This is a genomic window from Micromonospora noduli (assembly GCF_003264475.1).
In the GTDB taxonomy this organism is placed as follows: domain Bacteria; phylum Actinomycetota; class Actinomycetes; order Mycobacteriales; family Micromonosporaceae; genus Micromonospora; species Micromonospora noduli.
The window spans coordinates 1-55,412 of record NZ_PYAC01000007.1 but is presented as its reverse complement, the minus strand read 5'-3'; the positions used below and the strand labels follow the sequence as shown (position 1 = coordinate 55,412).

Genomic DNA, 55,412 nt, shown 5'->3' with positions numbered 1-55,412 from the left:
GGCCCGGATTGGGGGGGAAATGGCAAAACGCGCCTTCATTAGCTTCGACTACGATTACGACAAATTTCTCAAGGATGCCTTGGTGGGTCAAGCAAAGAATTCAGACTCGCCCTTCGAGATCCACGACTGGTCCATAAAGGTCGCCTCGTCGGATTGGCAAAAGAAGGCAAGGGCGCGTATTCGCGCGAGCGACGTCGTGCCGGTCATCTGCGGCCTTTACACTGACCTCGCCGTGGGAGTTTCGAAAGAGATCGAGATCGCGCGCGCTGAAGGCATTCCGTACTTTCTCCTGCAGGGCTACAAAAGCGGCAACGGCAAGAGGCCCGCGAGCGCCAAGTCCACCGACAAAATCTATACCTGGACGTGGGATAACCTAAAGGCACTTATCGGTGGGGCCCGTTGACAGAGCTGCAACCTCCAACCGATCCGGTCGTCGTGGATCTTTACAAAATGGCAGTTGAGATGGCGGACCGCGTGTCGGTACGGCGAGCCACCTCGAACGCCTTTTTTCTGACTGCGCAGACAACATTAGTCGCAGTTTTCGGCATCGCGATGCCCTCTCTTGAGAAGGCATCGTTATTCGTGGTGGTTGCCATCGCTGGCGCCGGTATGATTCTGTCAGCATCATGGTGGCTTCAACTGCGCAGCTACCGGGATTTGAATACGGCAAAATTCGCCGTCATAAACTCCATGGAGGATCGGCTCCCCATCCGAATATTCGCCGAGGAGTGGGAAATCCTCAAGCAGGACCCGATCAGGAAATGGCGACCGCGATACGCAGAATTAGGGGCAATTGAACGAACGGTTCCGTGGATATTTGCCTGCATTTACCTGCTTTTTGTAGTCGGGAGAATTGACGGATGAGATCCTATCTAAGTGCTGACGCGGCTCTGATTCGTTCCCAGGTTGCCGACAAAGACCTGATACCGTCGGATTCCGACGGCCTGTTCCTCATTTACGCGCTCCTTCTGCGTTCTAAGGGTGCAGACGTTACGTCGGCCGACGTTCATGACGCTTGGGCTGTCTGGATAACGATGAGGAACGAGAAACATGCTGCGCTAGTCCCCTTCAACGATCTTGACAAAGAGACTAAGAAAGAAGATGGCCCGTTCGTCCAGGCCATTCGACGCGCGGCGGGATTGAAAGATGGTGGAACCGGACGATGAGTTCGGCCGTATGAAGTAGGCACTGGAAGCATTCGCTCATAGAGGTGAGGCGCTTGGGCCCTCGATCACTCACTCCACCTGCCGGTCTGCCGTCGAACCGTGCTCCATGAAGCGGGCCAGGGCTCGGTCGTCAAGAAGCCGGCGGACTGTGTTGCGGCCACCTCTGGGCTGGGGTGAGGGCCTTGCTGCCGCATTCATGGACGGCTTAGTCGCAACCATGCCGGATCTGTGTCACCTTTGCCGGGCAGTGATCAGTAGGTTGTGTTCACCCAGAACGTGAGAGGGCATCCATGTACAACCTACTTGTGGGCTTCCCTGACGGGACGGCTTTCGGAGGCCGCGTGGTGGAGCACACCGACGAGGCGATCCGCGCCTACGTTGCTCCGGGTGGGCGCGTAGAGCCGTCACGGTTAGTGAACCTGCCGACCTTGGTAATGCCCGAACTCGGTGACGGTGAGCCACAGATTGCTCGCGTTGGACGCATCGAAAACCTCGTGTTGTCTGGCAGCGACTATCGGTTTCGGTTCGTGCCCAACCCCGCGGTCCCGGAGATCGCGATCACACAGATTGAGGCAGCAGCGCAGCACCTGGGGATTACTGATTGGGAGTTCGTCCGGACGCATTGGGCGGTGAAGGACGTGGACCTCTATCGCGTTCTCAACGAGACAGTTACGGGTGCCACTCCTGCGCCTAGGGCGTTCCGGCTCCCGATCGAGGCCCCGCGCGAGGCTGACCTTGTCGCCGTAATGATGCCATTTGACGCACGGTTCGACCCTGTATACGAGGCGTTAGATGCGGCTGCTGCGGACGCTGGTCTGCGGTGCCACCGTGCCGATAACATCTGGGTTCACGACCACATCATGGATGATCTCATCAGCCTCATCTGGCGCGCGCGGGCGGTGATCTCCGACTTCACCAATAAGAACGCCAACGTCTTCTACGAGACGGGGATTGCGCATACCCTTGGGCGTGATGTCATCCAGATCACCCAGTCGGTCGAAGATGTTCCCTTTGACCTGCGTTCCATTCGGTCTGTGCCTTATCTGGCCAATGGTGAGGGCTTTCTGCGCCTAAGGGAGCAGGTCGCGGACAGACTGCGAGACCTCGTTGCCCGCTCCAGGGTCTTGTGACCGCGAGGCCCAACGGCCGGGGCGGCCTTAGGTTGGCGCCTGCATAGCGGCGTCGCCGGCGGTCCGCTCGCGCGTCAGGCAGGCGTTGACGGACTCGCGAGCAGGGTCGGCAAAGGCCGCCTTGCGTGAGGCGGGGTGGGGATACAGCCTGTGCACCCTGGGCAGGCCCCTGGCCTGCCGGCAGCGCCGGCCCGATGGGTCCCAGAGGTGATTGGGTCAGGGGCGGCCCGCAGGGTTGTTGTTCAGCGACGTGAAGCGCCCTTGACCTTGGAGGGGCGGCCCCGCAGACTGCGCGCCGCATCCCCACGATGGCCGGCGGTGGCTCGCCCTATGGCGCGACGATCGCCGCGCCCAGCTGGCTGCCGGCCCACCGCCCCATCGACCAATGGCCTGTCGTCTGCGGTGGCCCTCCCGGCCCCCTCTCCGCGCCAGCCGCCGGGCATAGGCGCGACAGCCGCAGAGCGACAGCGGCAGCGGCCGTCGCGCGCCCAGGCGGCGGCGCGTGAGGCCCGTTCCAGGGCCGCCTTGAGGACGTATCGAGGTTGCGAACAGGGGCTACTGGCTCGGCCGAAGCAACCTGTAGGTTCTGACGACTGCTTCGACAGTTCCACGTGATCGATCGATGCTCTGCCATTCGATTAGGGCCGTACCCACCTCGACAGCGAAGAGGGCTGCAAGCTCCGAGTCTGCGGCGACTTCCCGCTGTGCGGTCGTGGACGGACCGGCTGTGGTTTCTTGGCCTGCCGGTAAGCGGCGACTTGCATGGGTGCCGCGACCGTGTTCGGTGGTGACGTAGCCATCGGCCCGCAAGGCAGCTATGGCCTGGCGGACTGTGCCGCGGGCTGCCCGGAATTCGGCGGTGAGGGTGCTCTCGGTTGGCAAGAGGGCGCCCGGCGGGATTGCGCCGGTCTCGATGCGCTCCCTTAGCTCATCAGCGATGGCGCGGTAGCGGGGCTGTCCGTAGTGCGGGGTGGGCACCTGCTCACCGTACCTGGCACTTGTCTTACCAAGTGCCAACCAAGTGACCTATTTCGACGTCTAGACAACTCATCCACTTGTAGATACGTTTCTTGTTGTGCGGCTGAGGTGACGGCTCGTGTCAGGGGTGGTCCCGCGCCGGCTCTGGTCGCACCTGATGCGCGGCGTCCTGTCGGACCGGTTGCGGTAGCCGCGCGGACAAGTTGGCTCGGCGATACCCGACCCGTCCGGCGTCGGACGGTGCGCCGTGCCTTCATTCGGGCCGGTGGCCGGCTGCATTCCCCCGTGGCTGGCCACCGGTCCCCGCCTACCTGTGGAGGTGCGATGTCCGGCTCTCACCGTCGGCACCATTGGCTCTCGTCCTGGTGGTCTCGGAGACGCCCGTCTGCCCGGGGTGCCAACAGCGACGTTCCGTCGAGTCAGCGCGTGACTTCTACGACCTTCTCCCCGCGGTGGTCGACGGGCGCCACCCATGAGTTGCCGGTGCTCCGGTATGGGCCCTTGATGACGCGGGCCCAGCTTCACCGAGGCAACGGCGGGCGGTGGCCGCGATGAGTCGTACGAACAAGCCGGCCGCCGTCACGAGCCATCCGGACTGGTGCGCCCTGGATCGCTGCGGTTACCTGGTGCCGCCCGTGATGACGCACATGGCCCGCCGTCATCGCGGCCCGATGCAGCGGTCTGGCGACAGTCGGTCGGGAGGACTCGTCGTCACGTACCTCATCAGTGACGCACTGGGCAGTCCCATGGTCGGTGTTCACGTGACGTGCAGGGCCGGGAACGCCTGGGCGGAGTTGTCCGTGCCGCAGGCAGCCCAACTGGTAGAGCACCTTCGCGGATCGCTGGCACAGGCCACCGGGCAGCAGGGGGCCGGCGATGAGTGAGGGCGCCGCCATTCCAGAGGGCCGGTCGCCGTCGTCGATCGCGCCGTTCGTGTGCCCGGTCTGGTGTCGAGGCTGCGGACCGAACGACCCGATGCACCGCGGGCTTCTCTCCACCATTGGGCGGGAGCGGACTGGATGGGTCACCGTCCAACTGGTCGTCGACCGGTTCGCTCGCCGGGACCTGGCCGTAAAGCTCGACGCGACCCGTTACGGCGCGACGCAGACCGTGCTCCTGTCGCCCGCTCAGGTGGACCGGCTCATTGACGAGCTGGTCTACGCCCAGCTGGAGATGCTGACACCGGCAGATGGCGGCGAGCGGGCCGGAGAGATGGGGTGAACGCCAACACCCGTCGGGACTCAGCCGTTCCTCGTACCCCTGGCCTGCGCTCCGCGCGGCCACCGCGCCCAGCGGTAGCCGTACCGCCGGTTCCTGAGCGGCCGGCCGGCGGGACCACCTGGCAGACGTTGGAACGTCTAGGGGGTACGGTGACCGGTGTGCATGGCCGGGACTGGCGCCCTCGCTACCTGCAACTCGCGGAGGAGTTGCGGGCGAAGATCGTGAGCGGTGAGCTTGCCCCCGGCACTCTGATGCCCAGCGAGACTGAGTTGGCAGACACCTCGGGCCTGTCGCGCACAAGCGTCCGCAACGCCATCCGGCAGCTCCGCGAATGGGGCCTGGTTCGCGCGGAGCAGGGGCGCGGCACCTACGTGCGGGCACCTCGTCAGCGGGTACGCCGTCGCAACACCGAGCGGTACCAGTGGGAGAAGGATCGCGTCCTGCTCGACGAGGACGAGCGGCTGAAGACTGGCGCCACCGAGCACGACACCGGCCTGACCGTCGACGACCTGAAGTTCCACGCCGAGTACTCCCGGGTGGAGGCAGATGCGGAGATGGCAGCGGCATTACAGGTCGAGCTGGGTACTTCGCTGCTGCGCCGGGTCTACTGGACGTCCTCGCGGCACGAGAACGCGCCCTTGACCGTGTCCTACTCCTACCTGCCGTACGACCTGGTGGCTGCGAACCCGGACCTGCTCGACGCAGGCAAGGAACCGTGGCCGGGCGGCACGCAACATCAGCTCTACACGCTCGGCATCGAGCTGGACCGGATCGACGACGAAATCCGGGCCCGCCCACCGTCGCCCGATGAGGCTGAGCTGCTGGACATCGACCCCGGGGTCTCCGTGCTTACCGTGCGGAAGACCTCGATCGACACCACGGGACGCGTCGTCGAGGTCGCCGACGTGGTGATGCCGGGCGACCGCACCGAGCTTGTCTACTCCCACAAACTCCAGCGGTGGAAAACTTGACGCAGCTCGTCTCGGTCATCACCCCGGTCCACGCGCCCAGCATCGAGCACCTGCCTGGCGCCTACGAGTCGTTGGCCAAGCAGGAGATGCCGGCCGGCTGGGACTGGGAGTGGTTGGTCCAGGAGGACGGGCAGACCGGCGCCCTGGTCGACGCGCTGCCTGGCGATCCCCGGATCAGTCTGGGCACCGGCCGTCCCGGCGGGCCTGGTGTTGCTCGTACCCTGGCTCTTTCCCGCGTCTCCGGGCAACTCATCAAGGTGCTGGACGCCGACGACCAGTTGACCCCTGGCGCGCTCGCTCGGGACATCGCCGCGTTCGACGCGCACCCGCAGATCGGCTGGACCACCTCGCGGGTACTCGACCTGCTGCCCGACGGGTCGACCGCCGGATGGGACAAGGACCCGTCCGGCGGGGTCATTGACCGCGGTTCGGTTCTGTCGTTCTGGCAGGCCAACGACTACCGGGCATCGGTGCACCCGGCGACCCTGTGCCTGCGGCGGGATCTCGTCTTCGCCCTAGGCGGCTGGATGGCCCTGCCGGCCTCCGAGGACACCGGCCTCCTGCTAGCCGCCAACGCGGTCAGCGCGGGCTACTTCACCCGGGAGTACGGCCTGCTCTACCGCAAGTGGCCTGGCCAGGTCACCAGCCAGACCGCGCACCGGGAACCGGCCGAGTACCAAGCACGGATGAGGATCATCGAGGCCCGAGCCAAGGCCCTGGCCTCGATGTTCCCGAACGGCTTCGCTGGTAGCGCTACGGCGTAGCCTCGTGCCCCGGCATCCCATGGGTACGCCGCCGCTCCTTCATCTCCGCCTCGAAGATGTGCCGGCGACCGCCGGCCAGCTTCTCTCGTGCGTCCCGGTCGATCTCCTGGAACGCGGCGTAGTAGCCGTCGTCGAACTCCTCCACGATCTGGAACGTCCACCGGCCGGGTAGTACGTTGCGCCCCAACAGCTCGTGTTCGACCCGATCAGCGACCTCGTCGTGTTCGGCGTGGCGCAGGAGCTTGACGACCCGATCAAGAGTCAGGTCCGCGCCGCCGACCAGTTGATGCGCCGAGTAGAGATGTCCGCGCACGCGGTGGATCGTCTCCAGGGCCTTACTCAGCTCGCCCAGTGCCTCAACGGTCGAGTCGTCCAAACCGTCTGGCCTGGTATGGGCCTCGTCAACGGCACTCGCCTGCTCCTCAGCTGCCATGCTGGCCTGGTACCCCGAGTATGTCCTGCTTATCCCTTTCGGCCATCAGCAGAGGGCGGAGCCCCGGAGGCTCCGCCCTCTGCTGGGATCCCCGCTAGACCAGTTGCGGCGCGACCCCAATGATCAACAGGATCGTGACGAGGATCTGGATCACCACAACCTGTGGTGCCCGCAGGGACACATTGAACTGAACCACAAAACTTCTCCTTGAGTGGTGTTGAATCAGGCGGCCGGCTTGACCTCCATGTGCAGACGTTCTGAGGATGACGGCTCGCTCCCGTCGACCCCATTCAAGAACGACACTGCTGCCGATCATAGTAGCCACATTCATGCTGCCCGTAAAGTGTCTCGCCCACTGAGGACTAACCCGGGCCTTGAGGGTGGATAGTGTCCGCGAAGCGACAGTCGGGAACGGCCTAAGTCGTCGCCAACGCGTTCACTGAAGGCGTTGTGCGGATCGTCCGAACGACGTTTGCGCTGCTCACGGCGCTAGAGGTGTGCGAGAGAGGCCTGCGGCATTAGATTTAAATTTGGCTGAATTATAGTGATGGAATTCAGATGTAGACCCAGAACTAGCCATAGGCGATTGCTTTCGGGGTTAAGATTCGATCATTTAGATTCGGAGGACGCGGTTCGGTCGACAGGAGTCGGAGAGTCAGATCGCCGGCAGATTTCGTGACTCTTGTTCTCGTCGCAAGTCCGGAACGTTGTGGTTCTAATCTATCTAGACTCAACATTCGCGGTATGGAATACTCGCAGAGGCAAGCTTGGAGGTTCAAGACCACTCTGAGCTGCTCAAAGACCCCCGCGTGGCTGTGTCAATGGATCAGGCGGCCGGCGGGTTGATGGCCCCTCCGCTCGCTCCGGAGGGGCCATCACTGTTTACCCCTGCCCTCGGCCGAACCTCAGGCTGATCGTTTGAGCCTGCCTCAGGTCGGCCCGCCGCTCGGGGCTGAAAACGGTCGTTGTCAGAGCCGTGCGACCCCTTCAGTGACCAGGCGTCCCCTGGGCTGGGCAGCCAACTGGCTGGTCCGAAAATGAGGGTTCTCAGAGCTGCGGTCGCGGTACGGCGGGTGGCGCTCAGCGACGCTTCTACGTCGGCGAACTGGTAGGGCGCGCGGCCCTCTGAAGGTCGGCCAATCAATCATCGTGTGGTTGTTGACTTGTCTGCCAAGTGCCGTCTACGTTGACTTACAACTTGGCAGACAAGTTAACAAGTGGAGGTTGAGCGATGGCTCTGCGAGGCGGCACGAGGTTCGCGGTGCGGTGTGAGGACGTGTTCCCGGCGGGGTGCGCGTTGGTGCCCGAGTCTCTGGGCGAGGTCGAGGACTACGACGAGAAGACCGGTCGGCGTAGCCCGGCGAAAGACAAGCTGACCGGCCAGCGGGTGTGGCAGGTCCGGGTGATGGACCTGGATCCGGAGCTGGGGAAGCGGTCGCGGGAGACGACGGTGAAGATCTCGGCGGACTATCAGCCGGTGCCGCCGACGGGTGGCCTGTTCGAGGCGGTGGAGTTCGACGGTATGACCGTCACGCCGTACGTGGGCAACAACGGTCGGATGGCGTATTCGCTGCGGGCGACCGGGATGCGTGCCCCGGCGGGCGTGGCGACGAAGGCGGCGCAGTAGCCGCATCTGGTAGGGGCGGGGCTGTCAGGTCTTGGCGGACGGCAGCCCCGCCCTCTGTCTCTTTCCCCTGCTCTCTCGAGAGAGGTAGTGACATGTCCAAGCGTATGCCTGCCGTCCTGCGGCGGCCCACAGTGGCGGGTACGCGATGATGCGCCGGCCGCGTGGCGAGGTCGTAATGACCACCGCCGGGGATCTGATGGTGATCCGGCCGCGCCGGCTTGAGCTGCCGGTCTGGCTGATCGCCGTCGGCCTGGTGCTGCGGTGGCTGTGGCGGGGCCTGTGGTGGTGCCTTCGTCACCCGGTCGCCGTCGGCCTGGTCATGGCCGGGGTGACCCTCTTCCGCGAGTTCGGTCGGGCCGGCGTGATCGTGCCCGTGGTCCTGGCCGCTGCCGTGTCGGCATTGTGGCGGTGGCGGCACGAGTCGTCCTGGTGGACCTGGTGCGCCGGTCCCATCCTCGGCCGCTTCCGTCAGCTCTTCGTCTACCGGCGGGCCTGGCGCGAGGCAATGACGCTGTGCGGGCTGGCCAAGGTGTACGACCACCGCACGGTCCTGCCGGAGCTGCTGCGGGTCCGCTCGGACCAGGCGCTCGACGTGCTGACCATCCGCATGGTCCGCGGTCAGACACCCGAGGAATTCCAGAAGGCAACGGCGAACCTCGCGTACGCCTTCGGCCGGCGGCACGCCCGGGTCTACTCCGAGCGCCCCGATGACCCGCCGATCCGTTCGGGCTACTGGGCGCTGGTCCTGGGCGCGGTGGACCGGCTGCGGTTCCGGGACCGGCCGTCGGTGGTCTACCTGGTGGTGGTCCGCACGGATGCGCTGCGCACCCTGGTCGACCCGTTCGACGTCCCCTCGGTGCCCGACTTCACCGCTCTACCGCTGGCGCGACGGGAAGACCTGCGGCACTGGTGCCTGCACCTGCTCGCCACGCACGTCCTCATCGGCGGCGCCACCCGCTCCGGGAAGGGCTCGGTCCTGTGGTCGCTGGTCCGCGTCCTGGCCGGCGGGATCTCCTCCGGGCTGGTCCGGCTCTGGGTGATCGACCCCAAGGGCGGCATGGAGTTCGCCATGGGCCGGCCGCTGTTCGCCCGGTTCGCCTGCAAGTCGTTCGAGGCCATGGCCGACCTGCTCGACGAGGCCGTCACCGTGATGCGGGAACGCCAGACCCGCCTTGCCGGCGCGGTGCGAGTCCACACTCCGACCCTGGCTGACCCCCTGGTCGTGGTCGTCATCGACGAGATGGCGGCACTGACCGCGTACCTCCAGGACGTCGACCTACGCAAGCGCATCGCCGGCTCGATCGGGCTGCTGCTGTCGCAGGGTGCCGGCGTCGGCGTCCTGGTGGTGGCCGCGTTGCAGGACCCCCGCAAGGAGGTCCTGCCGTTCCGGGACCTGTTCCCGACCCGGATCGCGCTCGGCCTGACCGAGGCCGCTCAGGTCGACCTCGTGTTGGGCGACGGTGCCCGCAACCGGGGTGCCCTCGCCGACCAGATGCCGCGCTGGGCCAAGGGCGTCGGCTACGTGATCCTCGACGGCACCCCGGAACCGGCCCGGGTCCGCTTCTCCTACATCTCCGACGACCACATCCGCGAGCTGGCCGCCGAATATCCGGCGCCGGCCGACGCGGCGGACATCCTCGCCCAGGTCGGCCGCGAAACCGCCACCGAACCGGCCCGGCCGCCTCTGCCCCGGCAACGTCGCGGACCACTGCTGCCTGACTCGCTGCTGAACATCCTCGACCGGGACACCGACGGGGGTGAGCCGCGGTGACCGCCCCGACCGACGGCCGAACCTTCTACCGGCTCCGCGCCCCCGGCACCGACGGCGCCACCAGCACGGCCGTGTCCGTGCGCGTCGACCCCACCCGGCCCGATGCGTACCCGGTCTATCTCGCCGTCGGCGGCGGCCGACGCCGCATGTACCTGACCCCCGACGAGGCGTGGGCGCTGTGGCGCTGCCTCTCCGAAGCGGTGGCCACCCTCGGCGAGCCACCCGACCACATCCGTACCCGCGTCGCCCCGGCCCGGAGGTAACCGATGTCCCTCAAGAGCTTCTTCCTCGGCACCCACCGCCTCAAGCCCCTGCACATCGAACTCAACGGCTCCCCGGACCGGCTCGCCGGTGCCCTGCACGGCCTGGCGCACATGGTCAACCGCCGTCGCGACCTCAACGGCCAGCAGATCTGCATCACCCTGACCGTCCGCGACAACGGCAGCGGCCGATGATCCGCGAACGCGCCGAGTCCGGCGTTCGGGTGCTGATCCTGCTCGTCGTCGGCACCATGGCCGGCGCCGCCGCCTTCACCCACGTCCACGACCTGACCGTTGCCCACGGGCAGCCCGACTGGATCGGCTGGGCCAACGCCGTGGCGGTCGAGCTGATGGCGATCTACCTCGGCCTGGAGATCCGTGCCCGCCGTCGCACCGGTCGACCCGTCGGCCTGGTCGGCGTCCTCCTGATCGCGTTCGCGCTGCTCTCCCTCGCCGCCCAGGTCGCCGAAGCCGAACCGTCCGTCTGGGGCTGGATCGTCGCGGCGGTGCCGTCGCTGGCCTTCCTCGCCCTGGTGAAGGTCGTCCTGTCCAGCGAACCCGCCACCCCGCCGGCAATGGAGCCCGATCAGCCGCAGGGCGATTGGTACGACGAGCCGCAGCCTGTCGAACCCGCGCCGCCGGCTCCGGTGATGCCGCCGGCATCAGCCGCGGTGCTGCCTCCGATCAAGGCCATCCAGCCCAACCGGCCCCAGGTCGTCGGGATCATCCGATGACGGCTCCCACCCTCCCCGGCCTCGAACCCGCCCCGACCCCGGTTGCTCCTCGGCCGGGGTCGCGGGCGGCCCGCATGGCGCTACCCCGCTCGATCGACGTCCTCAAGGACATCGCCATCGAGTACGGCGTCTGCGTCCGCCCGCTCGCCATGCGCCGCACCGACCTCGACACCGGCCTGACCGAAGTCATCGACCTGCCCTGCGGCGCGACCCGCGAGGACAAGTGCCCGCCATGCGCCAAGAAGAACCGCCGGCTGCGGCAAGCCCAGATCCGCGAGGGCTGGCATCGCGACGACGAGCCATTACCCGGCCCGGAACCCGCAACCGAAGCGCAGAAGTCTCTGATCCTGTTCCGCGCCCACCTGGAGTTCTCCCGCGACGAGGCGGTGAGGGCGGCCCAGTGGGATCAGGTGACCGACCTCGACGAGGCAATCCGCGAGGTAGAGGAAGCCATCACCGCTGAGGGCCTGCGCGGGCGCGTCGGACCACCCCACGCCAGCGACGACGAGGACCAGGACGACGAGCCCGGCCCACGGCGCAAGCGCTCCACCAAGCGGCGCCAGGATGCCCCCGAACTGCCTCGGCGCAAGGTCGAACGGCGCACCGTCGGCAAGACCTACACCGCCCCGGACGGCTCCACCTACCAACCGTCGATGTGGCTGACCCTCACCCTCGACTCGTACGGCCCGGTCCGCCCCGACGGCACCCCGATCAACCCGGCCAGGTACGACTACCGCCGCGCCGCCTGGGACGCCGTGCACTTCCCCCGGCTGCTTGACCGGTTCTGGCAGAACCTCCGACGGTGCGAGGGCTGGAACGTCCAGTACGCCGGCTGCGTCGAGCCGCAACGCCGTCTCGCCCCACACGCCCACTTCGCCATCCGGGGCACCATCCCTCGGAACGTGCTCCGCACCGTGGCGGCAGCCACCTATCACCAGGTGTGGTGGCCCTCGGTCGACGTCCAGCGCTACACCCTCGACCGGCTCCCGATCTGGGACGAGCAGGCGGCGACATGGGTAGACCCGGACACCCGCGAGCCGCTAACCACCTGGACGGTAGCCCTCGACACCATCGACGACGACCCGGACGCCGAGCCTGTGCACGTCGTCCGCTTCGGCGCCCAGGTCGACGCCCGCGGAGTCATGCCCGGCACCGAGGACGCCGAACGGACCATCCGGTACGTCACGAAATACATCACCAAGAACACCGGCGACTGCCACAAGGCGACCACCGACCGGCAACGCAAGCACCTCGACCGGCTCTGGCAGCAACTCCAGGTCACCCCATGCACCGACCGCTGCGCCAACTGGCTGCTCTACGGCGTCCAACCGAAGAAGGCACACGCCAAGCTCAAGCCCGGCCGCTGCAAGGGCAAGGTCCACCAGCGCGACACCCTCGGCATCGGCGGCCGGCGCATCCTCATCTCCCGCGACTGGTCCGGCAAGACCCTCGCCGACCACAAGCACGACGCGCGGGCCTGGGTCCGGGCACTTCTCGGCGTGACCACCGACGGCATGCAGCTGGTCGACGACCAGGGCGACACCACCGAACGGGTCCGGCATGCCTGGGAACTCGCCCGACCCGACGACCCCGACGTCGGCCCGATGACCCACCGGCTCATGCGGTCGATCAGCGAACGCGCCCGCTGGCGATCCGAACTACTCGCCGCCAAAGACCGGGCCGCGCAGGAGTCCGCAGATCTTTCGGCAACTCAGCACAGCGCACAGCACGACGGGGAGGAAACGCAGTGAACGAGGAGTTGTTGACCGTGCCGGAAGTGCTCGCCGAGCTGCGCGTACCGCGCTCGACCTGGTTCTACTGGCGGCAGACCGGCAAGGGACCACGGGTGATCAAGCTCCCGAACGGGCAGCTGCGGGTCCGCCGGTCGGCGCTCGGTCGGTGGCTCGGCGACCTGGAGCAGGACGCCGCATGAAGAGCTACGAGGTCCAGATCTGGGAGATCGGCAAGCGCGCCGACCGGAAGGCTCGGCCGTGGCGGGTCCGCTGGGCGGTGAGCGGCCAACGCTTCGAGGACATGTTCCGTACCAAAGCCCTGGCGCACTCGTTCCGCGCCGAGCTGGTCCAGGCGGCCAACGCGGGGGAGCCCTTCGACCCGGCCACCGGCCGCCCGGTCTCCGAGGCCAGAACCAAGAACCCCACCACCTGGTACGCGCACAGCCGCGCGTACGTCGAGATGAAATGGCCCCGGGCAGCGGCCAAGACCCGGCGCTCGGTCGTCGAAGCGCTGACCTCGATCACGGTGACCCTGACCCGGCCGAGCAAGCGGGGCCGACCGACCGACGCCCTGCTCCGTGAGGCGCTGTACCTCTACGGTCTCAACCCGCGCCGCTGGTCCGAGGAGATCCCCGGCGATCACGCGGCAGCGCTGGCCTGGCTAGAAACCGCGTCGGTCCCGGTCGTCGAGCTGGACTCGCCCGCGGTGGTCCGCCGCGTCCTCGACAGCCTCTGCGTACGCCTCGACGGCAAGTCCGCGGCTGCCTCCACCGTCCAGCGGAAGCGGGCCACCTTCTACAACGTCCTCGGGTACGCCGTCGAGCTGGAACTGATCGCCTCCAACCCGGTCGACCGGGTCCAGTGGACCGCTCCTGAGGTCGCGCAGTCCATCGACCGGCGAGTGGTGGCGAACCCGGCCCAGGTCGCCACGCTGCTGGAGGCGGTGAAATCTCTCGGCAAACGCGCCGACAAGGTCACCGCGTTCTTCGGCTGCCTCTACTACGCGGGGATGCGTCCCTCGGAAGCCGCAGACCTACGGCGGGAAGACTGCGACCTTGCCGGCCGGTGCGCAGACTGCGGGGCCGACTTCGACGACCTGGCGGCGGTCAAGCCTTCCCGGTCCTGCAAGCACGAGAAGATCGAACATCGCTGGGGCCGCTTGGTGCTCGCCGGCACCTCGCCGCGCGCCGGCTCGCACTGGACCGATGACGGCGGCTCCCACGAGCGGCGCGGACTCAAGCACCGGGGGAGGGCTGAGACTCGGACGGTCCCGATCCCGCCTCGGCTCGTCGAACTGCTGTGCGCCCACGTCGAGAATCACGGGGTCGGCCCGGACGGTCGGTTCTTTCGGGGCCTGCACGGTGGGCCGCTGTCGGAGTCGGTCTACGACCGGTGGTGGAAGCTCGCCCGCGAGAAGGCGCTGACCGAATCGCAGGTCGGCTCGCCGCTCGTCCGCCGGCCGTACGACCTGCGGCACGCGGCGGCCTCACTCTGGCTGAATGCGGGCGTCCCACCGACCGAGGTAGCCCGGCGCCTGGGCCACGGCGTAGCCGTCCTGCTCCGCGTCTATGCCAACTGCATAGACGGGGGAGACGACACGATGAACGACAAGATCGGCGATGCGTTGGGATGACCGGCTGGGTGGATGCTTTGTGGCACAGTCGAACCGTGCGCAAATCTCGTCCGCTAGTCATCGGCGGGGTATCGATCGCCCTCGCTGGCGGCTCGTCGGTGGCGATGGCGCTTGCGGCACCGGCAGCTACTTCGGGATCGTTTCAGCTCTGGATGGTGGCCTTGGCGGGTGTCCTCGGCGCGCTGAGTGGACAGGCTGCGAGTCGGGGGCTGGCGGTACGCGAGCCCTTTAAAAAAACCCGTGAGGTACACGATTTACCGGGTGATGCGCAGCCTCCGCAGAGAAGGTGCTTCCTGGCGTGGGGCGTCGGCACGTAGTGGGCGGCTCCGGATGGTGTCGGGGCTTGAGTGGCGAAGCCGCAGGCAGGGAACGCCGGTTTGGAAGAGCGTGCTCAACCGGTCGTGATGCCCGGAATGCCTGCGGTTGGTGGCCAGCCCGGGCGATAGGAACTGGAGGATCAGTTGCTTCTTTGGGACCATGAGATGCAGCCCTTGCGGGAAGGGTTGCAGAACATTCAGCCACCGGAGCGGCTGGCCCTCGCGATGGCGGTGATTGAGCGGACGTGCGATGGGATGGGTCAGATCGAGACAAAGGAAGTCCGCGACTACCTGGATCGCGGAATGACTGCCGGACGTGAAGCAGTGTCCGCTGGCCGGGACAAGATCGAGCTTTCCGAAGAGACGCTCGACGAGTATGAGGGTGTCCTGGACCTCGCAGACGAGCCGGGTACCTCGCACATGTTGTCGGCTCTATTGGCCTGCGCCGACGCGCCCGAGGGCCTAACGGGCGAGGTTCTCTACGGTGTCCTCTCCTTCTGTTACGAGGGGCTTCTCGATCGGGAGGAACTGCCGGAATGGACTGTGGAAGCCGAGCGAGCGAACGACAGGTGCGTTGAGACGATTGCCTTTCAGAGGAGACTGGTCCACGAGGCACTGGTGCGTGGCGGGGGACAACGCCGCGGCTGAGCGGGGCGGATCTCGTCGTCGGGCAGTCGCCAGACCGTCCAGCCTCCTAAGGCCGGGCAAGGTCGACTGCCCTACCGGCCGGACGTGACCGGGACTGACGTGGTTTGGACCGTCATTGATGTGCTGGCTGGCGGACTGCCTGTTCTCCAAGAACCGTCGAAGGTTAGATGTGCAAAGTTAGACCTGGCCGGATCGATCAGAACCCTGGGCGCGTGGGCGGCATCTGCGGTCGGGACGGCAAACCTGCCATAACCAGCTTGGTTCTTATTACCAGGACCAAGAGCGGGCGAAGCCGGTCGATCATGAGGTATGTCGCGGGGGTACTCCCGGCTGTAGGGGGCATGGGCAGATAGTGGGCGGTTGGGCGGCCAGTCTGCCTCTGTTCGGAAGAAATGGCAGGTCGTCGGGCTGCGCGAACCATCATCGCCGACGCCCTGTAAATCCGTCGCGAAAGCTTCAGAGGTTCGAATCCTCTACCCGCCACCAGGTGCAGATGCGGCCCCTGACCAGCAGAGATGCTGATCAGGGGCCGTTGTCCTTTGTCTGGCCGCCAACTCATCCGCGGCGGCGGCGACACCATGAACGACAAGATCGGCCACGCACTCGATGAGCGACCTTCTTTCAGCTGCTGATCTTGGCCGTGGTGTCGAAGACGAGATGGTGAGCTTCGGCGATGACGTCTGCGTCGACGTCAGCTGTCGTTGTGCTGGTGTACGGGTGCTCTCAAGCCAACGTCGCAGGTCGTCACCCTCGTTGCCCTTGGTTGGCGAGATGCCGGCGAGAGGATCGCGAGGGTCGGACCGTCCACACCTGCGATCAGGCAGTCGCATGGGGCCGAGATCGCGCCGGCCGCCGTGCTCGGTCTGACCGCTCCACAGGAGTGCGGTCGTGTTCCGGGCGTTGCGGTGATCCGGTCGGTTGGGTCTGCCGCCAGGTTGGCGCTCGAGCTCGTGGCGGAGTTGACCTACGCCGGAGCGCGCTCCATCTGTCGCCGCCGATGTCAAGTGCGATGTTAGCTGCGCATCCACTGCTCGTGATCAGCGCCCATGTTGCTGTCCGCCCACTGAAATGAACCCGACGAGGGGCTGGCGGGATGGCGAGGAGCCGGTATGGTGGTCGATGGCCGGATTGGAGGCGCGGGTTCGTCGCCGGCTGTTGAGGTGTTGCTGACGGTGACCGTCGGAGAATGTGACGAGTGCCTACAGCTGGCCCCGAATTGCGGTGAAGGTCGTATTCAACGCTGCGTGAAGCGGTGAACCACCCCGCAAGCTTGTGATCTGGTCCGGTGCGTTGGGGGCCGTAGGCCGAACGGCGAGAAGTAACAGACGGTGGGGCCAGTAGGGCGACCACCACTTCTCTGGCTGCCCGCGCTGTGGCACGATCGTGGAACCTCCATCAACGCTGTACATCTCCCGACAGGAGCGATCATGTCTGGTCGAAGGCTAGGCCGACTCGGTGGGTCTCTCCTCCTTGTTCTCGCTGCCGCCGCCATCGTTGCCTTCCCCGCCGGCCTCTTCGACGGCAGTGCCAGCGGAGCTCAGGCCATCGATCTCATCTGGACTGTCGTTCCGGAGAACACTGTCTTCGGCAGTGGTCGCTGACTGGTTCAGCTCATCCCCACTCAAGGGCGGTAACCGCAGGCGCCGTAGGGAGCGGTATGGCTCCGCGTGATCGATCGCGACGCCGTTCGGCGGATCGTGCCTGGTTCATCACCGCGCCGCTGGTGTTCTTCGCAGCGATCTGTTCCATGGTCACAGGGCTGGTGTCCTCCCAGCCCTTCGGTGAATGGCTTCTCGCGCTCCTGTTGTTGGTCGCCATGGCCGCCGTGGGCATGCCGGTCCTCAACTTTGTCGTCCGGCGGCAGTCGTTCGGCATGACCCTGACCGAGATTCCGCTGGTACTAGCGCTCTTTCTGCTGCCACCGCTGACCGTCGTCGCCATCTACACGGTGGCGTCCATGCTCACGCAGACGCGGCACCGGTTCGCGCCCGTCAAGTTCTGGTTCAACGTGGCCAAGGCGGCCGCCGGGACCTCTCTCGCCGTCCTCCTCCTTCAGGCGCTACCGCCCTCGAAGGAGGTGGACGACCCCGGTACCTGGCTGAGTCTTTTCGCGGCCGTGACCGCGGTGATCCTCGTCAGCCTTGCGGGCATCGTCGGCGTGCATACCCTCCTACAGGGCTGGCCGGCGGGACGGGACTCTCTTCGCACCGCACGCCCCGCCCTGCTCACTGCGGCGATCAACGTCTCGCTCGGTTTGATCATTCTGATCGCCGTCACGACCACCTGGTGGTCGTTGGTGCTGCTGATTGCACTCGGTGTGGCCCTGGTTCTGGTCTACCGCTCCTACGCGGAGTTCTTCCGGCAACACCGGACGCTGGCCGCGATGTACGACCTGACCCGCGCAATCGGGGAGCGCGGTCAGGACGGGACGCTCGTCGATGCTCTCCTGGGTCGGGTCAGGGCCCTGATGCAGGCCGAGTACGCGACTCTGTGGCTGCCCGCCCTGGGCCGCCATCCTGAGGTGTTACTCACCGCCAGGGTTGACGATCCGGGTCTGCTCGACGTCGTACGGACGCCGGCTTCCCTCCGCCAGCGAGCCGCTGGTGAGGGGCGGACCATCGCGGTGGGGCGCGCCTTCGACGAAGAGTCGAACGAGCGCCAGGCCCTGAGTCACGGCAAGATCAAGGATGTCATCGTCGTGCCGCTCCGGTCCGGCCAGGCGGTCATCGGCACCCTGGAGGTCGCCAACCGCCTCAGCGACGTCGGCCATTTCACCCGTGGTGACATCCCCATCTTCGAGACCGTGGCAGCGCACGCGGCCGTGGCCCTGGAGAATTCGCGGCTGGTCGACCGGCTCCGGCACGACGCGCACCACGACACGTTGACCCGACTGCCCAACCGGCGGCGGATCACCGGAGCGTTGGACGAGTCGGTCAAGATCCGCGCACCGGGCGAGGTGGTGGCGCTGCTGCTCTTCGACGTCGACGGGCTGCGCCAGGTCAACGAGTCCCTGGGGCACGCGGCCGGGGACAAGGTCCTCACCGAGGTCGCCAATCGGTTGCGGGCCAGCGCGCCGTCGTCGGCTCTGGTTGGCCGTGCAGGCGGGGACGAGTTCCTGGTGACGCTGCGGTTGGAGAGCGCTGAGGCGGCGCTCGAGTTGGCCGCCCAACTGCGCGACCAGATCCGCGACGAGATGGTCTTCGACGCGCTCACCCTCGACGTGGACACCGCCGTCGGGGTGGCCGTACACCCGGATCATGGCAGCGACGCGGCGACCCTGCTGCTCCGGGTCGACCTCGCCGCCACCGCGGCCAAGTCGGTGCCGGGCAGCGTGCAGCTGTTCAATCCCGCGCTGGAGTCCCGTTCGCTGCGCCGGTTGGGTCTGGCCGGCGACCTGCGCCGAGCACTGGACCAGGACGAGCTGGAGGTCTACTTCCAGCCCAAGGTGACCCTGCGGGACCGGCGCCTGGTGGGTGTGGAGTGTCTGGCCCGCTGGGAGCACCCGGCGCACGGCACGGTAGCGCCCGAGGACTTCGTGGCGGTGGCCGAGCACACCGGCCAGTTGAGCCGGCTCACCGAGGTGGTCCTCCGGGAGGGCCTTCGGCGCAGCCGGGACTGGGCGCTGGCCGACCAACCGCTGCCCATCGCGGTCAACCTCTCGGCTCGTACGCTCATCGACCAGCACTTCCCGGACCGGGTCCAGGAGTTGTTGACCGAGTACAAGGTGCCGGCGCAGCGCCTCACGCTGGAGATCACCGAGTCGGGGGTGCTGGACGGCACGGACCGGCCGATCCCCACCCTGCAACGGCTGCGGGATCTCGGCGTACGGCTGTCGGTGGACGACTTCGGCACGGGTGACTCGTCCCTGGCGCACCTGCGCCGGCTGCCGGTGCACGAGGTGAAGGTGGACCGCTCCTTCGTGCAGGGCATGGCGACCGACCCGGGGGACCTGGCGATCGTCAACGCGGTGGTCACCCTCTCCCAGCAGTTCGGTCTGGCGGTGGTGGCCGAGGGGGTGGAGAGCGAGCTGACCCTGGAGCTTCTCCAGGACATCGGCTGTGAGATCGGGCAGGGCTTCCTGTTCAGCAGGCCGCTGCCGTACGAGCGGCTGGCTGCCTGGTTCGGTGCCCAGGTCGAGCCGGAGACGGTCGCCAACGGGGAGCTTCCGCGCCTGCGTGTCGTGCCCTGAGCAGGGCGCGGACGATCACCGGGGATCCGATTTCACCTGTCGAGCCGGGCCGTGTACTCTTACTCCTGCGCGCCCCACGGGGAGATCGCGCAGGCCCCCTTAGCTCAGTCGGCAGAGCGTCTCCATGGTAAGGAGAAGGTCTACGGTTCGATTCCGTAAGGGGGCTCGAGGGTTCAGCTGGACCCATCGCAGCGGTGTAGCTCAGATGGTAGAGCAAGCGGCTCATAATCGCTGTGTCGCCGGTTCAAGTCCGGCCACCGCTACTCTCGTCTTCCGGGCTCGTTGCCGGTGGTCGTAAGAAAATGGGCGCTTCTGGCGCCCACTTTGCATGTCCGCGCTGTCAGCGTCTAGGCTGGCGCGTCGTAGTTGTTTCCGTTAGCGAGGAAGGCACTCCGCCGTGGCGAAGGCTACCGATGTCCGGCCGAAGATCACTTTGGCGTGTGTGGAGTGCAAGGAGCGCAACTACATCACGCGCAAGAACCGGCGCAACGACCCCGACCGCATCGAGCTGAAGAAGTTCTGCCCGCGTGACGGTCGGCACACGGTCCACCGCGAGACCCGCTGACTGCTGGCCGGCCTCAGGGCCGGCCGTTGTCGAAGCTTTCCGATCGCCGATCTGACCGGTTTGGTGCGGCTCCGCCGCCGCCTACCGATCAGGTCGGCGATTGGGCTTTCCGTGTAGGTTCGCGGCATGCCTCTGGACCCTTCCTTCGTCGGCCGGACGTATCCGCCGACCGCCCCCTACCAGGTGGGCCGAGAAAAGATCCGCGAGTTCGCCAGTGCCATCGGCGCCACCGACCCGGCTCACCACGACCCGGAGGCCGCGCGGGCGCTGGGCCACCCCGACGTGGTGGCCCCGCCGACGTTTCCGGTGATCGTGACGATGGCCGCGAGCAGCCAGATCATCGAGGACCCGGCCCTGGGTGTCGACTACAGCCGCCTGGTGCACGGCGACCAGCGGTTCGCGTACACCCGGCCGGTGGTCGCCGGCGACGAGCTGGTCTGCACCAACACCATCGAGGACGTCAGCACCAGGGGTGGGCACGGCTTCCTGACCACGCGTACCGACGTGAGCACCGTCGGCGGGGAACCCGTGGTCGCGGTCTGGGCCAGGTATGTCATTCGCGGGGAGGCGTGAGATGGAGTTGCCAGCACAGAGGTTTCAGGTGACCCGCGCGGACCTGGTCCGCTACGCCGGCGCCTCGGGTGACTTCAACCCGATCCACTGGAGCGACCGGGTGGCCACGAAGGTGGGCCTGCCCGGGGTGATCGCCCACGGCATGTTCACCATGGCGCTGGTCGGGCGGGCGGTCACCGGGTGGGCCGGGTCGCCGGACGCGGTGGTCGAGTACGGCGTGCGTTTCACCCGTCCGGTGGTGGTCCCCGACGACGACCAGGGGACCGAGATCGAGGTGACCGCGCGGGTCCGCGAGGTGACCGAGGACGGTCTCACCAGACTCGAGGTGACCGCCACCTGCCTGGGTGAGAAGGTGCTGTCACAGGCGCGGGCAACCATCCGGACGGCACGCTGAACCGGGCCCGCCACGCGTGGCGGAGAGACCGGTTGGGAAAGTCGGGCGGCTACCCGTACACTGGTCCGCCGTGGGGCAAGTGACCCCTGCTCGGTCGTCTGTGGCCGCGTGGGGCGAGTGTTGCCACATAGGGGTGTAGCTCAATTGGCAGAGCAGCGGTCTCCAAAACCGCAGGCTGCAGGTTCAAGTCCTGTCACCCCTGCGCCTCAGGCCTGACCGTTCCCGTGGGTCGCGCCGCCAGCTTGGCGGCGTCCGGCCCGTGGTGGTGGCATCGGCGGGGTGGCTCCGAGGCAATCGGGGCCCTCCGGGTGATCCACCGGCCGCGGCCCGTCGCGGGACGGTTGGGTCCGGCCGGCGTGACCAGCGCCGCGTACGCCACTCGGCGTGCGACCCCAGATTCCGCGACGGAGGGCGAAGTGGCCGACAACAAGCGGCGCGACGACGACGGCGACGATCGTCTGGACGACGAGGTCGTCGACGACGTGGCCGACGACGACGCCTCCGGCGCGGACGAGCCGGTTTCCCGGGGGGGCACCGCCACGCGGTCCCGTGCCCGGGCGGAGTCGGCGGACAGCCGGCCGACCACGCGGTCGGAAACGGGTCGGGTGGGCGTCTTCGGCCGCATCGCCCGGTTCTTCCGCGAGGTCGTAGCTGAACTGCGTAAGGTCATCTGGCCGACCCGCAAGGAGTTGCTGACCTACACCGCCGTGGTGGTGGCGTTCGTCGCGGTGATGCTGACGATCGTGGGTGTGCTGGACTTCGGCTTCGCCAAGGTCGTGTTGTTTGTCTTTGGCAACTCGGACTGACCGGCTGCCTCCAGCCATAGTGACGGAAGTGAGCGAGCGTGCCTGAGTACGACGAGACCGCCGGACCGGTGGACGAGCAGTCCACGGTCGCGACGGCGGCTGGTGACGAGTCGGTCGAGGCCGCCAGCGAGCCGGAGTTCCCTACGACCGAGCCCGCACCGGACGAGGACTACGACCCCGTCGCGGAGCTGAGGCAGAAGCTTCGCTACGCGCCGGGCGACTGGTACGTGGTGCACTCGTACGCCGGCTACGAGAACAAGGTCAAGACCAACCTCGAGACCCGGATCACGAGCCTCGACATGGAGGACTTCATCTACCAGGTCGAGGTGCCGACCCGGGAAGAGGTCGAGGTCAAGAACGGTAAGCGTTCGCAGATCCAGGCCAAGGTCTTCCCGGGCTACATCCTGGTCCGGATGGAGTTGACCGCCGAGTCCTACTCCTGTGTCCGGAACACCCCGGGTGTGACCGGCTTCGTCGGCGCGACCGACCGGGCGGACCGGCCCGCTCCGCTCTCGCTCGACGAGGTGCTGAAGTGGCTGGCGCCGGCGGTCGAGACCGAGCAGAAGAAGGCGAAGCCGGAGATCAAGGTCCTCGACTTCGAGGTGGGCGACTCCGTCACCGTCACCGACGGCGCGTTCGCGTCGCTGCCGGCCACGATCAGCGAGATCAACGCCGACCAGCAGAAGCTCAAGGTGCTGGTGTCGATCTTCGGTCGTGAGACTCCGGTGGAGCTCAACTTCAACCAGGTCGCCAAGATCTGATTGGTCGTCGGCGGCGGGCCCGGCCCGCCGCCGACGTCGGCGTACGCGCTCTCGCTCGACCTCGGCGGACGAGTGGGCTGCGGCCTGCGCTACTCTTGAATGTCGCCGCTGTCGCACCGCGCTGACCGTGCGCGCCCGAGGGCGGCGACAGCCGCATTTTCCCAGCTCCAAGCCCCAGGAAGTGACATGCCTCCGAAGAAGAAGCTCGTCAAGACGTTCACGCTTCAGTTGCCGGCGGGCCAGGCCACGCCGGCGCCGCCGGTCGGCCCCGCGCTCGGCCAGCACGGCGTGAACATCATGGAGTTCTGCAAGTCCTACAACGCGCAGACCGAGTCTCAGCGGGGCGACATCGTCCCCGCCGAGATCAGCGTGTTCGAGGACCGGTCCTTCACGTTCGTGCTGAAGACCCCGCCCGCTGCCCGGCTGCTGATCAAGGCTGCCGGTGTGCAGAAGGGTTCGGGTGTTCCGCAGTCCGAGAAGGTCGGCTCGGTCAGCCGCGCCCAGCTGCGTGAGATCGCCGAGAAGAAGATGGCCGACCTCAACGCCAACGACATCGCCCAGGCCGAGAAGATCATCGCCGGCACCGCCCGGTCGATGGGCATCACCGTCAACGACTGACGTCGGCCCCGGCCTTCGACCCAAACCGTGGGAGGGCTCGCGCCGAGCGGCCCGCCAGAGACCACAGGAGTAATAAGCAATGCAGCGCAGCAAGAGCTACCGCAAGGCCGCCGATGTCATCGACCGGTCGAAGCTCTACACCCCCACCGAGGCCGTGAAGCTGGCCAAGGAGACCACCAACGTCAAGTTCGACGCCACGGTCGAGGTCGCCATGCGCCTCGGCGTCGACCCCCGCAAGGCGGACCAGATGGTCCGCGGCGTGGTCAACCTGCCGCACGGCACCGGTAAGACCGCCCGCGTGATCGTGTTCGCCAGCGGCGCGAAGGCCGAAGAGGCCGCCGCCGCGGGTGCGGACGAGGTGGGCACCGATGAGCTGGTCGCCCGCATCCAGGGTGGTTGGCTCGACTTCGACGCGGCGATCGCCACGCCGGACCAGATGGCCAAGATCGGCCGGATCGCGCGGATCCTGGGCCCGCGCGGTCTCATGCCGAACCCGAAGACCGGCACGGTGACCATGGACGTCACCAAGGCGGTGCAGGACATCAAGGGCGGCAAGATCACCTTCCGGGTGGACAAGCACTCCAACCTGCACCTGATCATCGGCAAGGCCTCCTTCACGGAGACCCAGCTGGTGGACAACTACGCTGCGGTGCTCGACGAGGTGCTGCGTGCCAAGCCGTCCGCGGCCAAGGGCAAGTACCTGCGCAAGGTCATCCTGACCACCACGATGGGCCCGGGCGTCCCGGTCGACCCGAACCTGGTGAAGAACCTTCGGGAGGACCAGGCCGACGCCTGAGTCGACAGATCGCTCCGCCGGGGCGCCGCCACGACAGTGGCGGCGCCCCGGCGCGTTCCCGGTGTGGCAGGCTCGACGCCATGCGGCTGGAGAACGTCTGGTTGCGGTACCACCGGCGGGGGCCGTGGGTGCTGCAGGGCATCGACGTGCGGATCGGTCCCGGCGAGGTGGCGATCGTGCTGGGCCGCAACGGGGTGGGCAAGTCGACACTGCTCCAGGTGGCCGCGGGGGTCCTCCGCCCGGGCCGGGGCCGGGTCACCGACCGGCCGGCACGGGTGGGTTGGGTGCCGGAGCGTTTCCCCGCGGACCAACCGTTCACGGTGACCCGCTATCTGACCGGGATGGCCCGGGTGGCGGGGCTGGGCAGGGCTGCGGCCGACGAGGCGGTGACCTCCTGGACGGACCGGCTCGGGCTGGCCGCCTTCCGCTCGGTCCGGTTGCCGGAGCTGTCCAAGGGCACCGCGCAGAAGGTCGGCCTCGCCCAGGCGCTGCTGCGCCCACCGGGCCTGCTGGTGCTCGACGAGCCGTGGGAGGGGCTGGACGCCGCCACCCGTGAGTTGGTGCCCGAGCTGATCGCCGAGGTGCTCGCCGCCGACGGGTCCGTCCTGGTCAGCGACCACCGCGGCGAGACGGTCCGGCTTCCGGCCGCGCGCCGCTGGTTGGTGGCCGACGGCTCGCTCTCCGAGGAGACGTCGTCGACGGACGAGACGATCGCGGTGGTCGAGGTCGCGGTGCCGGCCGCGCGGGTCGCCGGCACCGTCGCCCGGTTGCGCGCCGAGGGCCACCAGGTGCTGCGGGTACGCTTCGACGCCTCCACCGCCGTATCCCAGGCCCTACCCGTCGAGCCGCCCCGGTCGGCCGGTGCCGCCCGACCCGCCGAGCCGCCGCTCGGGATGGCCGGGGAGTTGACAGCGGAGCAGCCGGAGGCCGCTGACGACGCTGTCGAGTCGGCAGCGGGGGAGACCCGGTGAGCGCCCTGGTCCGGATGCGGCTGGCTGGTTTCCTGCGAACCGGCCGGGCGTTGGCGCCGTTGCTCGCCGGCCTGATCACGCTCGGCACCCTGTACGGCGGTGGCCGGGCCCAGCCCGCGGAGGCGTACGGGGTCTCCGCGGTCGTGCTCTTCCCGGTGCTCGCCTGGCAGACCAAGATCCTGTTGGACGTCGAGCCGGACGTGCAACGTCGGCTGGCGCAGGTGACGGTCGGGGTGGCGCGGGAGCGGTCGGCCGGGCTGCTCGCCGCCGCGGTGGCGGCGCTGGTGACGGTGGCCGTCGCGCTGCTCTTTCCGTGGCTGGTCGGCGGGGTGTCCGGCCCGGTCGACCCGGGGGACCGGTCGATTCCGGTCGGGCTCGCCCTGGGATTGTGGGCACACCTGCTGGTCGTACCCGCTGCGGTTGCTCTTGGGGCGCTGGCCAGCCGGGCGTCGGTGGGTGGCGCCGGGTACGGCGTCGCGGTGCTGGCCCTCGGCGGGGTCGGCGCGGTGGTGTTCGGCCTGACCGGCTCGGTGGCTCCCTGGCTGGCACCGCCGATCATGGCGGCCGCTCGCACCACCGCCGGCGACGCGGCCGCGCTGACCCTGCTGGGGCTGAGCGGGTGGGCGCTGGCCTGGAGCGCCGCTGTCGTCGGCGGCTACCTGTGGCGCCGGCGGGCCCAGGGCTGACCGGCACCGGTACGGGTGACGTGGCTCACCGGGCGCGATTTGGTGCTGCTGGTCGGGGCGCGTACTCTTCAACCGTCATCCGTGTTCTCATGGATGAGGAACCACCCAGAGACCGCTGGTCACCGTGCTTCGGTACGGTCGAAGGTCCCGCGACAACGGGCGACCCGCGTAGGGCGGCAAGCGTAACTCGGCAGTGAGCATGGTCCGCCGACCATGACGATCCGCCGGCCCTCGCCCCGTGCGCCCTGCGCCGGGGCTTTTTCGTTGTCGCGCTGCCTCCGCCCCCGTTCCGGCTTCGGCCGAGACGGGGACCAGCCTCGAGTAACGAGAGAGGAGGGACATGGCGGACAAGCCGATCCGGGCCGACAAGGCCACGGCCGTCGCTGAGCTGACCGAGAGCTTCCGCAGCTCGGGTGCCACCGTGCTGACCGAGTACCGCGGTCTGACGGTTTCCCAGCTCACCCAGCTTCGGCGCTCGCTCGGCGCCGATACCAGCTACACGGTCGCGAAGAACACGCTGGCCAAGCGTGCTGCGACGGACGCGGGCATCACCGGCCTCGACGAGCTGTTCACCGGTCCTACCGCGCTGACTTTCGTTTCGGGCGACGTCGTCGAGGCGGCGAAGGGGCTTCGCGACTTCGCGAAGGCCAACCCGAAGCTCGTCATCAAGGGCGGTGTCTTCGAGGGCAAGGCCATCACCGCGGCCGAGGTCACGAAGCTCGCCGACCTGGAGTCCCGCGAGGTGCTGCTGGCCAAGCTGGCCGGCGCGATGAAGGGCAACCTGAGCAAGGCCGCGGCCCTGTTCCAGGCCCCGCTGTCGAAGACCGCCCGTCTGGCGGCTGCACTGCAGGACAAGCGCGAGAAGGAGGGCGCCGAGGCGGCCTGAGGCCCCCACGGCGCACCAGTTCTTACTTAACAGAATCAGGAAAGGACGCCAGATATGGCGAAGCTCAGCACCGACGAGCTGCTCGACGCGTTCAAGGAGATGACGCTGATCGAGCTCTCTGAGTTCGTGAAGCAGTTCGAGACGACCTTCGAGGTCACCGCTGCCGCTCCGGTCGCGATCGCCCAGGGTGGCGGCGGCGGCGGCGCTGCGGCCGAGGCCGAGCCGGAGCAGGACGAGTTCGACGTCATCCTCGAGGCTGACGGTGGCAAGAAGATCCAGGTCATCAAGGTCGTGCGTGAGCTGACCGGCCTGGGCCTCAAGGAGGCCAAGGACGCGGTCGAGTCCGCGCCGAAGGCCATCCTGGAGAAGGTCAACAAGGAGACCGCCGACAAGGCGAAGGCCAAGCTCGAGGGTGAGGGCGCCAAGGTCACCCTCAAGTGACCTGACGTTCCACCAACGCGTACCCGGCTCGTGAGCTGGGACACCATCGCGTAGCGGCGGGCGGTGATCCGACACGGATCACCGCCCGCCGTGTTGGTGGATCTGGCTGCGACAGGTCCTGAGCTGGGCTCCAACCATGGGTACCCTTGACCCGAACGAGCGTGGCGGGTCGCCCTCCAGTGGGAAACAAGGGACAACCCGGATACCGGCCCTTGACGCGGCCCGGGGCTGCCAGGCACGCTGACACCAGCAAGACACCGCGCTTGCGACGGCCACGACGTGGGTATGACAGCGACGGCACCATCGGCCGCTGTAACCCGAGCGGCCCAGTGGGGAGTTGCGTTCTGAGCGGCCCGGCAGACCCCGGTTGACGGGGGCCGAGGCGCGCTCCGCAAACAACCTGCGGGGTGGGCTGGACAGCGGTTAGCCTCTCGGCTACACTGCTAGTTTGCGCTGCCTTCCGACTTGACCCCTGCTCGGAAATGTCCGTTTACGGATATTTCTGGTGGGGTCATTGGAGTGCACGCGTACCAGCCGTTCTGCAGCACCGGTCCTCGGAAGGACGCATCTTGGCAGCTTCCCGCCCTGCGAAGACCAGTCGTACGTCGAGCGCATTCGCTCCCCGCCGAGTTTCATTCGGCAGGATCACCGAACACCTCGAGGTCCCCAACCTCCTTGCCATTCAGAACGAGTCCTTCGACTGGCTCGTCGGCAACGAGGCTTGGCAGGGCCGGTCGGCGGACGACCCGCACGCACGATCGGGTCTCGCGGAGATCCTTGAAGAGATCAGTCCCATTGAGGACTTCTCCGGCACCATGTCGCTCTCCTTCTCAGCGCCGCGCTTCGACGAGGTCAAGGCCTCGATCGAGGAGTGCAAGGAGAAGGACCTGACCTACTGCGCTCCGCTCTTCGTGACCGCGGAGTTCACCAACAACACCACTGGCGAGATCAAGAGCCAGACGGTGTTCATGGGTGACTTCCCGATGATGACGCCCAAGGGCACCTTCGTCATCAACGGCACCGAGCGCGTCGTGGTCAGCCAGCTCGTCCGGTCTCCGGGCGTGTACTTCGACAAGCAGCCGGACAAGACCTCCGACCGCGACCTCTCCAGCGTCAAGGTCATCCCGAGTCGGGGTGCCTGGCTGGAGTTCGACATCGATAAGCGCGACACGGTCGGTGTACGTATCGACCGCAAGCGTCGGCAGGCCGTCACCGTCCTGCTCAAGGCCATCGGATGGTCGGCCGAGCGGATCCGTGAGAAGTTCGGCTGGTCCGAGCTGATGATGACCACGCTCGAGAAGGACCACATCGCCGGCGCCGACGAGGCTCTGCTCGACATCTACCGCAAGCTGCGCCCTGGCGAGCCGCCGACGCGCGAGAACGCCCAGACCCTGCTCGACAACCTCTTCTTCAACCCGAAGAGGTACGACGTCGCCAAGGTCGGGCGCTACAAGTTCAACAAGAAGCTCGAAGTTGGTGTGCCGATCACCACCGGCACGCTGACCGAGGACGACATCGTCGCCACCGTGGAGTACCTGTGCCGGCTGCACGCCGGTGAGGACGGCTACGAGGCCGACGACATCGACCACTTCGGCAACCGGCGCCTCCGTACCGTGGGCGAGCTGATCCAGAACCAGGTTCGGGTCGGCCTGTCCCGGATGGAGCGGGTCGTCCGCGAGCGGATGACCACGCAGGACGTCGAGGCGATCACCCCGCAGACCCTGATCAACATCCGCCCGGTGGTGGCGGCGATCAAGGAGTTCTTCGGGACGTCCCAGCTGTCCCAGTTCATGGACCAGACCAACCCGCTGGCGGGCCTGACCCACCGGCGTCGGCTGAGCGCGCTCGGCCCGGGTGGTCTGTCCCGGGAGCGGGCCGGCTTCGAGGTCCGCGACGTGCACCCGTCCCACTACGGCCGGATGTGCCCGATCGAGACGCCGGAAGGCCCGAACATCGGCCTGATCGGCGCGCTGTCCACCTTCGCCCGGGTCAACCCGTTCGGCTTCATCGAGACGCCGTACCGGAAGGTCGTCGAGGGTCGGGTCACCGACCAGATCGACTACCTGACTGCGGACGAGGAGGACCGGTTCGTCAAGGCCCAGGCCAACGCGCGCCTGAAGGCTGACGGCACGTTCGCCGAGGACCGGGTGCTCTGCCGTCGTAAGGGCGGCGAGACCGAGGACGTCGTCCCCGGTGCCGTCGACTACATGGACGTCTCGCCCCGGCAGATGACCTCGGTCGCGACCGCCATGATCCCGTTCCTTGAGCACGACGACGCCAACCGGGCACTGATGGGCGCGAACATGCAGCGCCAGGCGGTGCCGCTGGTCAAGGCCGAGGCGCCGCTCGTGGGTACGGGCATGGAGTACCGGGCCGCGGTCGACGCTGGCGACGTGGTGGTCGCCGAGGTCGGCGGTGTGATCGAGGATCTCTGCGCCGACTACGTCACCATCCACCAGGATGACGGCCACCGCCGGACGTACCTGCTGCACAAGTTCCGCCGCTCCAACGCCGGCTCCTGCGTCAACCAGAAGCCGGTCGTCTTCGAGGGCGACCGCGTCGAGGCCGGTCAGGTCATCGCCGACGGTCCGTGCACCGACGAGGGCGAGATGGCACTCGGACGCAACCTGCTGGTGGCGTTCATGTGCTGGGAGGGCCACAACTACGAGGACGCGATCATCCTGTCGCAGCGCCTCGTGCAGCAGGACGTGCTCACCTCGATCCACATCGAGGAGCACGAGGTCGACGCCCGGGACACCAAGCTCGGTCCGGAGGAGATCACCCGCGACATCCCGAACGTCAGCGAGGAAATGCTCGCTGACCTCGACGAGCGCGGCATCATCCGGATCGGCGCCGAGGTCGTCCCCGGTGACATCCTGGTCGGCAAGGTCACGCCCAAGGGTGAGACCGAGCTGACCCCGGAGGAGCGTCTGCTCCGCGCGATCTTCGGTGAGAAGGCGCGTGAGGTTCGGGACACCTCGCTGAAGGTGCCGCACGGCGAGACCGGCACGGTCATCGGTGTGCGTACGTTCTCCCGCGAGGACGGCGACGAGTTGCCGCCGGGTGTCAACGAGCTGGTCCGGGTCTACGTCGCCCAGAAGCGCAAGATCCAGGACGGCGACAAGCTCGCCGGCCGGCACGGCAACAAGGGTGTCATCTCGAAGATCCTGCCGATCGAGGACATGCCGTTCCTTGAGGACGGCACCCCGGTCGACATCGTGCTCAACCCGCTCGGCGTGCCGAGCCGGATGAACATCGGCCAGGTGCTGGAGACCCACCTCGGTTGGGTCGCCAAGACCGGTTGGAAGGTCGAGGGTGACGACGCCGACTGGAAGCGTCAGCTGCGCTCGATCGACGCGCACGAGTCCGAGGGCGACACCAACGTGGCCACCCCGGTCTTCGACGGTGCCCGCGAGGAGGAGATCTCCGGTCTGCTCGAGTCGACCCTGCCCAACCGGGACGGCAAGCAGCTGATCGGTCGTACCGGCAAGGCGCAGCTGTTCGATGGTCGTTCCGGTGAGCCGCTGCCGGACCCGATCGCTGTCGGCTACGTCTACATCCTGAAGCTCAACCACCTGGTCGACGACAAGATCCACGCTCGTTCGACCGGCCCGTACTCGATGATCACGCAGCAGCCGCTGGGTGGTAAGGCGCAGTTCGGTGGTCAGCGTTTCGGTGAGATGGAGTGCTGGGCGATGCAGGCGTACGGCGCTGCCTACGCCCTGCAGGAGCTGCTCACGATCAAGTCCGACGACGTGCTCGGCCGAGTGAAGGTCTACGAGGCCATCGTCAAGGGCGAGAACATCCCGGAGCCGGGCATCCCGGAGTCGTTCAAGGTGCTGCTCAAGGAGCTGCAGTCGCTGTGCCTCAACGTTGAGGTGCTCTCCAGCGACGGTGTGGCCCTGGAAATGCGCGAGACCGACGACGAGGTGTTCCGGGCCGCTGAGGAGCTGGGCATCGACCTGTCCCGGCGCGAGCCGAGCTCGGTCGAAGAGGTCTGAGGTGAGCGGTCGGGGGCCGGCTTGCCGGCCCCCGACCCCACCCGAGAATTAGCAGTACAGACGACGACATAGGGGACATAGTGCTCGACGTCAACTTCTTCGACGAGCTGCGCATTGGTCTCGCCACCGCCGACGACATCCGTCAGTGGTCGCACGGCGAGGTCAAGAAGCCTGAGACGATCAACTACCGCACCCTGAAGCCGGAAAAGGACGGGCTCTTCTGCGAGAAGATCTTCGGTCCGCAGCGGGACTGGGAGTGCTACTGCGGTAAGTACAAGCGCGTCCGGTTCAAGGGCATCATCTGTGAGCGCTGCGGCGTCGAGGTGACTCGCTCCAAGGTCCGTCGTGAGCGGATGGGGCACATCGAGCTCGCCGCTCCGGTGACCCACATCTGGTACTTCAAGGGCGTTCCGAGCCGGCTGGGTTACCTGCTGGACCTCGCTCCCAAGGACCTCGAGAAGATCATCTACTTCGCCTCGTACGTCGTGACGAGCGTGGACGCGGAGTCGCGTCACCGCGACCTCTCGACGATCGAGAACGAGATCCTGGCCGAGAAGCGGCAGTCCGAGAACAGCCGCGACTCGGAGATCGAGAAGCGGGCCGCCAAGCTCGAGGCCGACCTGGCCGAGCTGGAGGCCGAGGGTGCCAAGGCGGACGTCCGGCGCAAGGTCAAGGAGGGCGGAGAGCGCGAGATGCGCCAGATCCGCGACCGGGCCCAGCGCGAGATCGACCGCCTGGACGAGGTGCTGGACACCTTCCGCAAGCTGGAGCCGAAGCAGCTGGTCACCGACGAGCTGCTCTACCGCGAGCTGCGCGACCGGTTCGGTGAGTACTTCACCGGTTCCATGGGCGCCGAGGCGATCAAGGCGCTGGTCCAGAACATGGACCTCGACGCCGAGGCCGAGAGCCTGCGGGAGACCATCCGGTCCGGCAAGGGTCAGCGGAAGATCCGGGCGCTCAAGCGACTCAAGGTCGTCGCGGCGTTCCTGAACACCCGCAACTCGCCGCTCGGCATGGTGCTGGACTGCGTCCCGGTCATCCCGCCGGACCTGCGCCCGATGGTGCAGCTCGACGGTGGCCGCTTCGCGACCTCCGACCTGAACGACCTGTACCGCCGCGTGATCAACCGGAACAACCGCCTCAAGCGGCTGATCGACCTCGGCGCGCCCGAGATCATCGTCAACAACGAGAAGCGGATGCTCCAGGAGGCCGTCGACGCGCTGTTCGACAACGGCCGTCGCGGCCGGCCGGTCACCGGCCCGGGTAACCGCCCGCTCAAGTCGCTGTCCGACATGCTCAAGGGCAAGCAGGGCCGGTTCCGCCAGAACCTGCTGGGCAAGCGCGTCGACTACTCCGGCCGTTCGGTCATCGTGGTCGGCCCGAAGCTCAAGCTGCACCAGTGCGGTCTGCCCAAGCAGATGGCGCTGGAGCTGTTCAAGCCCTTCGTGATGAAGCGGCTGGTCGACCTCAACCACGCACAGAACATCAAGTCCGCCAAGCGGATGGTCGAGCGTCAGCGCCCGGTCGTGTGGGACGTGCTGGAAGAGGTCATCGGCGAGCACCCGGTGCTGCTCAACCGGGCGCCGACCCTGCACCGCCTGGGCATCCAGGCCTTCGAGCCGCAGCTGGTCGAGGGCAAGGCGATCCAGATCCACCCGCTGGTCTGCACCGCGTTCAACGCCGACTTCGATGGTGACCAGATGGCGGTGCACGTGCCGCTGTCCGCCGAGGCTCAGGCCGAGGCGCGGATCCTGATGCTGTCGTCGAACAACATCCTCAAGCCGGCCGACGGTAAGCCGGTCACCATGCCTACCCAGGACATGGTCATCGGTCTGTACCACCTCACCCACCTCACCGCCGGTGAGAAGGGCGAGGGCCGGGCGTTCAGCTCGGACGCCGAGGCGCGGATGGCCTTCGACAACGGCGAGCTGCACCTGCAGGCGCCGGTGAAGATCCGCCTGCGTGGCGTGGTCGGTGTCGACAACGGCAACGGCTCCGAGGCGTGGAGCGCCCCGGAGGGCTGGGCCGAGGGTGACCCGCTGACCGTGGAGACCACGCTGGGTCGGGTGCTGTTCAACGAGACGTTGCCGCAGGGCTACCGCTTCGTGAACTACGAGATCCGCAAGGGTCAGCTGTCCGCGATCGTCAACGACCTCGCCGAGCGCTTCCCCAAGGTGGCGCTGGCCGCCACCCTGGACGGGCTCAAGGAGGCCGGTTTCCACTGGGCCACCTGGTCCGGCGTGACGATCGGCATGGAGGACGTCATCGCTCCGCCGCGCAAGGCGGAGATCCTGGCGAAGTACGAGAAGGACGCCGACCAGATCGACAAGCAGTACCAGCGTGGTCTGATGACCGCCGAGGAGCGTCGCGGCGAGCTCATCGAGATCTGGACCAAGGCGACCAACGAGGTCGCCAAGGAGATGGACACCGCGCTGCCGCAGGAGAACCCGCTGTGGAAGATGATCAACTCGGGTGCTCGCGGTAACCTGCTCCAGCTCCGGCAGATCGCGGCGATCCGTGGTCTGGTGGCCAACCCCAAGGGCGAGATCATCCCGCGGCCGATCAAGGCCAGCTACCGGGAGGGTCTGTCCGTGCTGGAGTACTTCATCTCCACGCACGGTGCCCGTAAGGGTCTCGCCGACACCGCGCTGCGTACCGCCGACTCGGGTTACCTGACCCGTCGTCTGGTGGACGTCTCGCAGGACGTCATCATCCGCGAAGAGGACTGCGGCACCGACCGGGCGATCCCGATGCAGATCGGCGAGAAGCTGGACGGCAAGCTCGTCGTCCACACCCACGCCGAGACCAGCGTGCACGCCCGGACCCTCGCGGACGACATCAAGGGGCCGGACGGCACCGTGGTCGCCGAGCGCGGTCAGGACATCAACTCCATCGGGGTCGACAAGATCGTCGCCGCTGGTGTGGAGACCGTCCGGGTGCGCAGCGTGCTCACCTGCGAGTCGAAGCTGGGCGTCTGCGCGGCCTGCTACGGCCGGTCGCTGCCGACCGGTAAGTCGGTCGACATCGGCGAGGCGGTCGGCATCATCGCCGCCCAGTCCATCGGTGAGCCCGGTACGCAGTTGACGATGCGTACCTTCCACACCGGTGGTGTCGCGGGTGAGGACATCACCCAGGGTCTGCCGCGTGTTCAGGAAATCTTCGAGGCTCGGGTCCCGAAGGGTAAGGCGCCCATCGCCGACACCCCCGGTCGGATCCGGATCGAGGATGGCGAGCGCTCGCGCAAGATCATCGTGGTGCCGGACGACGGCAGCGAAGAGATCGTCTACGACAAGATCTCGAAGCGGGTCAAGCTCCGTACCCACGACGGCGGTCACGTCGCGGTCGGCGAGAAGCTGACCGAGGGCACCATCGACCCGCACGAGCTGCTGCGGATCATGGGTCCGCGGGCGGTCCAGGTCCACCTGACCAGTGAGGTCCAGGAGGTCTACCGCTCGCAGGGTGTGCTCATCCACGACAAGCACATCGAGATCATCATCCGCCAGATGCTCAAGCGGGTGACGGTCATCGACTCCGGCTCGACCGAGTTCCTGCCGGGTGTGCTCGTCGACCGGGCGCTGTTCGAGTCGGAGAACCGCCGGCTCGTCTCGGAGGGCGGCGAGCCCGCCGCTGGTCGTCCGGTGCTGATGGGTATCACCAAGGCCTCGCTGGCCACCGACTCCTGGCTCTCGGCGGCCTCCTTCCAGGAGACCACCCGGGTGCTGACCGACGCTGCGATCAACTCGCGCAGCGACTCGCTGGTCGGCCTCAAGGAGAACGTGATCATCGGAAAGCTCATCCCGGCCGGTACGGGCATCAGCAAGTACCGCAACGTCCGGGTCGAGCCGACCGAGGAGGCCAAGGCCAAGGTCTACTCGATGACCGGTTACCCGGAGACCGACTACGGGTTCGGGCCGGCCAGCGGGCAGGCCGTGCCGCTGGACGACTTCGACTTCGGGTCGTACCGCTAAGCACCAGTCACACGACGAGGCCCCCGGTGAAAGCCGGGGGCCTCGTCGTGTCCGTGCCCACCCACCCCCGGGCCGGGTTCGGCATGATGGGGGGATGATGACCGCACCCGGGCAGGTGTCCGTCGCCCAGCAGGGCGTGCGCCACCCGCTGGACCCGGACCCGGCCCGAGCCACGAAGGCACGGGCGGTCTTCGCGCTGGGCCTGCTCGGCATGCTGACCGGGCTGTTCATCGGTGGCGTGGTGCCGGCCACTGTGGCCCTGCAACTGGCCCGGCAGGCGCGCCGCGAGGCGTACGCCTCGGGGGGTTTCCTGACCGGCGGCGCCTGGCTGCGACGGGGGGAGTGGATGGCCTGGACCGGCCTGGTGCTGGTCGCGGTCAGCGTGGTGGCCGCGGTGGTCATCGGGGTGGTCCGGTTGGCCGGCGCCCCGTTCGGCCACGACTACCCGGCGAACATGGACTGAGCCACCGGTGGCCGCGCCCGGCGCGGGCGGCGGTGCTCGCGGCGGTAGCCTGGCCGGTGTCCACCGTGTGGCGGTGGCGGCCTTTCGACAGGAGGACCTCGTGACGGAACCGGCGCGGCCCCCTGCGGACGAACCGGCCGGCCCGCCGGACCCGTCGGCTCCGCCATCCCCGCCGAGCGACTGGGCGCGACCCGGTCCGAACGGCGAGCCGCACCCACCGGTGTCCACCCCGGGCCCGCCGTCCCCTGCGGCGCCGCCCCCCGGTTCGGGCCCGAACGGCTGGGGCACGACCGCGACGCCCGGCTCCGACCAGCCGTACCCGGTCTCCAGCGCACCGACCTCGACGCCGCAGGGCTGGGGCCCGCCCACCTCCGGGCCGGGCGTGCCGCCCGGCTGGGGCCCGCCAGCGGCCGGACCGGGAGTGCCGTACGGCTGGGGGCCGCCCTCGTCTAGGCCGAGTATGCCGCCTGGGTGGGGTCCGTCGTCGTCTGGGCCGAGTGTGCCGCCCGGGTGGGGTCCACCCTCGTCTGGGCAGCCTGCGCCGTACGGCTGGGGTCCGCCGTCGTCCGGGCCCGGGGCGCCGCCCGGGTGGGGTCCGCCGCCGCCGGGGCACGGCCCCGGGTGGGGTGGCATGCCCGGGCGTTCGGTACCGCCGCCCACCGACGACCAACGGCGGCCGCCGAAGCGGGTGGAGGCGGTTTCGGGTACGCCGTTCGGCGTGGTGCACCTGGACGTGGCACCGGTCACCTCCGGCCTGGCCATCGGGGCGCTGGTGGCGGGCATCGCGTCACTTCTGGTCTCACTGCTGGTGATCTGCTCCGGAGTGGCTTTCAAGAACGACGGCGGGGCCTGGGCCTCCGGGGCGTTCGCCGCGCTGGGTGTGCTGGCCGGCGGGGCGGCGGTCGTCATCGGGCTGCTCGCACGGAGGCAGATCCGGCGGCCGACCGCGCCCTCCGCGGTCCAGTTCACCGGCCGCGGGTTGGCGATGGCCGGGATCAGCTGCGGCGCGGCGGGGGCTCTGCTCAGCCTGCTGGGCCTGGGTCTTGCCCTGCTCCTCGCCCTGACGTGAGGGTCTTCACCGATAGATCCGGCACCTGACGGGGGTTTTCCGCGGAAGGCTTCCGGTCACCCCGGGGGCGATGGGTGCTTCTGCGGGGAAGCCGGTACACTTGTATTCGTAGGTGCCCATCGCGGGCGACAGGGCAGGACGAGATCCGGCCGGCGGGTGTGAGACGGTCGCCGGGCCATTCCGTTTTGACCTGGGCGGTTGTGGTAGGTACTCTTTCCCCTTGTGCCCGGGCATGCCCGGGCAACTCGTGCGTGCGCTGTTTCCGGCTAACGGGCGGCGGCACGACAAGCCAAAGATCCGGGGCGGGGCGACCCGCGCGCCGGTGACAAAACCCGGTACGAACGCGAGAGCGTCGCAACGGGGCCGTGACGAGGGCGACACGCCCGACCGCGGGTGCCGGGGTCTCCGCAAGGCGACCCTGGTCGGAATGTAGGAGAGCCGGTCATCAGGCCGGCTAACGAGCAGACGGCGCGGCCGCGGATGCGGCCGAAGGGAGCGGAGAAACCCGGTGCCCACGATCCAGCAGCTGGTCCGAAAGGGCCGCCAGGCGAAGACGACCAAGACCAAGACCCCGGCGCTGAAGGGTTCCCCTCAGCGGCGCGGCGTGTGCACCCGCGTGTACACCACCACCCCGAAGAAGCCGAACTCGGCGCTGCGCAAGGTCGCTCGCGTGAAGCTCAGCAGCCAGATCGAGGTGACCGCCTACATCCCCGGCGTCGGTCACAACCTGCAGGAGCACTCGATCGTGCTCGTTCGCGGCGGCCGGGTGAAGGACCTCCCCGGCGTGCGTTACAAGATCGTTCGCGGCTCGCTGGACACCCAGGGTGTCCGCAACCGCAAGCAGGCGCGCAGCCGTTACGGCGCGAAGAAGGAGAAGAGCTGACATGCCGCGTAAGGGACCCGCTCCGCGGCGGCCACTGGTCGCTGACCCGGTGTACAACTCGCCGCTGGTCACCCAGCTCGTGAACAAGATCCTGCTCCGCGGCAAGCGTCAGCTCGCCGAGTCCATCGTGTACGCGGCCCTCGAGGGCTGCCGCGAGAAGTCCGGCACCGACCCGGTCGTCACCCTCAAGCGGGCGATGGACAACGTCAAGCCGACCCTCGAGGTGCGCAGCCGTCGTGTCGGTGGCGCCACCTACCAGGTTCCGGTCGAGGTCCGCCCGACCCGGGCGACCACCCTGGGCCTGCGCTGGCTGGTCACGTACTCCCGCGCCCGGCGCGAGAAGACCATGGTCGAGCGGCTGATGAACGAGCTGCTGGACGCGAGCAACGGCCTCGGTGCCGCCGTCAAGCGGCGCGAGGACACGCACAAGATGGCCGAGTCGAACAAGGCCTTCGCGCACTACCGCTGGTAACACCCTGGTTCCGGCGCCTTCGGGCGCCGGAACCGCCACCAGTTGAGTCGAGACGACGATAAGTAGGGATTGAAGTGGCCGCCGCAGACGCGCTCGCCAAGGTACGCAACATCGGCATCATGGCGCACATCGATGCCGGTAAGACCACGACCACCGAGCGAATCCTGTTCTACACCGGCATCACGTACAAGATCGGTGAGGTCCACGAGGGCGCTGCCGTCATGGACTGGATGGAGCAGGAGCAGGAGCGTGGTATCACCATCACCTCCGCTGCTACCAAGTGTGAGTGGAAAGACCACACGATCCAGATCATCGACACGCCTGGCCACGTCGACTTCACGGTCGAGGTCGAGCGGTCGCTGCGGGTCCTGGATGGTGCGGTCGCGGTTTACGACGGTGTCGCCGGCGTGGAACCGCAGACGGAGAACGTCTGGCGGCAGGCCGACAAGTACAACGTCCCGCGTATGTGCTTCGTCAACAAGCTCGACCGGACCGGCGCCGACTTCTTCCGCTGCGTGCAGATGATGATCGACCGGCTGAACGCCACCCCGCTGGTGCTCCAGATCCCGATCGGGCTCGAGGGTGACCACATCGGTGTCGTCGACCTGATCGGCATGCGCGCGCTCACCTGGCGCGGGGAGACCCAGAAGGGTGAGGACTACGCGGTTGAGGAGATCCCGGCCGAGCTGGCCGACTCCGCGGCCGAGTGGCGCGAGAAGCTGATGGAGACCCTGGCCGACGTCGACGACGCGGTGATGGAGAAGTACCTGGAGGGCGAGGAGATCTCCGTCGAGGAGATCAAGGCCGCCATCCGGCGTGCCACCATCGCCGGCAAGGCCAACCCGGTGCTCTGCGGCTCGGCGTTCAAGAACAAGGGCGTTCAGCCCATGCTCGACGCCGTGGTCGACTTCCTGCCGTCGCCGCTGGACGTTCCGGCGATCGAGGGTACGGCCACCGACGGCGAGACCCCGCTGCTGCGTAAGCCGTCCAACTCGGAGCCCTTCTCCGGCCTGGCCTTCAAGATCCAGACGGACAAGCACCTGGGCAAGCTCACCTACGTGCGGGTCTACTCCGGCACGCTCGATTCCGGTTCCCAGGTGGTCAACTCCACCAAGGACCGCAAGGAGCGGATCGGCAAGATCTACCAGATGCACGCCAACAAGCGGGAAGAGCGTCCGTCGGCGCAGGCCGGCGACATCATCGCCGTGCAGGGTCTCAAGCAGACCACCACCGGCGACACTCTCTCCGACCCGGCGAACCCGGTGATCCTGGAGTCGATGACCTTCCCGGAGCCGGTCATCTCGGTGGCGATCGAGCCGAAGACCAAGTCCGACCAGGAGAAGCTGGGCACGGCCATCCAGCGCCTGGCCGAGGAGGACCCGACCTTCCGCGTCCAGCTGGACGAGGAGACCGGTCAGACGGTCATCTCCGGCATGGGTGAGCTGCACCTGGACATCCTGGTCGACCGGATGCGCCGCGAGTTCAACGTCGAGGCGAACGTCGGCAAGCCGCAGGTGGCGTACCGCGAGACCATCCGCCGCAAGGTGGACAAGGTCGAGTACACCCACAAGAAGCAGACCGGTGGTTCCGGCCAGTACGCCCGCGTGATCGTGAGCGTCGAGCCGCTTCCGCTGGACAACGACTCGCCGACCTACGAGTTCGCCAACGCCGTCAGCGGCGGCCGCATCCCCCGGGAGTTCATCCCCTCGGTGGACGCCGGTGCGCAGGACGCGCTGCAGTACGGCATCCTGGCGGGCTTCCCGCTGGTCGGCGTGAAGCTGACCCTGCTTGACGGCCAGTACCACGAGGTCGACTCGTCGGAAATGGCATTCAAGATCGCCGGCTCGATGGTGATGAAGGACGCGGCCCGCAAGGCCGATCCGGCACTGCTCGAGCCGATGATGGCCGTTGAAGTCACCACTCCTGAGGAGAACATGGGTGACGTCATCGGTGACCTCAACTCCCGCCGCGGCATCATCCAGGCGATGGAGGAGCGCAGCGGCGCCCGCATCGTCCGGGCCCTGGTGCCGTTGTCGGAGATGTTCGGCTACGTCGGCGACCTGCGGTCGAAGACCCAGGGCCGGGCTAGCTACAGCATGCAGTTCGACTCCTACGCCGAGGTTCCGCAGAGCGTCGCGAAGGAGATCATCGCCAAGGCAACGGGCGAGTAGCGCTCTGAGCAGGTGATTCGTGGTTGGTCGCGGGAGGTTTCACCCGCCCGCGGCCACCACGATCGGATCGCGTGAGACCGGGCCTGTAGGCTTCATCGCCGCAGAACCCACAAAGGCTCTCCGGCCGTCAGGCCGGAAAGGCTGTCGACAGAGTCCTAAGCGCCGACCGGCGCGCCGGGCGTACGAACCAAGAAGTCCACAGGAGGACACCAGTGGCGAAGGCTAAGTTCGAGCGGACTAAGCCGCACGTCAACATCGGCACCATTGGTCACATCGACCACGGTAAGACGACGCTGACGGCGGCCATCACCAAGGTCCTGCACGACCAGTACCCGGACCTGAACCCCTACACGCCGTTCGACGAGATCGACAAGGCGCCGGAGGAGAAGGCCCGCGGCATCACGATCTCGATCGCGCACGTCGAGTACCAGACCGAGTCGCGGCACTACGCGCACGTCGACTGCCCTGGGCACGCCGACTACATCAAGAACATGATCACCGGTGCCGCGCAGATGGACGGCGCGATCCTGGTGGTCGCGGCGACCGACGGCCCGATGCCGCAGACCCGCGAGCACGTGCTGCTGGCCCGTCAGGTCGGTGTGCCGTACATCGTCGTGGCGCTCAACAAGAGCGACATGGTCGATGACGAGGAGCTCCTGGAGCTCGTCGAGCTCGAGGTCCGTGAGCTGCTCTCCTCGCAGGAGTACCCGGGTGACGACCTGCCGGTCGTTCGGGTTTCGGCGCTGAAGGCCCTCGAGGGTGACCCCGAGTGGACCGGCAAGCTGCTGGACCTGATGACCGCTGTCGACACCTCGATCCCGCAGCCGGAGCGCGAGGTTGACAAGCCGTTCCTGATGCCGGTTGAGGACGTCTTCACGATCACCGGTCGTGGCACCGTCGTCACCGGTCGCGTGGAGCGCGGCGTTCTCCTGCCGAACGAGGATGTTGAGCTCGTCGGTATCAAGGAGAAGAGCTTCAAGACCAAGGTCACCGCGATCGAGATGTTCCGGAAGACCCTGGACGACGCCCGCGCAGGCGAGAACGTCGGCCTGCTGCTGCGTGGTACCAAGCGCGACGAGGTCGAGCGCGGCATGGTCGTCGTGAAGCCGGGCTCGAACACCCCGCACACGGAGTTCGAGGCGACGGTCTACATCCTCTCCAAGGAGGAGGGTGGCCGTCACACCCCGTTCTTCCAGAACTACCGCCCGCAGTTCTACTTCCGGACCACTGACGTCACCGGTGTCGTCACCCTCCCCGAGGGCACCGAGATGGTCATGCCGGGTGACAACACGTCCATGTCGGTGAAGCTGATCCAGCCCATCGCCATGGAGGAGAACCTCAAGTTCGCGATCCGCGAGGGTGGCCGCACCGTCGGCGCCGGGTTCGTCACCAAGATTAACAAGTGAACTAGGTAACCCCGATTAGACCCGCCGCCGGTCGTGCGGCATACTAGTCAGGTTGCGTAACGACAGTTCGTCGCCTGTGTTCGGCTTCCGCTGAACCTCCGGGTGGCGAGGCAGTCGAGCGTAGGGTGGTTGGCGGCCCAGTCGCCAACCACCCTCGCACGGCGTTCAGGTCGCGGTAATGCGATCGGCGCCTTGACCCCCCGTGCGGTCAGCACCACTCCGGTACCTAGGGGCGGAGCTCGGCCCGAGGGCGCGACACGCCCGACCGCGGGGGTCGGCGAAGTGGGCCTGTGCCAGCCGGTACAGGCGCCCGCAACACAGCGGCATCGAGAGAAGGAACAGAAGCCACCATGGCGGGACAGAAGATCCGCATCCGGCTCAAGGCCTATGACCACGAGGTCGTCGACTCCTCGGCTCGGAAGATCGTCGAGACGGTGACGCGCACCGGGGCGCAGGTCGCGGGCCCGGTGCCGCTGCCCACGGAGATCAACCGTTTCTGCGTTATCCGCTCGCCGCACAAGTACAAGGACTCGCGCGAGCACTTCGAGATGCGCACGCACAAGCGGCTGATCGACATCATCGACCCGACCCCGAAGACGGTCGACTCGCTCATGCGCCTCGACCTGCCGGCTGGCGTCGACATCGAGATCAAGCTGTAGGGACCGGACAAATGGACAGGCAAGTCAAGGGGATCCTGGGCGCCAAGCTCGGCATGACCCAGGTCTGGGAGAACAACCGTGTTGTTCCCGTGACCGTGGTCGAGGCCGGCCCGTGCGTCATCAGCCAGGTTCGTAGCGCCGAGAAGGACGGTTACTCCGCGGTCCAGCTCGCGTACGGCACCATCGACCCGCGCAAGGTCAAGAAGCCGATCAGCGGGCACTACGCCAAGGCGGACGTGGCGCCGCGCCGGCACATCGTCGAGCTGCGCACCACTGACGCTGGGGAATACTCGCTCGGCCAGGAAGTCACGGTCGAGGAGTTCCCGGCCGGCGTCACCATCGACGTCACCGGCAAGACCAAGGGCAAGGGCTACGCCGGCCCGATGAAGCGGCACGGCTTCCACGGCCTGGGCGCCGGGCACGGCGTCGAGCGCAAGCACCGCTCGCCCGGTTCCATCGGCGCCTGCGCCACTCCGGGTCGTGTCTTCAAGGGCACCCGGATGGCCGGTCGTATGGGTGGCGTTCGGTACACCGTGCAGAACCTCACCGTCCAGGCGGTCGACACCGAGAACAACCTGCTGCTCGTCCGGGGTGCCATTCCTGGTCCCAAGGGCGCGCTCGTTCTGGTCCGTACCGCGGCCAAGAGCAAGGTGAAGAAGGGCGGTGCGGCCAAGTGACCACCGTTGACGTGCGCACCGTCGAAGGCACCACCAGCGGCTCCGTGGAGCTGCCGGAGGACATCTTCGACGTGCAGGCCAACGTCGCGCTGATGCACCAGGTCGTGGTGGCCCAGCTCGCGGCGGCCCGACAGGGCACGCACAAGGCCAAGACCCGCGGCGAGGTCGCCGGTGGCGGCAAGAAGCCGTACAAGCAGAAGGGCACCGGTCGCGCCCGGCAGGGCTCGATCCGCGCGCCGCAGTTCGCCGGCGGTGGCGTCGTGCACGGTCCCGTGCCGCGCGACTACAGCCAGCGGACCCCGAAGAAGATGAAGGCCGCCGCTCTGCGGGGTGCCCTCTCCGACCGGGCCCGCGCCGGGCAGGTGCACGTCGTCGAGGCGTTCGTCTCGGGCGAGAAGCCGTCGACCAAGGCGGCCCTGGCCACGCTGACCAAGCTCACCGAGGCCCGTCGGGTCCTGGTCGTGCTGAGCAGCACCGACGAGCTGAACTGGGTGTCGCTGCGCAACGAGCCGCGCGTGCACCTGATCGAGTCCGGCCAGCTGAACACGTACGACGTGCTCGTGGCCGACGACGTGGTCTTCACCAAGGACGCCCTGGACGAGTTCCTGGGCGTGCCCGCCGAGACCACCGAGGAGGGTGGCAAGTGAGCACGATCGCCGACCCGCGCGACATCATCGTGGCGCCGGTCGTCTCGGAGAAGAGCTACAGCGAGCTGAACCGGAACTGGTACACCTTCCTGGTGCACCCGGACGCGAATAAGACCGAGATCAAGATCGCTATCCAGCAGATCTTCAACGTCCGCGTCCTGACGGTCAACACGCTCAACCGCCAGGGTAAGCGCAAGCGCACCAAGACCGGCTTCGGTCAGCGCAAGGCGACCAAGCGGGCGATCGTGAAGCTGGCTGACGGTGACCGCATCGAGGCCTTCGGCGGCCCGGTCAGCTGAGGGGTGTAGACAATGGCTATCCGTAAGTACAAGCCGACGACGCCGGGCCGACGTGGCTCGAGTGTCGCTGACTTCGCCGAGATCACCCGGTCCACGCCGGAAAAGTCGCTGCTGGCTCCGTTGCCGAAGAAGGGCGGGCGTAACGCCCACGGCCGGATCACCACGCGGCACCACGGTGGCGGTCACAAGCGTCAGTACCGTCTGATCGACTTCAAGCGGGTCGACAAGGACGGCGTGCCGGCGAAGGTCGCTCACATCGAGTACGACCCGAACCGCACGGCGCGCATCGCGCTGCTGCACTACGCCGACGGCGAGAAGCGGTACATCATCGCGCCGAAGGACATGAAGCAGGGCGACCGTGTCGAGTCCGGCCCGGGCGCCGACATCAAGCCGGGTAACAACCTGCCGCTGCGCAACATCCCGGTCGGTACCACGATTCACAACGTGGAGCTGCGTCCGGGTGGCGGGGCCAAGCTGGCCCGTTCCGCCGGCGTCGGCATCCAGCTGCTCGGCCGCGAGGGCGCGTACGCGACCCTGCGTATGCCGTCCGGCGAGATCCGGCGGGTGGACGTGCGCTGCCGCGCCAGCGTCGGCGAGATCGGCAACGCCGACCAGTCGAACATCAACTGGGGTAAGGCCGGCCGGATGCGGTGGAAGGGCAAGCGCCCGACCGTCCGTGGTGTCGCCATGAACCCGGTCGACCACCCGCACGGTGGTGGTGAGGGTAAGACCTCCGGTGGTCGCCACCCGGTCAACCCGCAGGGTAAGCCCGAGGGCCGCACCCGCCGTAAGGGCCAGCCGAGTGACCGGCTGATCGTCCGCCGCCGCTACGCCACGCGTAAGCGCGGCTGAGGGAGATAAGACATGCCTCGCAGCCTGAAGAAGGGCCCGTTCGTAGACGACCACCTGCTCAAGAAGGTGGAAGTTCAGAACGACAAGGGCTCCAAGAACGTGATCAAGACCTGGTCGCGGCGCTCGACGATCATCCCCGAGATGCTGGGGCACACGATCGCCGTGCATGACGGACGCAAGCACGTCCCGGTGTTCGTGACCGAGGCGATGGTCGGGCACAAGCTCGGCGAGTTCGCGCTGACCCGCACGTTCAAGGGTCACGAGAAGGACGACCGGAAGAGCCGTCGGCGCTGACGCCGCGGGCATACGGATAGAGGGAACAAGGGGTTACAGCGATGCCAGGAAAGGGCGACGCTCCGGTGCTTCCGGGCGCGCGGGCGGTTGCGCGGCACGTGCGCATCTCGCCGATGAAGGCGCGCCGGGTGGTCAACCTCGTCCGCGGCCTGCCCGCGAAGGAGGCGCTCACGGTGCTGCAGTTCGCGCCGCAGGCTGCGAGCGAGCAGGTGTACAAGGTGCTCGCTAGCGCGATCGCCAACGCGGAGAACAACGAGCGGCTGGACCCCGACGCGCTGCTCGTCAGCGAGGCCTTCGTGGACGAGGGCCCGACGATGAAGCGGTTCCAGCCGCGGGCGCAGGGTCGGGCGTACCGAATCCGCAAGCGCACCTGCCACATCACTGTGGCGGTCGAAGCGGTCGCGCCGGCAGCGCCGAGGAAGGCCGCGGCGAAGAAGGCCGCCCCGGCCACGGAGGCCGCACCGGCCGAAGCGCAGAGCAAGACGGAGGACGCCGAGTAATGGGTCAGAAGGTTCACCCCACTGGGTTCCGGCTCGGCATCTCGACCGACTGGAAGTCCCGCTGGTTCGCGGACAAGCTCTACAAGGACTACATCGGCGAGGATGTCAAGATCCGCCGCATGATGTCCAAGGGCCTCGAGCGTGCCGGGATTTCCAAGGTCGACATCGAGCGCACCCGCGACCGGGTCCGGGTCGACATCCACACCGCCCGGCCGGGCATTGTCATCGGCCGTAAGGGTGCGGAGGCCGACCGGATCCGCGGCGAGCTTGAGAAGCTCACCGGCAAGCAGGTTCAGCTGAACATCATCGAGGTGAAGAACCCCGAGTCGGACGCTCAGCTGGTCGCGCAGGGCGTGGCCGAGCAGCTGTCCAGCCGGGTCAGCTTCCGTCGGGCGATGCGCAAGGCCATGCAGTCGGCGATGAAGAACCCGGTCTGCAAGGGCATCCGGGTTCAGGTCTCGGGTCGCCTCGGCGGCGCCGAGATGAGCCGGACCGAGTTCTACCGTGAGGGCCGGGTTCCGCTGCACACGCTGCGGGCCAACATCGAGTACGGCTTCTTCGAGGCCCGTACCACGTTCGGTCGGATCGGTGTGAAGGTCTGGATCTACAAGGGCGACGCCGTCCCGGGCCGGGAAGCTCCGGCCGAGGCCGGTCCGTCCCGCCCGCGTCGTGGTGAGCGCGGCGACCGTCCCGAGCGTCCGCGCCGTGGCCGGTCGGGTTCGTCCGGCACCACGGCTGGTGGCACCGAGGCCGGTCGGGCTGCTGCGACCACCATCGCGCAGCAGGCCGAGACGCCGAGCGGCGAGCCGGTCGACAGCGCAGCTGTCGCCGCCACTGCTGCTCCGGCAGAAACGCAGCAGGAGGGCTGACAGATGCTGATGCCGCGCAAGCCCCCGAAGGGCTTCCGCAAGCCGCACCACCCGGACCGCAGTGGCGCGTCCAAGGGTGGTAACCGGGTGGTGTTCGGCGAGTTCGGGATCCAGGCTCTCGAGCCGGCGTACGTGACGAACCGGCAGATCGAGTCGGCACGTATCGCGATGACTCGCCACATCAAGCGTGGTGGCAAGGTCTGGATCACGATCTTCCCGGACCAGGCCCTCACCAAGAAGCCTGCCGAGACCCGGATGGGTTCCGGTAAGGGTTCGCCCGAGTGGTGGGTCGCCAACGTCAAGCCGGGGCGGGTTCTCTTCGAGATGTCCTTCCCCAACGAGCAGACCGCGCGAGAGGCCATGCGTCGCGCGATCCACAAGCTCCCGATGAAGTGCCGCATTGTTACGCGCGAAGTGGGTGAATCCTGATGGCAGCGGGCGTTAAGGCGACCGAGCTGCGTGAGCTCTCCGAAGAGGAGCTGGTCACGAAGCTGCGGGAGGCCAAGGCGGAGCTGTTCAACCTCCGCGTGCAGGCCGCAACCGGGCAGCTGGACAACAACCGGCGGTTGCAGGTCATCCGTCGGGAGATCGCCCGGATCTACACGATCATGCGCGAGCGCGAGCTGGGGCTCTCGGCCGCGCCGACTGAGGTGACTGCATCATGACCGAAGACACCGCCACCGCCACCGCGCGGTCCCGCCGCAAGGTCCGTGAGGGCCTGGTGGTCAGCGACAAGATGGACAAGACCGTCGTGGTCGAGGTCGAGGACCGGGTTCGGCACGCTCTGTACGGCAAGATCATGCGCCGTACGAGCAAGCTGAAGGTGCACGACGAGCAGAACGCCGCTGGCACCGGTGACCGGGTTCTCATCATGGAGACCCGGCCGCTGAGCGCCACCAAGCGTTGGCGGATCGTGGAGATCCTGGAAAAGGCCAAGTAGCGAAGGCTCGAGCTCGCCCGGCGTTGCGTCGGGCGTAGGTTCCGCCAGGCTCCGGCCGCTACGGCGGCCGGAGAACCGGCAGACATAGGAGATAGACGTGATTCAGCAGGAGTCGCGACTGCGCGTCGCCGACAACACGGGTGCTCGGGAGATCCTGTGCATCCGGGTTCTCGGTGGCTCGGGTCGGCGCTACGCGAGCATCGGCGACGTCATCGTGGCCACGGTCAAGGACGCGATCCCGGGTGCTGGTGTGAAGAAGGGCGACGTCGTCAAGGCTGTCGTCGTTCGCACCGCCAAGGAGAAGCGGCGTCCGGACGGCTCGTACATCCGCTTCGACGAGAACGCCGCCGTCATCATCAAGGACGGCGGGGACCCGCGTGGAACCCGTATCTTCGGCCCGGTGGGCCGGGAGCTGCGGGACAAGCGGTTCATGAAGATTATTTCCCTCGCGCCGGAGGTGTTGTGACCGTGAAGGTCAAGAAGGGCGACACGGTCGTCGTCATCGCCGGCAAGGACAAGGGTGCCAAGGGCAAGGTCATTCAGGCCTACCCGCGGCAGGACAAGGTCCTGGTCGAGGGCGTGAACCGGGTCAAGAAGCACACCCGCATCAGCACCACCCAGCGTGGCGCCAAGACCGGCGGCATCGTCACTCAGGAGGCCCCGATCCACGTCTCGAACGTGCAGGTCCTGGACTCCGACGGCAAGCCGACCCGCGTCGGTTACCGGATCGACGACAACGGCCAGAAGGTCCGCATCGCGCGTAGCACCGGTAAGGACCTGTGATGACCACGGCTACCGAAAAGACCCTGCCGCGCCTCAAGGAGCGGTACCGCAACGAGATCGTGGCCCAGCTGCGTGAGCAGCGCAGCTACGGCAACCCCATGCAGGTGCCGCGGCTGGTCAAGATCGTCGTCAACATGGGTGTCGGCGAGGCTGCTCGCGACGCCAAGCTGATCGACGGCGCGGTCCGCGACCTCGCCACGATCACCGGCCAGAAGCCGCAGGTGCGGCGGGCGACCAAGTCCATCGCGCAGTTCAAGCTCCGCGAGGGCATGCCGATCGGCGCGAAGGTCACCCTTCGCGGCGACCGGATGTGGGAGTTCATGGACCGGCTGCTCTCCATCGCGCTGCCGCGTATCCGCGACTTCCGCGGCCTGGACGGGCGCAAGCTGGACGGGCACGGCAACTACACGTTCGGTCTGACCGAGCAGTCGGTGTTCCACGAGATCGACCAGGACCGGATCGATCGCCAGCGGGGCATGGACATCACGGTGGTCACGACCGCCACGACCGACGACGAGGGCCGGGCGCTGCTCAAGCTCCTGGGCTTCCCGTTCAAGGAGAACTGAGATGGCCAAGAAGGCGCTGATCATCAAGGCGGCCGCGAAGCCGAAGTTCTCGGTTCGCGCGTACACCCGCTGCCAGCGGTGCGGGCGTCCGAAGGCGGTCTACCGCAAGTTCGGGCTCTGCCGGGTCTGCATCCGGGAGATGGCTCACCGCGGTGAGCTGCCGGGCGTGTCCAAGGCTTCCTGGTAAGGGCGACCGCGTCCCGGCCGTCGGCCGGGAACTCCTGCACCGATTAGGTATTGCTCTTCGCCGTAGGCCCGGGGCTGATGCCCCGGGAACCCCGGCGAGAAAGGCTGACGAAATCCATGACGATGACCGACCCGATCGCAGACATGCTCACGCGTCTGCGTAACGCCAACCAGGCGTACCACGATCAGGTGAAGATGCCCTACTCCAAGATCAAGGCGAACATCGCCGAGGTCCTGAAGGCCGAGGGTTACATCGCCACCTGGTCGGTCGAGGAGCCCGAGGAGGGCGCCGTCGGCAAGCGACTGGTCGTCGAGCTGAAGTACGGCCAGAACCGCGAGCGGAGCCTGGCCGGCATCAAGCGCGTGTCCAAGCCCGGTCTCCGGGTGTACGCCAAGTCGGACGGGCTCCCGCGGGTGCTCGGTGGGCTGGGCGTGGCGATCATTTCGACGTCCCAGGGGCTGCTGACCGACCGGCAGGCCCGCAAGCGGAGTGTTGGCGGGGAAGTCCTCGCCTTCGTCTGGTAACGGGAGACAGGTAGAAATGTCGCGAATTGGACGTAAGTCGATCCCGGTGCCAGCCGGCGTCGACATCACGATCGACGGGCAGACCGTCAAGGTCAAGGGCCCCAAGGGCCAGCTCCAGCACACCCTCGCCGAGCCGATCACGGTCGAGCGGGCCGAGGATGGGCAGCTGAGCGTCAACCGGCCGAACGACGAGCGCAAGGCCAAGGAACTTCACGGCCTGAGCCGTACGCTGGTTGCCAACATGATCGTCGGGGTCACCGAGGGCTACCGCAAGAGCCTGGAGATCGCCGGCACCGGTTACCGGGTCACCGCCAAGGGTTCGGACCTCGAGTTCGCGCTCGGGTTCTCGCACCCGGTGGTCGTCCCCGCCCCGGCGGGCATCACCTTCACGGTGGAGCGGCCGACCCTGTTCCACGTGGCTGGCATCGACAAGCAGCAGGTCGGTGAGGTCGCCGCCAACATCCGGAAGATCCGCCCGCCGGAGCCCTACAAGGGCAAGGGCGTCAAGTACCAGGGCGAGGTCATCCGCCGCAAGGCTGGAAAGGCAGGTAAGAAGTGAGCGCCACGCTGCTCAAGCGCCGCCGCGGTGTCGCCGCCAAGCGCGCCGTTGGGCGTGCGCGTCGACACTTCCGCGTCCGCAAGAACGTCAGCGGTACGGCCGAGCGTCCGCGCCTGGTCGTCACCCGCTCGCTGCGGCACATGGTCGCCCAGGTCGTCGACGACACCAAGGGTCACACCCTGGCGTCGGCGTCGACCCTGGACGCCTCGCTGCGCGGTGCGGAGGGCGACAAGAGCGCCCTGGCTGGCAAGGTGGGCGCGCTGCTCGCCGAGCGGGCCAAGGCCGCCGGCGTCTCCAAGGTCGTCTTCGACCGCGGCGGCAACCGGTACGCGGGGCGAGTCGCCGCGCTTGCCGACGCCGCCCGCGAAGCCGGGCTCGAGTTCTAACAACCCCGTCACGAGAGAGAAGGAAGGCTGCTGATGCCAGGTCAACAGCGCCGTGGCGGCGGGTCCGGTGGCAACGAGGGTGGTCGCCGCGACAACCGCCGTGAGGGCGGCCGCGGAAACGCGCCCGTCGAGAAGACCCCGCACCTTGAGCGGGTCGTCGCGATCAACCGCGTCGCCAAGGTCGTGAAGGGCGGTCGTCGCTTCAGCTTCACCGCCCTGGTGATCGTGGGCGACGGCGACGGCACGGTCGGCGTGGGCTACGGAAAGGCCAAGGAGGTGCCCGCGGCCATCGCCAAGGGTGTCGAGGAGGCCAAGAAGCACTTCTTCAAGGTCCCGCGGATCGGTCAGTCGATCCCGCACCCGGTGACGGGTGAGGACGCCGCTGGTGTGGTGCTGCTCAAGCCGGCCTCGGCCGGTACGGGTGTCATCGCCGGTGGACCGGTGCGTGCCGTGCTGGAGTGCGCTGGGATCCACGACGTGCTCTCCAAGAGCCTCGGTTCGTCGAACCCGATCAACATCGTGCACGCCACCGTGGCGGCCCTGAAGGGGCTTGAGTCCCCCGAGCAGGTCGCGGCGCGTCGTGGTCTGCCGGTGGAGGACGTCGCGCCGGCCGCCATGCTGGCGTCGCGTGCGGGGGTGGCGCACTGATGGCACGCCTGAAGGTCACCCAGCTCCGGTCCGGTATCGGGACCAAGCACAACCAGCGTGAGTCGCTGCGTTCGCTCGGTCTCAAGCGGATCAACGACGTGGTGGTCAAGGAGGACCGGCCCGAGATCCGCGGCATGATCTTCACTGTGAGCCACCTCGTGAAGGTCGAGGAGGTCGAGTAATGACGATCAAGGTGCATCACCTGCGCCCGGCGCCCGGTTCCAAGACCGCGAAGACCCGTGTGGGTCGCGGTGAGGGTTCCAAGGGCAAGACCGCTGGTCGCGGTACCAAGGGTTCCAAGGCCCGCAAGAACATCTCGGCGGCGTTCGAGGGTGGGCAGATGCCCATCCACATGCGCCTGCCGAAGATGAAGGGCTTCAAGAACAAGTTCAAGGTGGTCTTCCAGGTGGTCAACCTGGACCGACTCGCTGAGCTGTTCCCGAATGGTGGTCAGGTCGGCCCGCTGGAGCTCGTCGAGTCCGGCGCGGTCCGCAAGGGTCACCCGGTCAAGGTCCTCGGCACCGGGGACCTCGGCGGTGTGGCGCTCCAGGTGTCCGCGCACGCGTTCAGTGCGTCGGCCAAGGAGAAGATCGCTGCTGCCGGTGGCTCCACCACCGAGCTGTAAGGCGTACGACCATGGCGCCCGTCCAGTTGAGAGCAACTGGCGGGCGCCATGGTCTGCCTGGGGCCTGAGCGCCCGGTAACATCGGAATCGATTTATGTAGTCGGGCGCATCTGCCCGGACCGGGGTGAGGCTGTTAGAGTCCCATCCCAGCCATGGATTGCGGGCACTCGCCCGTGATCCACCCCGACCCGCCAGGGATCACCGGCGGCCCGCCTCGCGCAGGAGGAAGAAGTTGCTGTCCGCCTTTCTCAGTGCGTTCCGTACGCCTGACCTGCGCAAGAAGCTGCTGTTCACAGTAGGCATCATCGCGGTCTACCGGCTGGGTGCAACGCTCCCCAGCCCGGGCGTCTCGTACGGCAACGTGCAGAAGTGCCTCGACACCATCCAGGGTGACACCACCGGGGTGGTGAACCTTCTCAACCTCTTCTCCGGCGGAGCGCTGCTACAGCTCTCGGTCTTCGCGCTGGGCATCATGCCCTACATCACCGCGTCGATCATCCTGCAGCTGCTGACCGTCGTGATCCCACGCCTTGAGCAGCTCCGCAAGGAGGGCCAGGCCGGTCAGGCGAAGATCACCCAGTACACCCGCTACCTGACCCTCGGTCTCGGTGTGCTGCAGGCCTCGGCGTTCGTGGCGCTGGCCCGCTCGGGTCAGCTGTTCCAGAACCGCTGCGACCAGTTCCCGATCATCCCCACCGGCACCGGCATCCCGGACTGGCTGACCCTGGCCATCCTGGTGATGACGATGACCGCCGGCACCGGCATGGTCATGTGGCTCGGTGAGCTGATCACCGACCGCGGCGTCGGCAACGGCATGTCCGTCCTGATCTTCACCTCGATCGCGGCGCGGCTGCCCAGCGAGGGCTGGCAGATCAAGACCAGCAAGGGCTGGGACATGTTCGCCCTGGTCATCGCGCTGGTCCTGGTGGTCATCACCGCTGTCACCTTCATCGAGCAGGCGCAGCGCCGGATCCCGGTGCAGTACGCCAAGCGGATGATCGGCCGGCGGATGTACGGCGGCACCTCGACCTACATCCCGCTCAAGGTCAACCAGGCGGGTGTGATCCCGGTCATCTTCGGCTCGTCGCTGCTCTACCTGCCGCAGTTGGCGCTGCAGTTCTTCGACCAGACGGACCCGGGCAAGACCCAGTCGTGGATCCAGAACAACCTGGTCAACCCGAGCAGCCCGATCTACATCTCGGTCTACTTCCTGCTGATCATCTTCTTCACGTACTTCTACGTCTCGATCACGTTCAACCCGACCGAGGTCGCGGACAACATGAAGAAGTACGGCGGGTTCGTGCCGGGTATCCGCCCGGGCAAGCCGACCGCCGACTACCTGGACTTCATCCTCAGCCGGATCACCCTGCCGGGCGCGCTCTACCTCGGCGTCATCTCGATCCTGCCGAACTTCTTCTTCATCTGGCTGGACAACCAGCAGTACCAGAACTTCCCGTTCGGCGGCACCGCTGTGCTCATCATGGTCGGCGTCGGTCTGGAGACCGTGAAGCAGATCGAGAGCCAACTCATGCAGCGGAACTACGAAGGGTTCCTGCGGTAGATGAGACTCGTTCTGGTTGGCCCGCCGGGCGCGGGCAAGGGCACGCAGGCCGAGTTCATCGCCGCGCACCTCTCGGTGCCGAAGATTTCGACCGGAGACATCTTCCGGTCGAACGTCACCCAGGGCACGCCGCTCGGTGTCGAGGCGAAGCGGTACATGGACGCGGGCGAGCTGGTTCCGGACGAGGTCACCATCAACATGGTCCGGGACCGGCTGGCCGAGCCCGACGCCAGCGAGGGTTTCCTGCTCGACGGCTTCCCGCGGACGACTCCGCAGGCGGCCGCTCTGGACAAGCTCCTGGCCGATCTGGGCACCGCCCTGGATCTGGTCCTGGAGCTGGTCGTCGACGACGACGAGGTGATCCGGCGGCTCTCCGGCAGGCGTACCTGCCGGGGCTGCGGCAAGATCTGGCACGTCGAGTTCGACGCCACCACCCGGCCCGGCATCTGTGACCGGTGCGGCGCCGAGCTGTTCCAGCGCGACGACGACAAGCCGGAAACGATCGCCACGCGGCTTCGTGAGTACAGCGAGAAGACCGCACCCCTGGTCGACTACTACGGCGCTCAGGGCAAGCTGGTCGGGATCGACGCCACCGGGCCGGTGGAGGACGTCACCACCCGGGCCATCGACGCGTTGCGGTCGTACGGCGGCTGAGGTCCGGCCGGGCCACGGCGGATAGAGTGCGAACAGCGGGGTACGCGTTATGTGCCCCGCTGTTCGGCAACGAAAGGTAAACGCTCCATGCGTCGTCCCCAGCTGGACATCCAGCTGAAGACCCCTGACCAGATCGAGAAGATGCGGGCCGCCGGGCTGGTGGTGGCCGAGGCGCTGCGCCGGATGCGGGAGGCTGTCGCCCCCGGTGTGAGCACCGCCGATCTGGACGCCATCGCCGAGGCGACCATCCGAGAGGCGGGCGGCGTTCCGTCGTTCAAGGGCTACCACGGTTTTCCGGCGTCGATCTGCTCCTCGGTCAACGAGCAGATCGTGCACGCCATCCCGTCGCCGAAGCAGGTGCTCCAGGCCGGTGACCTGATCTCCATCGACTGCGGCGCGGTGCTGGACGGGTGGCACGGCGACTCCGCGATCACGGTCGGGGTCGGTGACGTCGACCCGGCGCTGCTGAAGATGGCCGAGGTCGCCGAGGACGCGATGTGGGCCGGCATCGCCGCCGCGGCGCGTGGCGCGGCCAGCGGCAAGGGCCGCCTCACCGACATCTCGCACGCCGTGGAGACCGCTGTCCGCAAGGGCGGCCGGTACGGCATCGTCGACGGCTACGGCGGACACGGCATCGGCACCGAGATGCACCAGGACCCACACGTGCTCAACCACGGTCGGCCGGGCAAGGGTCCGCGACTGGTCCCCGGGATGGCCCTGGCCATCGAGCCGATGATCACCATGGCGTCCCCGCGTACGGCTGAGTTGGCCGACGGGTGGACGGTCGTCACCCGGGACGGCTCGGTGGCCGCGCACGTCGAACACTCGATGGCGCTGCTGCCGGACGGCGTCTGGGTGCTCACCGCGTTCGACGGTGGCCGGGCGCGCCTGGGGGACCTGGTGACCGCCCGCCAGCCCGCCGCCACAAAAACCCCCTGATCCCGCCTCGACCGCCCTTCCGGCCGTCGATCATGAAGTTATTGCCCCGACACGCCGATGAGGCGGGCAACAACTTCATGATCGACCGGGTGTCGGCGTTCCGGCGGGAGTGGCACGACGGTGGCATGCTTGCCGGCATGGACGGGCGCGACGGGATGCGAGCCGCGGATTCGGACCGTTCGGCGGTGGCCGACCGGTTGCGGGTCGCCCTCGACGAGGGCCGACTGGATCTGCACGAGTACGACGAGCGGTTGCAGCGGGCCTACGCGGCACGCACGTACGCCGACCTTGAGGCGCTGCTCACCGACCTGCCGCCGGTGACGCCGGCGCAGCGGTCGGGCCTGGCGCCGGTTGCCGGGTCGACGGTGAGCCTGCTGGGCGACCAGCTCGATCCGGCCCCCAGCAGGGGCGTCACCGCTCGCTGGATGGCCGAGGTGTGGTTCCCGTACCTGCGGGTGATCGCCATCGTGGTGACCATCTGGGCGGTGACGTCGGTGCTCAGCCAGGACCTGCTCTACTTCTGGCCGGCCTGGGTGGCGGGGCCGTGGGGCGCGGTGCTGGTGGTCCGCACGGTCAGCGGGCTGGCCGCGAAGGAGCCCCAACGCCAGGCCGTCAAGCGCCAACGCCGCCGAGAGCGCAAGCAGGCAAAGCGCGCCCTCAAATCGGACGACCAGCCCCCAACAACCCCCTGACCCCCGACCCCCCGACCGCACCGCCGACCCCCTGTTGATCATGAAG

General features: G+C 67.6%; 63 protein-coding genes and 3 tRNA genes. 64 read left to right on the top strand and 2 right to left on the bottom strand.

Translation table 11 applies throughout. From position 1 onward, the window contains the following. The first annotated feature begins 19 nt into the window (after nucleotides 1-19). The 4 genes from MED15_RS09990 (at nucleotide 20) to MED15_RS09975 (ending at nucleotide 2,296) form a co-directional block, all read left to right on the top strand. Nucleotides 20-403: a TIR domain-containing protein gene (locus MED15_RS09990; RefSeq protein WP_112735415.1), complete on the top strand. Its 384-nt coding sequence runs from the start codon at nucleotides 20-22 to the stop codon at nucleotides 401-403. Continuing rightward, nucleotides 400-864 (top strand): RipA family octameric membrane protein, encoded by a 465-nt coding sequence (locus MED15_RS09985; RefSeq protein ID WP_208646610.1) that lies wholly within the window; start codon nucleotides 400-402, stop codon nucleotides 862-864. The genes MED15_RS09990 and MED15_RS09985 overlap by 4 nt, the downstream gene beginning before the upstream one ends. Beyond that, nucleotides 861-1,166: a DUF7701 domain-containing protein gene (locus MED15_RS34805; RefSeq protein ID WP_112735411.1), complete on the top strand. Its 306-nt coding sequence runs from the start codon at nucleotides 861-863 to the stop codon at nucleotides 1,164-1,166. Before MED15_RS09985 ends, MED15_RS34805 begins: the two co-directional genes overlap by 4 nt. A gap of 341 nt (nucleotides 1,167-1,507) precedes the next feature. Further along, complete coding sequence (locus MED15_RS09975; protein ID WP_146766706.1) at nucleotides 1,508-2,296, top strand: hypothetical protein; 789 nt, start codon at nucleotides 1,508-1,510, stop codon at nucleotides 2,294-2,296. A 555-nt stretch (nucleotides 2,297-2,851) separates the two neighbouring features. Here MED15_RS09975 and MED15_RS34800 read toward each other — a convergent pair. Continuing rightward, the gene (locus MED15_RS34800) at nucleotides 2,852-3,274 is read right to left on the bottom strand and encodes a GntR family transcriptional regulator (protein ID WP_167457632.1); all 423 of its coding nucleotides are present in this window, start codon (nucleotides 3,272-3,274) and stop codon (nucleotides 2,852-2,854) included. Nucleotides 3,275-4,249: 975 nt separating this feature from the next. On the opposite strand from MED15_RS34800, the gene MED15_RS09960 reads away from it, so the two are divergent. The 3 genes from MED15_RS09960 (at nucleotide 4,250) to MED15_RS09950 (ending at nucleotide 6,230) form a co-directional block, all read left to right on the top strand. Beyond that, entirely contained in the window at nucleotides 4,250-4,495 is a 246-nt protein-coding gene (locus tag MED15_RS09960) for a precorrin-4 C11-methyltransferase (protein ID WP_112735405.1), read from the top strand. Nucleotides 4,496-4,644: 149 nt separating this feature from the next. After that, complete coding sequence (locus MED15_RS09955; protein WP_112735403.1) at nucleotides 4,645-5,466, top strand: GntR family transcriptional regulator; 822 nt, start codon at nucleotides 4,645-4,647, stop codon at nucleotides 5,464-5,466. Then, nucleotides 5,454-6,230, top strand: coding sequence for a glycosyltransferase family 2 protein (locus tag MED15_RS09950; protein ID WP_244220427.1), 777 nt, complete (start codon nucleotides 5,454-5,456; stop codon nucleotides 6,228-6,230). The genes MED15_RS09955 and MED15_RS09950 overlap by 13 nt, the downstream gene beginning before the upstream one ends. On the opposite strand, the gene MED15_RS09945 is transcribed toward MED15_RS09950, so the two are convergent. Further along, a complete protein-coding gene (locus MED15_RS09945) occupies nucleotides 6,220-6,663 on the bottom strand; it encodes a hypothetical protein (RefSeq protein ID WP_112735399.1) in 444 nt (147 codons plus the stop codon). The two genes, MED15_RS09950 and MED15_RS09945, sit on opposite strands and share 11 nt — an antisense overlap. Before the next feature lie 1,231 nt (nucleotides 6,664-7,894). Between MED15_RS09945 and MED15_RS09940 the strand changes: the two genes are divergently transcribed. From MED15_RS09940 to MED15_RS09660, 57 genes are all read left to right on the top strand, one after another. Next, nucleotides 7,895-8,290, top strand: a complete 396-nt coding sequence (locus MED15_RS09940) for a transcriptional regulator (RefSeq protein WP_091402451.1) — start codon at nucleotides 7,895-7,897, stop codon at nucleotides 8,288-8,290. Nucleotides 8,291-8,465: 175 nt separating this feature from the next. Beyond that, entirely contained in the window at nucleotides 8,466-10,061 is a 1,596-nt protein-coding gene (locus MED15_RS09935) for an FtsK/SpoIIIE domain-containing protein (protein ID WP_112735397.1), read from the top strand. Next, complete coding sequence (locus MED15_RS09930; RefSeq protein WP_112735395.1) at nucleotides 10,058-10,324, top strand: hypothetical protein; 267 nt, start codon at nucleotides 10,058-10,060, stop codon at nucleotides 10,322-10,324. Before MED15_RS09935 ends, MED15_RS09930 begins: the two co-directional genes overlap by 4 nt. Before the next feature lie 3 nt (nucleotides 10,325-10,327). Next, a complete protein-coding gene (locus MED15_RS09925) occupies nucleotides 10,328-10,516 on the top strand; it encodes a hypothetical protein (protein ID WP_091402447.1) in 189 nt (62 codons plus the stop codon). Then, nucleotides 10,513-11,055, top strand: a complete 543-nt coding sequence (locus MED15_RS09920) for a DUF2637 domain-containing protein (RefSeq protein ID WP_112735393.1) — start codon at nucleotides 10,513-10,515, stop codon at nucleotides 11,053-11,055. Before MED15_RS09925 ends, MED15_RS09920 begins: the two co-directional genes overlap by 4 nt. After that, complete coding sequence (locus MED15_RS09915) at nucleotides 11,052-12,806, top strand: replication initiator (RefSeq protein ID WP_112726479.1); 1,755 nt, start codon at nucleotides 11,052-11,054, stop codon at nucleotides 12,804-12,806. The genes MED15_RS09920 and MED15_RS09915 overlap by 4 nt, the downstream gene beginning before the upstream one ends. Further along, nucleotides 12,803-12,988 carry a helix-turn-helix transcriptional regulator gene (locus MED15_RS09910; RefSeq protein ID WP_030329852.1) on the top strand — a complete coding sequence of 62 codons (186 nt, stop codon included), beginning with the start codon at nucleotides 12,803-12,805 and terminating at the stop codon, nucleotides 12,986-12,988. The genes MED15_RS09915 and MED15_RS09910 overlap by 4 nt, the downstream gene beginning before the upstream one ends. After that, nucleotides 12,985-14,421, top strand: a complete 1,437-nt coding sequence (locus MED15_RS09905) for a tyrosine-type recombinase/integrase (RefSeq protein WP_112735391.1) — start codon at nucleotides 12,985-12,987, stop codon at nucleotides 14,419-14,421. The genes MED15_RS09910 and MED15_RS09905 overlap by 4 nt, the downstream gene beginning before the upstream one ends. A 482-nt stretch (nucleotides 14,422-14,903) precedes the next feature. Next, entirely contained in the window at nucleotides 14,904-15,386 is a 483-nt protein-coding gene (locus MED15_RS09900; protein ID WP_112584794.1) for a hypothetical protein, read from the top strand. Between the two features lie 1,657 nt (nucleotides 15,387-17,043). Continuing rightward, nucleotides 17,044-19,575 carry a putative bifunctional diguanylate cyclase/phosphodiesterase gene (locus MED15_RS09895; protein WP_112584796.1) on the top strand — a complete coding sequence of 844 codons (2,532 nt, stop codon included), beginning with the start codon at nucleotides 17,044-17,046 and terminating at the stop codon, nucleotides 19,573-19,575. 93 nt (nucleotides 19,576-19,668) lie between these two features. Then, nucleotides 19,669-19,741 (top strand) — tRNA-Thr (locus MED15_RS09890). Between the two features lie 24 nt (nucleotides 19,742-19,765). After that, nucleotides 19,766-19,838, top strand: a tRNA-Met gene (locus tag MED15_RS09885). Between the two features lie 134 nt (nucleotides 19,839-19,972). Next, nucleotides 19,973-20,140 (top strand): 50S ribosomal protein L33, encoded by a 168-nt coding sequence (rpmG, locus tag MED15_RS09880; RefSeq protein WP_007073056.1) that lies wholly within the window; start codon nucleotides 19,973-19,975, stop codon nucleotides 20,138-20,140. Nucleotides 20,141-20,266: 126 nt separating this feature from the next. Continuing rightward, nucleotides 20,267-20,713, top strand: a complete 447-nt coding sequence (locus MED15_RS09875) for a MaoC family dehydratase N-terminal domain-containing protein (protein WP_091402433.1) — start codon at nucleotides 20,267-20,269, stop codon at nucleotides 20,711-20,713. A 1-nt stretch (nucleotide 20,714) separates the two neighbouring features. After that, nucleotides 20,715-21,107 (top strand): MaoC family dehydratase, encoded by a 393-nt coding sequence (locus MED15_RS09870; RefSeq protein ID WP_112726478.1) that lies wholly within the window; start codon nucleotides 20,715-20,717, stop codon nucleotides 21,105-21,107. A 129-nt stretch (nucleotides 21,108-21,236) separates the two neighbouring features. Next, a tRNA-Trp gene (locus MED15_RS09865) sits at nucleotides 21,237-21,309 on the top strand. Nucleotides 21,310-21,523: 214 nt separating this feature from the next. After that, complete coding sequence (gene secE / locus MED15_RS09860) at nucleotides 21,524-21,913, top strand: preprotein translocase subunit SecE (protein WP_091403530.1); 390 nt, start codon at nucleotides 21,524-21,526, stop codon at nucleotides 21,911-21,913. 38 nt (nucleotides 21,914-21,951) lie between these two features. Further along, complete coding sequence (gene nusG / locus MED15_RS09855; RefSeq protein WP_112584800.1) at nucleotides 21,952-22,674, top strand: transcription termination/antitermination protein NusG; 723 nt, start codon at nucleotides 21,952-21,954, stop codon at nucleotides 22,672-22,674. Nucleotides 22,675-22,860: 186 nt separating this feature from the next. Further along, entirely contained in the window at nucleotides 22,861-23,292 is a 432-nt protein-coding gene (gene rplK, locus MED15_RS09850; RefSeq protein ID WP_091402426.1) for a 50S ribosomal protein L11, read from the top strand. A 79-nt stretch (nucleotides 23,293-23,371) separates the two neighbouring features. Continuing rightward, nucleotides 23,372-24,088, top strand: a complete 717-nt coding sequence (gene rplA / locus MED15_RS09845) for a 50S ribosomal protein L1 (protein ID WP_112584802.1) — start codon at nucleotides 23,372-23,374, stop codon at nucleotides 24,086-24,088. An 80-nt stretch (nucleotides 24,089-24,168) separates the two neighbouring features. After that, complete coding sequence (locus tag MED15_RS09840) at nucleotides 24,169-25,059, top strand: ABC transporter ATP-binding protein (protein ID WP_112601262.1); 891 nt, start codon at nucleotides 24,169-24,171, stop codon at nucleotides 25,057-25,059. Further along, entirely contained in the window at nucleotides 25,056-25,745 is a 690-nt protein-coding gene (locus tag MED15_RS09835; protein WP_091402419.1) for a hypothetical protein, read from the top strand. Before MED15_RS09840 ends, MED15_RS09835 begins: the two co-directional genes overlap by 4 nt. 340 nt (nucleotides 25,746-26,085) lie before the next feature. Then, nucleotides 26,086-26,631, top strand: coding sequence for a 50S ribosomal protein L10 (rplJ, locus tag MED15_RS09830; RefSeq protein ID WP_112584808.1), 546 nt, complete (start codon nucleotides 26,086-26,088; stop codon nucleotides 26,629-26,631). A 54-nt stretch (nucleotides 26,632-26,685) separates the two neighbouring features. Beyond that, nucleotides 26,686-27,072: a 50S ribosomal protein L7/L12 gene (gene rplL, locus MED15_RS09825; RefSeq protein ID WP_091402415.1), complete on the top strand. Its 387-nt coding sequence runs from the start codon at nucleotides 26,686-26,688 to the stop codon at nucleotides 27,070-27,072. 569 nt (nucleotides 27,073-27,641) lie between these two features. Then, nucleotides 27,642-31,073, top strand: a complete 3,432-nt coding sequence (gene rpoB / locus MED15_RS09820; protein ID WP_091402413.1) for a DNA-directed RNA polymerase subunit beta — start codon at nucleotides 27,642-27,644, stop codon at nucleotides 31,071-31,073. An 80-nt stretch (nucleotides 31,074-31,153) separates the two neighbouring features. Continuing rightward, the gene (locus MED15_RS09815) at nucleotides 31,154-35,041 is read left to right on the top strand and encodes a DNA-directed RNA polymerase subunit beta' (protein ID WP_112601261.1); all 3,888 of its coding nucleotides are present in this window, start codon (nucleotides 31,154-31,156) and stop codon (nucleotides 35,039-35,041) included. A gap of 94 nt (nucleotides 35,042-35,135) precedes the next feature. After that, the gene (locus MED15_RS09810; protein WP_112584810.1) at nucleotides 35,136-35,504 is read left to right on the top strand and encodes a hypothetical protein; all 369 of its coding nucleotides are present in this window, start codon (nucleotides 35,136-35,138) and stop codon (nucleotides 35,502-35,504) included. A 688-nt stretch (nucleotides 35,505-36,192) separates the two neighbouring features. Then, complete coding sequence (locus MED15_RS09805; RefSeq protein WP_112601278.1) at nucleotides 36,193-36,573, top strand: hypothetical protein; 381 nt, start codon at nucleotides 36,193-36,195, stop codon at nucleotides 36,571-36,573. Nucleotides 36,574-37,081: 508 nt separating this feature from the next. After that, nucleotides 37,082-37,456 carry a 30S ribosomal protein S12 gene (gene rpsL, locus MED15_RS09800; protein WP_007465318.1) on the top strand — a complete coding sequence of 125 codons (375 nt, stop codon included), beginning with the start codon at nucleotides 37,082-37,084 and terminating at the stop codon, nucleotides 37,454-37,456. A 1-nt stretch (nucleotide 37,457) separates the two neighbouring features. After that, on the top strand, nucleotides 37,458-37,928 hold the full coding sequence (gene rpsG, locus MED15_RS09795) for a 30S ribosomal protein S7 (protein WP_007465317.1): 471 nt from the start codon (nucleotides 37,458-37,460) through the stop codon (nucleotides 37,926-37,928). A 74-nt stretch (nucleotides 37,929-38,002) separates the two neighbouring features. Continuing rightward, nucleotides 38,003-40,099, top strand: coding sequence for an elongation factor G (gene fusA / locus MED15_RS09790; RefSeq protein ID WP_030489584.1), 2,097 nt, complete (start codon nucleotides 38,003-38,005; stop codon nucleotides 40,097-40,099). Nucleotides 40,100-40,311: 212 nt separating this feature from the next. Further along, nucleotides 40,312-41,505 (top strand): elongation factor Tu, encoded by a 1,194-nt coding sequence (gene tuf / locus MED15_RS09785; RefSeq protein WP_030489585.1) that lies wholly within the window; start codon nucleotides 40,312-40,314, stop codon nucleotides 41,503-41,505. 350 nt (nucleotides 41,506-41,855) lie between these two features. Beyond that, a complete protein-coding gene (gene rpsJ, locus MED15_RS09780; protein ID WP_007073037.1) occupies nucleotides 41,856-42,164 on the top strand; it encodes a 30S ribosomal protein S10 in 309 nt (102 codons plus the stop codon). A gap of 11 nt (nucleotides 42,165-42,175) precedes the next feature. Next, the gene (gene rplC / locus MED15_RS09775) at nucleotides 42,176-42,841 is read left to right on the top strand and encodes a 50S ribosomal protein L3 (RefSeq protein ID WP_091402403.1); all 666 of its coding nucleotides are present in this window, start codon (nucleotides 42,176-42,178) and stop codon (nucleotides 42,839-42,841) included. Then, nucleotides 42,838-43,488, top strand: a complete 651-nt coding sequence (gene rplD / locus MED15_RS09770) for a 50S ribosomal protein L4 (protein WP_030489587.1) — start codon at nucleotides 42,838-42,840, stop codon at nucleotides 43,486-43,488. The genes rplC and rplD overlap by 4 nt, the downstream gene beginning before the upstream one ends. Then, nucleotides 43,485-43,787: a 50S ribosomal protein L23 gene (gene rplW, locus MED15_RS09765; protein ID WP_007465304.1), complete on the top strand. Its 303-nt coding sequence runs from the start codon at nucleotides 43,485-43,487 to the stop codon at nucleotides 43,785-43,787. Before rplD ends, rplW begins: the two co-directional genes overlap by 4 nt. A 12-nt stretch (nucleotides 43,788-43,799) precedes the next feature. Continuing rightward, the gene (gene rplB, locus MED15_RS09760; protein WP_088950237.1) at nucleotides 43,800-44,639 is read left to right on the top strand and encodes a 50S ribosomal protein L2; all 840 of its coding nucleotides are present in this window, start codon (nucleotides 43,800-43,802) and stop codon (nucleotides 44,637-44,639) included. Between the two features lie 12 nt (nucleotides 44,640-44,651). Further along, entirely contained in the window at nucleotides 44,652-44,933 is a 282-nt protein-coding gene (rpsS, locus tag MED15_RS09755) for a 30S ribosomal protein S19 (RefSeq protein WP_007465299.1), read from the top strand. Between the two features lie 41 nt (nucleotides 44,934-44,974). Further along, a complete protein-coding gene (gene rplV / locus MED15_RS09750) occupies nucleotides 44,975-45,433 on the top strand; it encodes a 50S ribosomal protein L22 (RefSeq protein WP_007465297.1) in 459 nt (152 codons plus the stop codon). Then, on the top strand, nucleotides 45,433-46,302 hold the full coding sequence (gene rpsC / locus MED15_RS09745) for a 30S ribosomal protein S3 (protein WP_091402401.1): 870 nt from the start codon (nucleotides 45,433-45,435) through the stop codon (nucleotides 46,300-46,302). The genes rplV and rpsC overlap by 1 nt, the downstream gene beginning before the upstream one ends. Before the next feature lie 3 nt (nucleotides 46,303-46,305). Beyond that, nucleotides 46,306-46,731 (top strand): 50S ribosomal protein L16, encoded by a 426-nt coding sequence (rplP, locus tag MED15_RS09740; protein ID WP_053653940.1) that lies wholly within the window; start codon nucleotides 46,306-46,308, stop codon nucleotides 46,729-46,731. Beyond that, nucleotides 46,731-46,967 carry a 50S ribosomal protein L29 gene (gene rpmC, locus MED15_RS09735; protein ID WP_007465283.1) on the top strand — a complete coding sequence of 79 codons (237 nt, stop codon included), beginning with the start codon at nucleotides 46,731-46,733 and terminating at the stop codon, nucleotides 46,965-46,967. Before rplP ends, rpmC begins: the two co-directional genes overlap by 1 nt. Then, nucleotides 46,964-47,242 (top strand): 30S ribosomal protein S17, encoded by a 279-nt coding sequence (rpsQ, locus tag MED15_RS09730; protein WP_112584814.1) that lies wholly within the window; start codon nucleotides 46,964-46,966, stop codon nucleotides 47,240-47,242. Before rpmC ends, rpsQ begins: the two co-directional genes overlap by 4 nt. A 97-nt stretch (nucleotides 47,243-47,339) precedes the next feature. Further along, nucleotides 47,340-47,708: a 50S ribosomal protein L14 gene (gene rplN / locus MED15_RS09725; protein ID WP_007073026.1), complete on the top strand. Its 369-nt coding sequence runs from the start codon at nucleotides 47,340-47,342 to the stop codon at nucleotides 47,706-47,708. After that, entirely contained in the window at nucleotides 47,705-48,025 is a 321-nt protein-coding gene (rplX, locus tag MED15_RS09720; RefSeq protein ID WP_172899047.1) for a 50S ribosomal protein L24, read from the top strand. The genes rplN and rplX overlap by 4 nt, the downstream gene beginning before the upstream one ends. Further along, nucleotides 48,025-48,591, top strand: a complete 567-nt coding sequence (gene rplE / locus MED15_RS09715) for a 50S ribosomal protein L5 (RefSeq protein ID WP_091402385.1) — start codon at nucleotides 48,025-48,027, stop codon at nucleotides 48,589-48,591. The genes rplX and rplE overlap by 1 nt, the downstream gene beginning before the upstream one ends. Before the next feature lies 1 nt (nucleotide 48,592). Next, nucleotides 48,593-48,778 (top strand): type Z 30S ribosomal protein S14, encoded by a 186-nt coding sequence (locus MED15_RS09710; protein WP_007465272.1) that lies wholly within the window; start codon nucleotides 48,593-48,595, stop codon nucleotides 48,776-48,778. A gap of 116 nt (nucleotides 48,779-48,894) precedes the next feature. Continuing rightward, entirely contained in the window at nucleotides 48,895-49,302 is a 408-nt protein-coding gene (gene rpsH / locus MED15_RS09705; protein WP_007465270.1) for a 30S ribosomal protein S8, read from the top strand. Between the two features lie 16 nt (nucleotides 49,303-49,318). Next, the gene (gene rplF / locus MED15_RS09700; protein WP_091402383.1) at nucleotides 49,319-49,861 is read left to right on the top strand and encodes a 50S ribosomal protein L6; all 543 of its coding nucleotides are present in this window, start codon (nucleotides 49,319-49,321) and stop codon (nucleotides 49,859-49,861) included. Next, on the top strand, nucleotides 49,858-50,247 hold the full coding sequence (gene rplR, locus MED15_RS09695; RefSeq protein WP_091402381.1) for a 50S ribosomal protein L18: 390 nt from the start codon (nucleotides 49,858-49,860) through the stop codon (nucleotides 50,245-50,247). The genes rplF and rplR overlap by 4 nt, the downstream gene beginning before the upstream one ends. A gap of 33 nt (nucleotides 50,248-50,280) precedes the next feature. Next, on the top strand, nucleotides 50,281-50,895 hold the full coding sequence (gene rpsE, locus MED15_RS09690; protein ID WP_074314587.1) for a 30S ribosomal protein S5: 615 nt from the start codon (nucleotides 50,281-50,283) through the stop codon (nucleotides 50,893-50,895). Then, nucleotides 50,895-51,077, top strand: a complete 183-nt coding sequence (rpmD, locus tag MED15_RS09685) for a 50S ribosomal protein L30 (RefSeq protein WP_007465262.1) — start codon at nucleotides 50,895-50,897, stop codon at nucleotides 51,075-51,077. Before rpsE ends, rpmD begins: the two co-directional genes overlap by 1 nt. After that, complete coding sequence (gene rplO, locus MED15_RS09680) at nucleotides 51,077-51,520, top strand: 50S ribosomal protein L15 (protein WP_112584816.1); 444 nt, start codon at nucleotides 51,077-51,079, stop codon at nucleotides 51,518-51,520. Before rpmD ends, rplO begins: the two co-directional genes overlap by 1 nt. A 232-nt stretch (nucleotides 51,521-51,752) precedes the next feature. After that, nucleotides 51,753-53,081: a preprotein translocase subunit SecY gene (gene secY, locus MED15_RS09675; protein ID WP_112584818.1), complete on the top strand. Its 1,329-nt coding sequence runs from the start codon at nucleotides 51,753-51,755 to the stop codon at nucleotides 53,079-53,081. After that, nucleotides 53,082-53,735, top strand: a complete 654-nt coding sequence (locus MED15_RS09670) for an adenylate kinase (RefSeq protein ID WP_088950228.1) — start codon at nucleotides 53,082-53,084, stop codon at nucleotides 53,733-53,735. Nucleotides 53,736-53,822: 87 nt separating this feature from the next. Continuing rightward, nucleotides 53,823-54,674: a type I methionyl aminopeptidase gene (gene map / locus MED15_RS09665; RefSeq protein ID WP_091402377.1), complete on the top strand. Its 852-nt coding sequence runs from the start codon at nucleotides 53,823-53,825 to the stop codon at nucleotides 54,672-54,674. 137 nt (nucleotides 54,675-54,811) lie between these two features. After that, the gene (locus tag MED15_RS09660; protein WP_112584909.1) at nucleotides 54,812-55,366 is read left to right on the top strand and encodes a DUF1707 SHOCT-like domain-containing protein; all 555 of its coding nucleotides are present in this window, start codon (nucleotides 54,812-54,814) and stop codon (nucleotides 55,364-55,366) included. Nucleotides 55,367-55,412: the final 46 nt, after the last annotated feature.

What these genes read in the sequence shown, in the direction of transcription:
- rplF (WP_091402383.1), top strand. Translation starts at nt 49,319, where the DNA reads ATGTCGCGAATTGGACGTAAGTCGATCCCGGTGCCAGCCGGCGTCGAC.
- rpmD (WP_007465262.1), top strand. Translation starts at nt 50,895, where the DNA reads ATGGCACGCCTGAAGGTCACCCAGCTCCGGTCCGGTATCGGGACCAAG.
- MED15_RS09660 (WP_112584909.1), top strand. Translation starts at nt 54,812, where the DNA reads ATGGACGGGCGCGACGGGATGCGAGCCGCGGATTCGGACCGTTCGGCG.
- MED15_RS09875 (WP_091402433.1), top strand. Translation starts at nt 20,267, where the DNA reads ATGCCTCTGGACCCTTCCTTCGTCGGCCGGACGTATCCGCCGACCGCC.
- rpsC (WP_091402401.1), top strand. Translation starts at nt 45,433, where the DNA reads ATGGGTCAGAAGGTTCACCCCACTGGGTTCCGGCTCGGCATCTCGACC.
- MED15_RS09900 (WP_112584794.1), top strand. Translation starts at nt 14,904, where the DNA reads ATGCAGCCCTTGCGGGAAGGGTTGCAGAACATTCAGCCACCGGAGCGG.
- MED15_RS09905 (WP_112735391.1), top strand. Translation starts at nt 12,985, where the DNA reads ATGAAGAGCTACGAGGTCCAGATCTGGGAGATCGGCAAGCGCGCCGAC.
- rpsS (WP_007465299.1), top strand. Translation starts at nt 44,652, where the DNA reads ATGCCTCGCAGCCTGAAGAAGGGCCCGTTCGTAGACGACCACCTGCTC.
- MED15_RS09945 (WP_112735399.1), bottom strand. Translation starts at nt 6,663, where the DNA reads ATGGCAGCTGAGGAGCAGGCGAGTGCCGTTGACGAGGCCCATACCAGG.
- rpsG (WP_007465317.1), top strand. Translation starts at nt 37,458, where the DNA reads ATGCCGCGTAAGGGACCCGCTCCGCGGCGGCCACTGGTCGCTGACCCG.
- MED15_RS09960 (WP_112735405.1), top strand. Translation starts at nt 4,250, where the DNA reads ATGCACCGCGGGCTTCTCTCCACCATTGGGCGGGAGCGGACTGGATGG.
- MED15_RS09710 (WP_007465272.1), top strand. Translation starts at nt 48,593, where the DNA reads ATGGCCAAGAAGGCGCTGATCATCAAGGCGGCCGCGAAGCCGAAGTTC.
- rplV (WP_007465297.1), top strand. Translation starts at nt 44,975, where the DNA reads ATGCCAGGAAAGGGCGACGCTCCGGTGCTTCCGGGCGCGCGGGCGGTT.
- map (WP_091402377.1), top strand. Translation starts at nt 53,823, where the DNA reads ATGCGTCGTCCCCAGCTGGACATCCAGCTGAAGACCCCTGACCAGATC.
- MED15_RS09895 (WP_112584796.1), top strand. Translation starts at nt 17,044, where the DNA reads ATGGCTCCGCGTGATCGATCGCGACGCCGTTCGGCGGATCGTGCCTGG.
- rpsJ (WP_007073037.1), top strand. Translation starts at nt 41,856, where the DNA reads ATGGCGGGACAGAAGATCCGCATCCGGCTCAAGGCCTATGACCACGAG.
- MED15_RS09810 (WP_112584810.1), top strand. Translation starts at nt 35,136, where the DNA reads ATGATGACCGCACCCGGGCAGGTGTCCGTCGCCCAGCAGGGCGTGCGC.
- MED15_RS34805 (WP_112735411.1), top strand. Translation starts at nt 861, where the DNA reads ATGAGATCCTATCTAAGTGCTGACGCGGCTCTGATTCGTTCCCAGGTT.
- MED15_RS09935 (WP_112735397.1), top strand. Translation starts at nt 8,466, where the DNA reads ATGACCACCGCCGGGGATCTGATGGTGATCCGGCCGCGCCGGCTTGAG.
- MED15_RS09925 (WP_091402447.1), top strand. Translation starts at nt 10,328, where the DNA reads ATGTCCCTCAAGAGCTTCTTCCTCGGCACCCACCGCCTCAAGCCCCTG.
- rpsE (WP_074314587.1), top strand. Translation starts at nt 50,281, where the DNA reads ATGCCAGGTCAACAGCGCCGTGGCGGCGGGTCCGGTGGCAACGAGGGT.
- MED15_RS09915 (WP_112726479.1), top strand. Translation starts at nt 11,052, where the DNA reads ATGACGGCTCCCACCCTCCCCGGCCTCGAACCCGCCCCGACCCCGGTT.
- rpmC (WP_007465283.1), top strand. Translation starts at nt 46,731, where the DNA reads ATGGCAGCGGGCGTTAAGGCGACCGAGCTGCGTGAGCTCTCCGAAGAG.
- rplK (WP_091402426.1), top strand. Translation starts at nt 22,861, where the DNA reads ATGCCTCCGAAGAAGAAGCTCGTCAAGACGTTCACGCTTCAGTTGCCG.
- rplA (WP_112584802.1), top strand. Translation starts at nt 23,372, where the DNA reads ATGCAGCGCAGCAAGAGCTACCGCAAGGCCGCCGATGTCATCGACCGG.
- rplC (WP_091402403.1), top strand. Translation starts at nt 42,176, where the DNA reads ATGGACAGGCAAGTCAAGGGGATCCTGGGCGCCAAGCTCGGCATGACC.
- rplB (WP_088950237.1), top strand. Translation starts at nt 43,800, where the DNA reads ATGGCTATCCGTAAGTACAAGCCGACGACGCCGGGCCGACGTGGCTCG.
- rplJ (WP_112584808.1), top strand. Translation starts at nt 26,086, where the DNA reads ATGGCGGACAAGCCGATCCGGGCCGACAAGGCCACGGCCGTCGCTGAG.
- MED15_RS09870 (WP_112726478.1), top strand. Translation starts at nt 20,715, where the DNA reads ATGGAGTTGCCAGCACAGAGGTTTCAGGTGACCCGCGCGGACCTGGTC.
- MED15_RS09840 (WP_112601262.1), top strand. Translation starts at nt 24,169, where the DNA reads ATGCGGCTGGAGAACGTCTGGTTGCGGTACCACCGGCGGGGGCCGTGG.
- rplE (WP_091402385.1), top strand. Translation starts at nt 48,025, where the DNA reads ATGACCACGGCTACCGAAAAGACCCTGCCGCGCCTCAAGGAGCGGTAC.
- rplO (WP_112584816.1), top strand. Translation starts at nt 51,077, where the DNA reads ATGACGATCAAGGTGCATCACCTGCGCCCGGCGCCCGGTTCCAAGACC.
- MED15_RS09940 (WP_091402451.1), top strand. Translation starts at nt 7,895, where the DNA reads ATGGCTCTGCGAGGCGGCACGAGGTTCGCGGTGCGGTGTGAGGACGTG.
- MED15_RS09670 (WP_088950228.1), top strand. Translation starts at nt 53,082, where the DNA reads ATGAGACTCGTTCTGGTTGGCCCGCCGGGCGCGGGCAAGGGCACGCAG.
- MED15_RS09990 (WP_112735415.1), top strand. Translation starts at nt 20, where the DNA reads ATGGCAAAACGCGCCTTCATTAGCTTCGACTACGATTACGACAAATTT.
- rplL (WP_091402415.1), top strand. Translation starts at nt 26,686, where the DNA reads ATGGCGAAGCTCAGCACCGACGAGCTGCTCGACGCGTTCAAGGAGATG.
- rpsH (WP_007465270.1), top strand. Translation starts at nt 48,895, where the DNA reads ATGACGATGACCGACCCGATCGCAGACATGCTCACGCGTCTGCGTAAC.
- MED15_RS09920 (WP_112735393.1), top strand. Translation starts at nt 10,513, where the DNA reads ATGATCCGCGAACGCGCCGAGTCCGGCGTTCGGGTGCTGATCCTGCTC.
- rpsQ (WP_112584814.1), top strand. Translation starts at nt 46,964, where the DNA reads ATGACCGAAGACACCGCCACCGCCACCGCGCGGTCCCGCCGCAAGGTC.
- rplP (WP_053653940.1), top strand. Translation starts at nt 46,306, where the DNA reads ATGCTGATGCCGCGCAAGCCCCCGAAGGGCTTCCGCAAGCCGCACCAC.